Below are 55,031 nucleotides of genomic sequence, written 5' to 3'. Positions count from 1 at the left end.
TCAATTGTCAAGACCGGCGCGCCAGTTGCACGCTTGACTCCGAATGTTCACAACCGGTGGTGATTTTCCCGCACCGGTGGTAAAGCGATCGGGGCTTCACGGGTGAACTGCCCGTGAAGCCCCGAGTCACATTTCACATTTCACGTGTCGCACGTCACGTTCCACGTGTCGCATGCGAAGTGGCACGTGTCAGGTGCCGGATGTCGGGTGCGATGCGGCACGTGCCGGGTACCGGGTGTCGGATGCAGTGTGGCACGTGTCAGGTGCCACGAGTGCCGCGCCATGTGACAGGTGCGGCAGATGCGACGGACGGCATGTGTCGGGTGTGGCACGGAAGGTGTCGAAGAGTCAGGACTTGAAGGGTCAGGACTTGACCAGAGTGATCTGTGTCGTGTTGTCACCGGCGTTCACGCTCGCCGGGTAGTCGCGGTCGTCCGCCTTGCCGAAGCCGCGCAGCATGGCGGTTCCGGTACGGAAGGAGATGCCCGGTTCCATCGCGGTGGTGGGGATGGTGACGCTCCACGGGACCGGGGCGCCGGGGACGCAGTCGACGACCTGGCCCTCGTACCGGCCGACCGCCTCGCCGGTCTTCTGGGTCTGCGCGACCAGGCCGGAGAGCGAGATGCGGGCCGGCTTGTTGCAGGTCGCCGTGCCGCCGACGGTGACCGCGCCGCTCTTGGTGTCGAGCCGGCCCTCGGGGTTCAGGCCCAGGCCGATGGCCAGTTCGGCCGGCGGCTCGGCGGTGCGGGCGTGGACCTCGCCGCGCAGGGGCAGCGTGGAGCCGTTGCAGTACTGCTCGAAGGTGGCGTCGAGCTCGCGGATGTAGCCGTAGGGGCCGTAGGAGATGTGGGAGACGGTGAAGGAGCCGGTGCCGGTGGTGCACCAGCGGTCGTCCGCGCCGAACTCCAGCTTCGGGTCCTCCGGCCGGGCGTCGGGCCAGCGGGAGGCGTTGGCGTAGGTGGTGCCCTCGGTCAGCTTCTGGCCGTCGGGGGCCTGGAGGTGGAGGGACCAGCGGCGGCCCTCGGGGGTGACGATCGTGACGCCCGCGGCGTTCTCGTCCGTGGGGCCGGTGACGTCGAACATCTCGACCGATCCCGCGGCGAACTGCTGGGACTGCCCGTCCGAGACGAACTCTCCGGGCTCACCGGCGAACGAGAGCGATCCCGAGACCGCCTCGTGGGCCTGCGCGGTGCCCGACAGCGGGGCCGCCACCACCGCCATGGCCACCGCCGTGAGGACGGCCGCCGCACGGGCCGCCCCGCGTCCCGCCATGCTGCTCTTCGACAAGGTTCTTCCTCCATGGGAGCACTGCCCGCCCCGGTGGGCCGGGACGGGGTCGTACGCGCGCCGCCGGACGTTCAGGTGCCGGACGGGCCGGTCCTGTGGGGGCGGCTGGAATCTCCTCGGCGGCGCGGGCAGGAAGCTAACAGTGCGCACTGACAACGCCGGTGCGGCGGGGGCGCGGACGAGGGTGCGGGCGGGTGCGGAATACTGCCGTACTCAATCGCCGTCGTGAGTAGGGGGACCCGGTGCGACCGCTGTCGAAGCACGATCCGCGGCAGATCGGCCCGTTCCGGATCACCGGGCTGCTCGGGGGCGGCGGCATGGGACGGGTCTATCTCGGCCACTCGGCGGACGGGCGGGCCGTGGCGGTGAAGACCGCGCGCTCCGAACTGGCCGACGACCAGGGGTTCCGGACGCGCTTCGCCCGCGAGGTGGCCGCCGCCCGGCGGGTGAGCGGGCCGTTCGTGACCCCCGTCGTCGACGCCGCGCCGCACGACGACGTGCCCTGGATGGCGACCGACTACGTGCCGGGCGTCTCCCTGACCGACGCCGTGCGCGACGGCGGGCCGCTGCCCGGTCCCACGGTGCGGCTGCTGACGGCGGGCCTGCTGCACGCCCTGGCGGCGGTGCACGCGCAGGGTCTGGTCCACCGCGACCTGAAACCGTCGAACATCCTGCTCACGGCCGAGGGCCCGCGCGTCATCGACTTCGGCATCGCGTACTCGGCCGCGGAGACGGCCCTGACGGCGACGGGCACCGCGCTCGGCACCCCCGGCTTCATGGCGCCCGAGCAGCTCACCATGTCGGGGCCCGAGGTCACGGGTGCGGCGGACGTGTTCGCGCTCGGCGGGGTGATCGTGTTCGCGGCGACGGGCGGCGGCCCGTACGGGAGCGCCGACCCGCAGGTCCTCATGTACCGCACCGTGCACGAGGAGCCGCGGCTCGACGGCCTGCCGGACGGGCTGCGGGAACTGGCGGCGGACTGCCTGGCGAGGGAGCCGGGGCAGCGGCCCGCGCTGCCCGTCCTGATGAACCGGGCCGGCCCCCCGGGCCCGTACGCCGACTGGCTGCCGGAACCCGTCTCCGTACGGCTGCGCGAACTGTCCGAGGAGCTGGACCGCCTGTCCGGTCGGGGCGGCCCGACCCGGCCGCTCCGGCTCCCGGCCGCGCCGCACCCCTCCGACCCCTCCGCCACGTCAGGCACTTCGGGCCCCGCCGGTACCTCGGGGACTTCGGGCCCCGTCGACGCCGTGCCCACGGCCGCCGCGCCCACCGCCGCCGTGCAGGCCGACGCCGTACCCACCGCTTTCGTGACCAAGGGGCACGCGGCTCCGACCCGGGTCCAGGCCCCGGCTCCGGCCCCGGCCCCGGCCCCGAGTCGGCGTCGTGTGCTCGCCGCGCTGGCCGGGGCCGGGGTCGTGGCGGGCGGCGGGGCACTGGGCTGGACGCTGTGGACGGGCGGCACCGGGAACACGGGCAGCCGGACGGGCGGCACCGGTGGTTCCCCGGACGGTTCGAAGTCCGGCGGAAAGGCCCGGACGGCCGCCCTGCCGAAGGGGATACGCGACAAGGGCGTCGTCGCCGTCGGCCTGGACCCCACCTACGCGCCCATGGAGTACATCGACACCGACGGCAGGACCGTCGGGGTGGACATCGACCTCGGCAACGCACTCGGCCGTGAACTGGGCGTGCGGTTCGAGTTCGAGAGCGCCACCTTCGACGGCCTGCTGGCCGGCCTGCACGCCGGACGGTTCGACCTGGTCATGTCGGCGATGACCGACACCAGGGACCGGCAGGAGGGACGGACGGGCGGCACCGGGACCGGACGCGGCGTCGACATGATCGACTACTTCGGCATCGGCCTCGGCCTCCTCGTCCGCAAGGGCAATCCGGAAGGAGTCGAGGGCCCCGACGACCTGTCCGGCAGGACGGTCGCCGTCGAGCGCGGCGGTCTGGCCCGGGACTACGTGGGGGAGACGGGCCGGGGGAACCCGAAGGTCCGGGAGTTCGACACGGTGAACGAGCTCTGCGAGGACGTGAGAGCGGGCCGCTCCGAGGCCGGCCTCGCCGACTTCCCCGTACTCGCCCACATCGTCGCGACCGGCACGGGCGGCGGCGCCCTCGAACTCGTCGGTGGACAACTCGACCCCGCCCCCTGCGGCATCGCGGTCGCCAAGTCCGGAACGGACCTGCGCGACGCCGTGCGGGAGGCACTCGACCGCATCATCGCGAACGGCGAGTACGCGAAGATCCTCAAGAAGTGGGGAGTGGAGCAGGGCGCGGTGCGGCGGGCGGTCGTCAACGGGGGCAAGTAGGGGCACGGCAGGGCATCAGCCCCTGTTCACGTCCTCTGTTCGTGGCCCGGGGAACTCTTCTTCGGGGAGCTTTCCTTCGAAGAGTCGCCTTCTGCGGATTCGCCCTCCGGGGGCGTGAAGATGCGATCCAGGTGGTGGCGCAGCACCCCGGTGGCCGACTCCGGCGGCCGCTGGCCCACGAGGACGCCGGTGCCCATGCCCGCCGCCATGGCGAGCAGGCCGACGGCCTCGACGCGCGGGTCCACGTCCCGGCCGGTCAGCCCCGCGTCCCGGGCCTGTTGCAGCAGACCGGTCAGGGCGTCCTCGGCGGCGTCGGGGTTGTCGATGAAGGGCTGGGCGGCCAGCGCCTCGTCGGTCACGGACAGGATCGCGTACGCGCTGTAGAGGAGATGGAAGGTCCGGCTCTCCTCGTCGGTCGGGAGGGAGGCCAGGAGCAGCGCCTCGGCGGTCGCGCGCGGGCCGGGGTCCGTGCCGCAGGCCCGGAGCCGCTCGCCCACCCGCGCGGTGAACCGGTCGGTCAACTGCTGGAGCCCGTGCAGCAGCAGCTTCTCCTTGGTCCCGAAGTAGTACTGCACGAGCCGCAGCGAGACGCCGGCCTCGGCCGCGACGTCCCGCATGCCGACCGCGTGCAGCCCGCGCCGCCCGGCGACCCGGACGAGCGCCTCGGTGATCTGGCGCCGCCGTTCCTCGTGGTCCACGCGCTTCGGCATGTTCTCGTGTCTCCACCCATCGGTCGTATCCGCGCTCCCGGCGCCGGGACCCCTTCATGGTACCGCTGTACCAACATGATGGTACGGTCGTATCACTACTGCGAGGGATTGATTCCCCGCGGTTCCCCAACGGGTCCTCAACGGAGGTGCCGCCATGTCCGAGAACACCACCCGCGCCCGCCGCGACATCGGCCGCTACGTCAACGACGCCCTGCGCGACCGGTACTTCGCCGCCTGCGACGCCGTCTACGCGCTCGGCGCGCCGGCCCGTTCCGAGACGGACGTCGAGACCTCCTTCGGCACCACGCACGTCTACCGGTACGGCTCCACCGACCCGGCCGTCGAGGCCCGTACCCCGGTCGTCCTGATCCACGGGTCCGGCGGCTGCTCCGCGCAGTGGTACCCCAACACCCGGGCGCTCGGAGCCGAGCGCCCCGTCTACGCCCTCGACACCCCCGGCGACCCGGGCCGCAGCGTGCACCGGGAACCCATGTGGCAGCCGGAGCGCGCCGCGCAGTGGATGGACGAGGCCCTCGACGCCCTCGGTCTGGACCGGGTCCACCTCGTCGGCTCCTCCTACGGCGGCTGGCTCGTCATCAACCAGGCCCACCTGCGCCCCGGAAGGCTCGCCTCCGTCACCGCCCTCGACCCGGGCGGCCTGGAGAAGGTCGGTCTGCGCTTCTTCGTCTGGATCTTCGCCAGCCTCTTCGCCACCTCCGCCCCCAAGGCCCTGCGCCCCCGACTGGCGGCCTGGCTGGAACAGCCGGTCCTCGTCGTGCCGGAACTGCGCGCGATGATCCGCTCCGGCGTACGGGCCTTCCGCATCCGCCGCCCCGCGCCCCTCCCCCTGACCGACGAGGAACTGGCCACCATCCGGACGCCGTTCCACCTGGTCATGGGCAGGCGCAGCCTGCTGCTCCACCCCCGGCGCCAGCTGGAACGCGTCCCGCGCCTGATCCCCGGCGCCCGGGCCGAGATCATCGCGGCCACCGGCCACGGCCCCCAGATCGACCACCCCGACCTGGTCAACGCCCGCATGCTGGCCTTCCTCGACGAGACCGACTCCCGCACCACCAACGCCTGACCGGCACGGCCCGTTCTCCTCGCCGCCCCTCCGCCCGGCGCCCTGATCGGCGCGCGTCCAGGGCGTCGGCCCGTTCGACCGGCTCCGCCGCGATGCGGTCCCGGCCGGTGCCGACCCGGTGCTTCTTCGGCGCCGTCCCGGTGCCGACCCGGTGTCCCCGGTGCCGACCCGGTGTCAGATCAGCGAGCGGCCGGTGGGGCCGAGCCGGAGCGTCCGGGGCGCCGCCGTCTGCTCCCGTTCGACACCCGGCAGGATCTCGTTCCGTACGAGGGGGTGGGCCCACACCTCGGCGAGGTGCCGGCGGTGCGCGCTCTCGTCGGGGTACGGGGCGAGGAGCACGGCGACGTTCTCCCCGGTGCGGACCGGCAGCCGGGTGAACGTGTTGTGCGCGTGCTCGCTGGTCAGGAGGGCGAGCGGGGCCGGTCCCGTCTCCCGGAGCGCGGGGAGGAGGCCGTCCCGGACCAGCGCGATGCCGTCCTGCCGTCCGGGCGGGAAGGACCACACGGTGGCGGACACGAACCGCTCGGGTGCCGGGGCGCCGACCGGGGGCCGTCCGGCGGGGGAACCGGGGAGGACGCCTTGGACGGACACGGGACGCAGGAGGAGCACGTCGTCGGAGTCGGCCATGGTGTCGTTCGCCCGCGGACCGTGCTCGGCCCAGACGGGCCCGCCGTAGAAGTCCGTGAGCGCGCGGTGGCGGGCCGCCATGTCCGGGAATCCGCGCAACCAGACGAAGCGGTCCGGATCGTCGAGGTCCCGGAACTGGCCGAGCAGGCTCATCCCCACCGCTTCCTGGGACTCGACGAACTCCCGGTCGAACAACTCGACCAGCTCGTCGCGCCGACGGGGCCGCAACGTGTACTGGCGAAGCTCGATCACGGCGGGCGAACCGGTGGTTCCGGTGTTCGGTGGCACGGCAGGGCTCCTGTTCGGCGTTCTCCACACGGGCTCCCGGACCGTTCGTCCGGAGCCGGCACGGAGACCGACGGTAGGGGAGCCGTGTGACAGGTGCTGTCAGTGTTTCCGGAGCTTTCGACGCATCGATTGCTTCCGCCGCATCGATTGCTTTCGGCGCTTCGACCTCCCGACCTCCCGACCTCCCGACCTCCCGACCTCCCGACCTCCCGGCTTCCCGACCTCCCGGCTTCCCGACCTCCCGGCTTCCCGGCTTTTCGACTTTCCGGGGTTCGGAGAAGAATGTGCGCATGCCTGCCGGTCGACTGCTCTCGTTGTTGCTGCTGCTGCAATCGCGGGGCCGCACGTCCGCACGGGAGATCGCCGAAGAACTGGACGTGTCGGTGCGCACCGCCTACCGCGACGTGGCGCGCCTGCAGTCCGCGGGGGTGCCGGTCTACGCGGAGCCGGGCCGCGGAGGCGGCTACCGGCTGCTCGACGGCTACCGCACCCGCCTCACCGGGCTGAACGAGGGCGAGGCGCGGGCGCTGTTCCTCGCCGGACTGCCCGGACCCGCCGCCGACCTGGGGCTCACGGCCGAGACGTCGGCGGCCCGGCTGAAGCTTCTCGCCGCCCTGCCGGCGGGACTGCGCGAGGAGGCGGAACGGGCCGCGGCGGTGTTCCATCTGGACGCCCCCGGCTGGTACCGGGAACCCGAACGGACACCGCACCTGCCCCTGTTCGTCGACGCGGTGCTCACCCGGCGCGCGGTGGACGTGCGTTACCGCCGCTGGCGCGCCCCGCAGGAGGTGAACCGCCGTCTCCACCCCTACGGTCTGGTCCTCAAGTCCGGTACCTGGTACCTGGTGGCCGCCACCGGGAAGGGACCCGCGACCTACCGCGTCGCCCAGGTCCTCGACGCGGTACCGGCCGACGAACGGTTCGACCGGCCGCCGGACTTCGACCTGGGCGCCCACTGGGCCGCCTACCTCGACGACTTCCGGGCCCGCCGCCACACCGGCACGGCCACCGTCCGCCTGTCGCCCCGGGGACGCCGGCGCCTCCCCGACAACGTCCCCCCGGAGGTGGTGCGGGCGGTGGACTCCACCGCGACCGCGGTCGGCGACGACGGCTGGGTCGAGGCGGTCATCCCGATCGAGGGCACCGAGCACGCCTGCGGCGAACTGCTGAGGCTCGGCGGGGACGTCGAGGTCGTCGCACCGGCCGAACTCCGCCGGGCCATGGCCACCGTCGTGGGGATACTCGCCCGAACCTACGGGAGCTGAGAACGGGAGCCGGGAACGGGGGTGGGGAGCGGGGAGCCGGCGTCGGGAGCCGATCCCGTAACCGTCCGGCCGGGCCGACCGTCCGACCGGGCCGACCGGGCCGATCGAATCGATCGGGCCGACCGAATCGAATTTGGGTACGGATACTCACGACCGGCCAATGATCCGCCAGGAGCATGGGGGCACCACGACTCCAGGGGGAACCAATGAACATCCGTGCCTTGTACCGTCTGACTTTCGCCAACCCCGCTTCGGTCGTCTACCTGGGAATCGTCGGCGCGTCCGTCGTGTTCGAGATCGCTGCCGCGCTGCTCTCGGACCCCGGAATCGTGGGGGTGTGGCCGTTCCTCCTCACCGCCCCCACCTCCCTGGTCACGGTGACGGTCGGTCAGGCCCTCTGGAACGACGTGGCACCGGGCTGGTTCCTGGTCGCCGGAGTCGTGTTCTCCGCCCTGCTCCAGTCGTTCGCCCTCGGGGCGGTCCTGGAGACCCTGCGCGCCCGTCGCCGGGTGGTCACCCGCCCGATCCGCGGCTGACCACGCGGTTCCTGCCCGGCCGGGCGCCCCGTGCCGCCGCTCCCGGGCGGGCCGCCGCGTCCCCGGGCGGGTCGCCGAGCCCCCTGATTCGTCGCGGGACTTCTGCGTTTGTCGCCGGTCCTCTGCGGATTCTTCCGCGATCTGTAACAGAGGCATCCCGCACGGGCGTTCGTATGTCTTGATGGGGGCAGGGCAGACAGGGCATCGACGGAGAACGGCAAAGGGGCGGGCAGACGTGGCGAAGCACAAGGGAAAGGGCTGGCACAGCCGACTCCTCGCGGCGGCGCTGGGGGTCACGGCGCTGGCCGCCGCCACCTCGGTGTGGACCGCGCAGGCCGACACCACCGGAGTCCGGTCCCCGCAGGCGGGCGCCTCGGCGTCGGACGGGCGGTCCCAGGAGCAGGTCAAGAAGGTGGCGGCGGACATCGCGCACGCCTCGGAGAGCGGCCCCCGGGGCGTCAACATCACCATCGACGACGGCCCGGACCCGAACTGGACGCCGCAGGTGCTGCAGCTCCTGAAGGACAACGACGTGAAGGCCACGTTCTGCATGGTGGGCACGCAGGCCCAGGCGTACCCGGACCTGGTCAAGAAGGTCGTGGCGGCCGGGCACCGGCTGTGCAACCACACGGTCTCGCACGACACCACCATGGACACCAAGTCCGAGGCGTACCAGGCCAAGCAGATCCTGGATGCCGAACGCATGATCATCAAGGCGTCCGGGGGCGTCCGGCCGCAGTACTACCGGGCCCCGGGCGGTGCCTTCACCCCGTACAGCCGGAAGCTCGCCGCGTCCCGGGGGATGCGACCGCTGGGCTGGAACGTCGACAGCAGGGACTTCGAGCGTCCCGGCGCGGACACCATGGTCGCCACCGTCAAGCGCGAGATCACCAGCGGGCCGACCGTCCTCTTCCACGACGCGGGCGGGGACCGTTCCCAGACCGTGGCCGCCCTGGGCGAGGTCCTGCCCTGGCTGAGGCAGGAGGGGTACTCCTTCGGCTTCCCCGTGCGGTGAGCCGCGCCCGCCCGCACGGACACCGCGCCCGTCCGCCCCGGCACCGGGCCCGCCCGCACGGACACCGCGCCCCGTCCCGGCCCAGGCACTCGTCCCCTCGGGAATGGAGTACGACGTGATGAAGCGCAGAACCAGAGGAATCCTCCTGGCGGGACTGGGCCTGGGCGCCGCCACCGGCGCGGGCCTGCTGCACAACCGCCGCCCCGACCGCAGGGAACACCTCCACGTCACGCTCTTCAGCGAGCCCGGCTACCTGGGTCGCAACCGGACGCTGACCTGGAACGGCGGCAAGCCCCTGGTCGTCCCGCTCGGCCGGACACGGCTGTCGCGCATCGGCTCGATCAGGCTGGAACGGTTCGTGTACCGCTTCCGGCCCGAGGTGCGGCCGCCGGACGGGGGCATCCTGCGGCGCGCCCTCGTCGAGCGCCTGGACCCCGACGACTCCGGGGACGGCGTGTACGGCTTCGTCGCCGTGCACCAGATCGCCGGCATGTTCTCGATGGGCCGGTGGGAGCAGGCCCGCGAGCCCCGGTCCGGAGTCCGGCTTTGGACCGACCGCCCCGGCACCCCACCGCTCATCCCCGGCACCGACGCCCACCCCTGGCACGACGTCATGGTCGACACCCCCGACCTCGGCCCCTGGAGCGCCCGCACCCGCTACCTCGAACTGGGCTACCACCGCGGACCCGTCCCCCGGGGCTGATCCGTCCCCCGTGACCGACACCCCCTCCGCGAGGCCGAAGAGGGGGAACGGTCCGGCACGAGGGCGCGGCGCACCGGACGGACCCGCCCTCCCCGGGGCAGGCTGGACCTCGAATCCCGAGGAAGGCCCGAACCCCCGAGGAAGGCCCGATGCAATGGATCCGGTGACGGACTCCCTGAACGAGGTCCACCGACGACTGAGCGGCCTGCGCGACGGACAGGTCGCCGACTACATCCCCCAGCTGGCGACGGCCGACCCGGACGACTTCGGCATCGCGCTGGTCAGCATGGCCGGACACACGTACCGGGCGGGGAGGACGGACACGCCGTTCACCGTCCAGTCGGTGTCCAAGCCCTTCGTCTACGCCCTCGCGCTGAGCGACCTCGGCCCCGCCGAGGTGCTGCGCCGCGTCGGCGCGGAGCCCAGCGGCAACCCCTTCAACGCCATCAGCCTGGAGCGGGACACCGGACGCCCCGCCAACCCGATGATCAACGCCGGAGCGATCGCCACCACCGCACTGGTCCGCGCCGACGGCCCGGCCGAACGCTTCCGGCGCATCCTCGCCTGCCTGTCGGCGTTCGCGGGCCGGCCCCTCGACGTCGACGAGGACGTCTACGCCAGCGAGGCCGCGACGGGCGACCGGAACCGTGCCCTGGCCTATCTGATGCACTCGGCCGGCTCGCTGCGGGCCGACCCCGAGGAGACCGCCGACACGTACTTCCGCCAGTGCTCCGTCCGCGTCACCGTCGTCGACCTGGCGGTGATGGCCGCGACCCTGGCCAACGGGGGCCGCAACCCGGTCACCGGCGTCCAGGCCGTCGCCGAACCCGACGCGGTCCGCGTCCTGGCCGTCATGGCCACCTGCGGCATGTACGACGGCGCGGGCGAGTGGCTCCTCGACGTCGGCCTGCCCGCCAAGAGCGGCGTCTCCGGCGGCCTCATCGCCGCCAGCCCCGCCCGCTTCGGCATCGCCGTCCACAGCCCGCCGCTGGACGGGTCCGGCAACCCGGTCCGCGCCGTGGCGGCCCTCGGCGAGATGTCCGAGCGCTTCGGCCTCCACATCATGCACGGCCCGGGACTGCGCGCCACGACCGTGACCGGCGCCGAGCGCTTCGAACGCGACGGCCGGGCCATCGGCGTGGTGACCGCCCAGGGCATCCTGGAATTCACGGAGTTCGAGGCACTGGTGCACGCCGTGGGGGAGGTCACGCCGTCCGCACCGGGCTGGATGGTCGTGGACCTGACCGCGGTCACCGGGGTGCTGCCCGGCCCGGCGGCCGGGCTGGCCGCAGTCCTGGACGACCTCGCCGACCGGGGCCACCGCGCCGCCGTCGCCGCCCAGGAGACCTTCATCGAAGCCGGCGAGGGCCGCCCCCGGACCTGGGAGATGTTCCGCACCCGTGAAGAAGCCCTGTCCTGGTGCACCCGGGCCTGACCCGCCGCCACCGCCCCGCGGCCACGGCAACCACTCGACTCCTGTCCGGTTCACCGCCCCCGACTTCTGTCCGGTTCCGCCCGGTTTGCCGACTCCTCGCCTTGCTGCCACGCAGCTTGCTGAGGCGTTCTCCCCGTCGCGGGGCGCCCCGGGCTGCCCCAGGGTGAGAGGTGTCCGGACGAGTGGGCCCGATGGCCGCCCGCTGCCGGATCCCGTCAACGAGGAGGAGCCCGCCATGTCGAACACCCTGAAGACCGCTTCCTGCGAGCCCACCCTGACCCCCCGGGAGCGCCAGGTCCTGACCCTGCTCGCAGGCGGTGAGACGTACTGGGGCATCGGCCGGAGGCTGGGCATCAGCCCGCACACCGTCGACACGCACCTGCGCCGGCTGCGCGACAAGACCGGTACGGCCAACCGCACCCAGCTCGTGGTCCTCGCCCTCCAGCGCGGTTACGTCTCCTGACTCGTTCCGGACCCTTCGGTTCGCCGGGTTCTGGGGGTATTCACGAAGGTATGGGCACCCCTCACCTAGCGGTCACGCATGTTGGTGAAGGGCCTGCTCCCGTACGTACGCCACCGTGCTGCGCCAGTGTTGTCCGCACAGCGCACACCGCACACCGCACACCGCACACGCACCAGATACCGCGCCAGGCCCGCTCGACGGGCGGGCCCGTCATGTCCCCGGGGGGAAAACATGCTGAAGCGTCTCGCTCTGCTCCTTGCCGCCGCCACCGCCACCGCACTGCTGGCCCTCCAGCCCACTCCCGCCGCGTACGCCGACGGTGAGCTCGAATGCGGCGGCATCGTCCTCCAGTCGACCGGTACGGGCGACCAGTCGACCGGTACGGGCGACCAGGCAGCCGGTACGGGCGACCAGGCGGACGACGGCGGCAAAATGAAGACGTGCGACACCTCCTGGGGCGGCTGACCGGGCAGGACCTAGCCGGTCGCCAGGGCGGTGAGCACGTACCGCGCACCCGGCGTCAGCTCCACCGACCAGGACCAACGGGCCGGGATGTACAGCACCTCCCCCGGACGCAACCGGAATCGGAAGCCTTCCGCGCCCCTCCCGACCCGGGCGCCGGACAGACGCCACGTCCCCGCCCCCTCGAACTGATGGACCACCCGGTGCGCGGCAGGATCGTCCGTCCCGCCGCTCCGGGCCACCACGGGGGTTCCGGGGCCGAGTTCGGCGGCGAGCCCTTCGAGCACCTGTGACCACTCCGGGCCGCTCAGGCCCGGATGCTCGTGCTCGGGCCACAGCACACCCGGTGCCCGGTCCAGATGGACCGACAGGAACAGCACCAACTCCCTGAGGAACCCGGACTCCTCCGGAAGGACCCCCGGGGGCGTGCCCGGTGGCGGCAGGGGGAGACGACGGGAGGAGCCCGGGGCACGGGGCCCGGCAGCCGCCGCCCCCGCCAGCGGCGTCATGGTCTCTTCGCCGTCCATGCCCCGTCCCTCGCTCCTCGTTCGCCACGCCGCCCGTTCAGGTGCCCGGCGCGGGGCCGTACGGCCGGCGTCGGCCCGCACGACCAGCATCGCGCCGAAGGGTGCCCCCCGGCCAGCCACGAGAACCCGCTCCCGGGAACACGCGACACCACCCCGCACGGCCGGTCGGCGACGGCGTCCCCGGCCGGTCTCACTCCGGGCGGCGCGGCTGTTCCCCGGGTCCGGTGCCCGCCGCCAGCAGCCCCTGAGCAGCCGCCTGGGCGCCCGCCTGGAAGCGGCTCGCGGCGCCCAACTCATCCATGATGTCGGCGATATGACGGCGTGCCGTACGCAGCGACATCCCGAGCCGGCGGGCGATGGCCTCGTCCTTGAGCCCGGCCGCGAGCAGCCGGACGATCGTCTCGTGGATCTCCCGGGACACCTCTTCGAGCCCCTGGCTGGCAGCGTCGGCGAACGGGGTGGCCCGGTCCCAGGCCTGCTCGAAGATCTCGCACAGATACGCGACCGTGGAGGGCTCCCGTATGACGACGGCGCCCCAGCTGTCGTCCCTGACCGGGATGAAGGCGACCTCGCGGTCGAACACGATGAGCCGGCCGAACAACTCGTGCGCGGTGCGGTACTCGCCGCCCAGCGCCGAGGCGGCGGCCACGTACGCCTGGCTGGGCCCGTTGAAGCGGGCCGTGTGGTGGTAGAGCGTACGCAGCCGGATCCCGCGCTCCAGCATCGCCCGGTCCCGTACGAGCGCCTCCCGCATCGCCTCCGGCACCCGTGCTCCGCCCCCCGGCTGGCTGGTCAGGACCTCCTTGCGGCAGCGGTCCGAGGCCCGGTTGAGCGTGTTGCGGACGTCCTGCACGTTCTCCAGGAGCTCCAACGCCTCGCCGTACGCGTGCCGTTGGTGGTACCGGGCGACGAACGGCCCGAGGTCCTCGCGCATCTCCGCGAGCCGTGCCTGCTGTTCCCGTATCCGCGCCTCGACGGGCGCCGCGAGTTGCGCCAGTGCCGTCTCGGGCGCCACCGCGAACACCGTCCGCGTCCCGCCGGAGCCGTCCTGCGCATGCAACAGCCGGGCCCGCAGCAGCCGTTCCAGGCTCGCCCCGGCCTCCCCCTCGGCGATCCCGACGCCCTCGGCGACGGCCTCCGCCCCGCCCGTACGGTGCTCCAGCACCCAGCCGTACACGGCCAGGTCGGTCTCCCCCAACCCCCGGGCCTCGTCGAACGGACCCGATTCCTCCCGCACCGTCACCCTCTGCCCCTTCGCCGCCGGACCCGGCAGATCATGCCGACCGCCGACGGATCGGATGCCCGGCCCAAGGATGGCAGAAGAGATCATCGGACAGGTAGACACACAGACGCACAGCCCCCGAGCGCGAGGCATCGGGGGCTGTGCGAGTAGAGGTCACGCCGCGTGCATGGCATCACGGGCGAGAGCGACCAGCGTCTGGGGGGTCAGGGCGTCCACCGCGCTGCGCTGGTGCTCGATCAGCGTCGCGGCGGCCTCGGTCAGTGCCCGGTCGTCGAGCGGGCGCCCCGGGATCTGCGCCCCGTCGGCGAGGACCGCCTGCAGCACGGCGTACAGGTTCGCGGTGCCCGCCTCGCGCACGGTCAGCGACAGGTGCGCGGAGGGCGCGTCCCCCACGGCTTCGGCGCGGTGCGCGAACCCCCGCGGCAGGTACAGCACTTCGCCCGGCCGGAGCACGGTCTCCAGGAGCACCTCGCCCGGATCGCCGTCCTCCCGGGCCGGCTCCCAGTTGCCGTCGCGCGGTCCGGCGTGGATGTACCAGCGCTTCTCGCCGCTGATCTGGACCGCGAGGACATCGGCGTCGTCGCGGTGCAGGGGACGGCCCTGGGTGCCGGCCGGGGTGCGGAAGAAGAACGCCTCCACCCGCCGGCCGAGCTGTTCGCCCAGCCCCGCGGTCAGCTCCCGTACGCCCCGGTGCCACTGGTCGACGTACCGGAGCAGCACGGTGGCCCGCTCCTCCTCGACCAGGCGCCGCACGAGCTCCGCGTCCGCGTAGTCCTCGACCAACTCGCCGAGCACCACCCGCGGCGTGCAGAACCGCTCGACGGGCACATGGCTGTCCGCGTGCACCAGGCCGATGTACGGAACCTTGAGCAGCCCCGCGTCCAGCAGCGCGTCCAGCTCGGCCGTGCCGACCACGTCCACCGGTGGGCTCCCGGGCCGCAGCACGACCGGGGCACGCCGCCAGGACGAGGCGAAGAACTCCTGCTTGTCGCCCACGCATCGGGCCAGCCAGTCCATCGTCGGTCTCACTCTCGCTCAGGCCGTGGGACGGCTGCTGTAGGCGTGCAGGCGGGCGCTGTGCACGAGGGATGGCGCATCGGCGGCGTCGAGCCGGTCGCGTACGTGGTCCAGCAGGGCGGCGGCCGTCGCCGTCAGGCTCTCGTCGTCGAGGGGGCGGGCGGGCAGGGACAGTCCCTCGGCGAGGAAGGACTGCAGCTCCGTCCGCAGGTGGCCGGCCCCGGCCTCGCGCAGCACGATCGTCAGGTGCAGCGAGGGGCCGTCCGCCGTGGCCTGGGCGGTATGGGCGTAGCCGTTCGGCACGTACAGCACCTCGCCGGGGCGGACGACGGTGTCCAGCAGCGGCTCACCCGGGTCGTCCTCCCGCACGGGCTGCCAGTTCCCGTCCGTCGGGCCCGCGTAGACCTTCCAGTGCTTGGTACCGCTCAGCTGCAGCACCAGGATGTCGCCGTCGTCGCGGTGCACGGCACCGAAGCGCCCGGGTTGCGAGTAGAAGAGGAACGCCTCGACGAGCCGGTCGAGTTCCCGTCCCAGCCCGGCGGTGAGCTCCCGCACCGGCGGATACCAGTGGTTGACGTAGCGCAGTTGCAAGGTGGCCTGCTCGTCCCGGATCAGGGCACGCACGCGCTCCGCGTCCAGCCAGCCCTCCAGGTACCGGCCGGCCACCACGCGCGGCGGGCAGTAGGCCGCCTCCGGCACCGCGCCCGCCATGGTGAACAGCCCGGCGTACGGCACCCTCAGGGTCCCCGAGTCCAGCAGCTCGTCCAGGTCCTCCAGGCCGAGAACATCGATCGGCGGATCGGCGGGCCGCAGCAGGACGGGCCCTTGGCGCCACTGCGTACGGAGGAAGCGGTCCGCGTCGGTCACACAGCGTTCGAGCCAGTCCACGGCTCACTCTCCTTGTTCCGGCCCGGCTGCGGGGCCGCCGCCCATGCGGTGGATGGCGGCCCCGTCAGCAGACTGTCGGGCAAGCGGGATCAGATGACGTCGGGGTAGCACTCGCCGCAGCCGGCCTGGACCGAGTGGCTGGTCGGCGCGGACTCGCCGGCGAAGGCGCTCGGCGCGAAGATCGCACCCCCGACGACCGCGGCCGCGGCCACACCCAGCGCCGCCTTGCGGGAGAAGCTCGTGCCGGTCTTGACGGGAGCGTCGGTGTTCTGCGAGAAGTCCATGTCATCTCCAGGTGATCCAGTGTCGCGGGGCGTTTCCCCTTGACTGATCTCAATCCTGTCCGCCCCGCCCCGTCACCGACAGTGACGATTTCCCGCTCCCGCGCCCCCGTGTCCCGCACTCCCGTGACCCCCGGCCCGGGAGACGTCGTCGCCCGGTGGGGCCGCCGGCCCGGAGGTGGCCCAGTCGGCCCGCCTGGAAGTGGCCCATGCGATGGGCCGACTGCGCACTACCGTGGGGCTGATGACAACGAGATCTGCATCGGTCGAATCGTCCGCGCCCGTGGCCCCGGCCGAGGCGCCGTTGCGCCAGTCCCGCAACTCCGCCGCCTTCTGGATCGCGGTCGGCCGATGCCGGGGGCACGAGGTGGTCCGGCGCCGTGGATTCGTCGCGGTCGACGGGGGCGAGCGGGCCGGCCTGCGGCTCCTGATCCAGGAGCCCGGCCTGGAACCGGGCGAACTGGCCGAGTTGAGCGAGCTGGTTCGCCGGGCCGCGGGCCCGGCGAACGTCGAGGACCCGTTCAGCACCACCGACCTGAGCCACCTGGGCATGCGCAGTTGGCAGATGCCGGTCATGCTGCGCCTGCCCGGTCCCGTGGACGAGCCGGCACCGGACGTGATCCGGGTACGACGGCCCGAGGACCTCCGGGCGGCCGAGCGGATCGTGATCGACAGCTTCGGGCTGACCGGATTCGAGCCCCACCGCCCCGGCGAACTGTTCCCGACGACGCTGATCGAGCAGCCGGGCGTGGACGTGTTCGTCGCCCTGCACGAAGGCGTGGCCGCGGGAGCCTGCGTCAGCGTCGTGGACGACGGCGTCGGCAGCCACTACTGGGTCGGTACTTCATCGGCTTTCCGGTCGCGCGGCGTGGGGAGAGCCGTCATGCTCGGCTCCCTCGCCCACCTGGCGGGCCTGCCGAACACGCTCACCGCCTCGAAGCTGGGCAGGCCGCTGTACGAGTCCCTGGGGTACACGGCCGCGGCAACCTCGACCTGGTGGGCCTCCGCCCGGTGACACCGCCCGGGCCGACGGCCCTCGTACGGAGTCCCGGCTCCTGGAGCCGTTCCCCGACAGCAGTCCGGGTTCCGCCGCAGCTCGACGACTGCTTGTTCGTCGAGTGCGGGGGCGGCGGGTTCCGTGTCGTCGATCCAGTCGGCTCCACTCCGCTCCACCGTGGTGTCGGCCTTCACCCGGAAAAGGGTTCCGAATTCCGCACTCGGCTAACCGGGCGGCAGCGGCTGCTCCGGCGCATCATTGAACAAATGATTGTACATGTCGCGAAGGTACGCTTGAAGTGCTTCTCTGTCTGGGAATTCGATATCGGTCAGTCGCTCGTATTCGGTCGGCCCGAAGGAGTCGTCTGAAATGATCTCCTCGAATCCCGTGCGGATCAAATCCACGTAGGAATCACTGAAGCTCAACAAAGTGGACTTCAGGTCTCCATTCGCCTCGTATCCTCGCTCGAGGTCCAGGTTCAATCTGATGAAATTTCTGAAATGTGCGTCCATTGAAATCTTCTCTGCGGATTCCGACCGGGGTCGAGTTGGCGGGCATGGTGTGCAGGCGGTACCGCCCGTCGGGGGACTCGGTGCACGGGTACGATGGTTCCATCTTCGAAGTCCACTGACTTGAACTCGTTCAGGTCGGCGAGGTTGCGGTGTTTGAGTCGTGCGCCGATCCGTCAGGAGCAGGGAGTGGCCCTTGGCTCGCGTGGTCCCGGCGTCGGATGCCCGGCCGACTTGACCCCGGTGGCCGGTGTTTTTACTGAAAGCAGTACCGAATCGGGATGGCGTCTTCCGGGCGTCTCCGTATTCCTTCATGAGTGCTGCGTTTCTTCGGTGATGCAGGAGGGGTTGTCCTCCGCTCTCCCGGGGGGAATTTCTCCCAGGTCGGCCTCTGTCGCCATGGGGGCGAGGCCATGCGCAATGGGAAGTGGCCGATCATTTTCGTGGTAGAGTTTCGATGAATTCACAGGACGCCGCGATTAAAAGGGGAATGGCGTGAACACCGAGAAGGTTACGGCTCGACGTCTTACGGCCGAGGAGATTTCAGGCTTGGGTCCCCAGGACGAAATCTTCGTCTCGGCGGGGACGGGCGACCTTCCTCTCGACTGCTATGCTCCGGCTTTTCTCACGGGGCCGGGCAAAAATTTCGAGGGAGGTTCCTTCGTCGCGAGGACGGTTTTCGGTGAGGAGATTCACGTCCTCCCGGACAATGCTGAAGAGGCCGGGATCTGGGTTGCCGACAAGGCGGGGGAGGAGATCGAGGTCCTCCAGAGTGCCGGCGTCCTCCTGAACCTCGCCCTCTTCGTGCCCGGCGGGAACAAGGAATCCCTGGAGGCGCTCTACTCTGCCGCGCGGGAAGCGTTCGGTGCGGGAGTCGTCCAGCGCTGGAGCGAGGAAGCCGTCGCGGTGCCGGACGTCAAGGTCGACCTGTACGAGGAGCCGGCCCGGGCGCGGAAGAACGCGAACAGCCAGAACCGCGATCGCCGCGCCCTGGACATCTACCCGACCCGAGTGCGGTTCCTGGAGCCCAGCGAGGGCTGGAAGTTCGTTGTCGAGCCGCACAAGGAGATCGTCGACGACACGCCGACGATCTGACCCGATGGCAGCCCGGAGACCACGCCGGATGCATGGGTCCGATCCCGCTGACGGATTCGAGAAGGGCTAGCAACCCGCTGGTCGAGCGGCTGTTGTCAGCAGTGCAGTCAGACGCCCGGCTGGAGTTTTCCAGCCGGGCGTTCTGCGTGGGCACGAGTTGGATTCCGCAGCGACAGCGTCCGGGCGTCGCGGCACCGAGGGCGATGGTCACGACGGTCACGGCGGAGACAGCGGAGACGGCAGCCCGGTCCACGACCACCGGGATGCCTCCGCGCCGGTTCCGCCCGACGGCCGAACGCGCATCGTCGTCCGGCAACCGGTCGTGATCTCCGCACCCGTACCCGTACCCGTACCCGTACCCGCACCCGCACTCGCGGCAGTTCGCGTACGCGTGGCTTCCTCCGCGTACGGGTGAACGCCGGGCGGTCCCGGTCCGGGACGGGACCGCCGCCGGTCGTCGTCGGCCCGGAGAAGCCGCGGCCAAGAGCGGGCGACGAGAACCGAACTCGCGCCCCGAGGCGCCTCATGCCCCCGGATGGTTCAGGGTGCGCACGAACTGCTCCGCGAGCTGCTCGGTGTCGATGTCGTCCGCGCTGCGCCCGGACAGGATGTGGAAGAAGGGCGGGCCGATCAGGAGCGCGGTCGCCTGTTCGAGCGAGAGGGCGGTGCCGCTCGACTTCCGCGCCGCCTCCACGACCTCCGCCGCGCTTTCCCCGAGGATGTCACGGGAAGCGAGCAACGCGGCGACGTCCGCGTCGTGCTGGGCTTCCCCCATGAGGGCTCGGTAGGCCGTGCCCGCGTGGGAGCGGGACAAGAAGGTGACGAGCGCGTCGAGATATGCCTTGAGGTCCTTGCGGGGATCGTCGCCGACGGCCACGGACAGTTCGTGCCGGGCGTCGATGGCGCTGGCCTCGTAGAGGACTTCCGCCTTGTTCGACCACCAGCGGTACACGGTCTGACGGCCCACGCCCGCCCGCTCGGCGATGCCCTTTATGGTCAGGGCCGCGTACCCGACTTCGACCAGGAGGTCGTCGACGGCGTGCAGCACGGCGGCGCGTGCGCTTTCGCTGCGGGGCCGTCCGCGGCCACTTCCATCCACCATGCCGCCACTCTATACGAGGCACGGTGTCTCGCATGTGTTACTTTTGCGGTGCACGGTGACTCGTAAATGAGTGTCCGGCCCTCGCCCGCCCGGTCCCGGGAAGGGCCTGCCGGGCGGTGTCCGGCCGTGCTCCGTGTACTGCAATCCCAGAAGGAATCGAGAATGGCTCCCATACCGGAGGGCGCCCTGCGCCCGGCGCGGCGGTCCGGCCCGGTGCTCGCCTGCGTGAGCGTGTGCACCGCCCTGGTCGTCGGGTTCGTTGCGGCGATCAACCTGGCAGTGCCGCAACTGGCCGCGAGTTCACTGGAACCGACCTCGTCGAACCTGCTGTGGATCGTCGACGCCTATGTCGTGATCTTCGCCTGCCTGGTCATCCCCGCCGGTGCGGCCGGCGACAAGCTCGGACGCAAGGGCGTCCTCATGGCGGGGCTCGGGATATTCGCGTTCGGCGCCGTCGTGTCGGCCATGGCGCCGAACGTGGCGGTCATGCTGATCGGGCGCGCCATCACGGGCCTCGGCGCCGCGTGCGTCCTGCCCAACTGCGTCGGCGTCCTCCTGCACGCCACCGCCCCCGAGCGGCGCCCTCACGCGCTGGCCGTCTGGGCGGCGGCCACCGGCATCGGCGGCGTCGTCGGCAACGTCGGAGGCGGCGCGGTGCTGAGCGCGGGCTCCTGGCGCACGTTGTTCGAGGCGGTCGCCCTCATCGCGGTCTGCTGCCTGGCGTGGGTGGCACGGTCCGCACCGCGCAGCGCCCGGCTCGATCGCACCCTCGACCTGCCCGGCACGCTGTTGTTCGTGGCGGCCTTCGTGGCACTGCTGATCGGAATCATCGAAGGGCCCGAACTGGGCTGGGGCAGCACGGTCGTCCTCGTCGCCTTCGCCTGCAGCATTCTGCTGAGCCTGTGCTGGGTGCGTGTCGAACTGCGCGTCCCCCATCCCATGCTCGACCCGCGGCTGTTTCGCAGCGTGGCGCTCAGCAGCGCGAGCCTCGGCATGACCATCACATTCTTCGGAAGCTTCGGGCTCTTCTACGTCAACGCCTCACTCCTGCAGTACGGGCGCGGCTTCTCCGTCCTGCAGGCAGGGCTCGGGGTCATCCCGCTGACCGTCCCGCTCCTGGTGGGCACCCGATACGTTCCCGGGCTCATCCGCCGCATCGGCGTCCCCGCGACACTTTCCGCGGCCTTCGCGCTCACCAGCGCCGGCCTGCTCGGCCTCTCGTACGCCTCGACCATGGCCTACCCCGTGTACGCGGCCGGTCTGTTCGTCATCGGGCTCGGCATCATGCTGGCCGCGCCCTGCCTGACCGCTCAGATCGCTTCGGCCCTGCCGGTGGAGAGGGCGGGCATCACCGGAGGTCTGCAGTCCGCGACCCGCGAACTGGGCAGCGCTCTGGGGGTGGCCGTCGTCGGCACCATCCTCACCGCCGGGTTCACCCACCACCTGCCCGCCGACCTGAGCCGACACGCACCGCTCCCGCGCACGGTGCAGGAAGCGCTCACGCTGGCCCCGGCCGACCGCACCGCCGTCACCGAAGCGTTCACCCACGGCGCCAACACCGCACTGCGTGCCGCGGCCCTCGTCGTGCTCCTGGCCGGAACCCTGGTCGTCGTCGGCACCCGCCGCGCCCACCGGACCGCCCCGCGACAGCCGGGCCCCACGCCACCCGCCCCGGCACCGGCCTCGTGACCGGGACACGCCCGTGCGTGCATTTGTCGCCGCACCTCTCGGCCTCGTCCGGAGTCGGCCCGCCCCGGAGGGCGATGTCCCTCCGGCCATCGGCCCGGATCCCAACCCGCAGGGACGCGCCTTCCTGCGGTCGCCGAGGAGGCCGTCACCGCCGAGGCGATCGCTGAGGCGACCGGCAGCAGCCCGGCCTGTCGGCTGCTCCGCCTCCGTCGCCCCACAGGACGCCGAAGCCCGTTCTCGGCATCGGCGGCAGTTTCTTCGCCTCCACCACGACCGCGACCAGCAGCCTCTCCTGGGAGCCCACCGGGCACCCTCTCGCGCCCACCCGCATTCCCCGTCGAGGACGGCCTCGAAATCGGCTGCCACCTCTGATCAAGCTCCCTCCGGACAACAGAAAGGCCCGGGTCGATGACCTGGGCCTCCATCGTGGAGCGGGTGACGAGAGTCGAACTCGCGCTCCGAGCTCGGGAATCACCCAGGACTATGACCAGAGGATGGCCTCTGACCTGGGAAATTGTCGCTACCGGAGCTCGGCGGCCCCTCCCGGTGAGCACCGGTGTCGACCGCTGCTCACCGTCCCGGGCCGGGACAGTGGCGTGCTTGGCGTGGGAGCAGGTGCAGGGCGGTTCGACTCAGCAGTCCTTCCCGGCGTGCCGGAGATGGCCCCGCAGGGCCGTCCCGAAGACCAGCCCGCCGAAGACGAAGAAGCCGTCGACGACGCGCATCGACCACATCGTGTACGTGGAGGGGTGCGGTTCTCCGTACACGTCTTGGATGGTCATGCCGCTCAGGCCGTTGGTGAGGACGCCGGTGGAGCGCAGGATGTCGTCGGCGACGCCGATGCCACCGCGGGCGACGAGGGCGATGGTGGCGGTCCAGGCCATGGTGAGGAACATCCAGCGGGGGAGCAGGAGCCGTGGGGCGGGAACCTTGCCCAATTCGTGGGCGACCCAGGCGCCGACGAAGCAGAGCACGGCCACCACCAGGTCGTAGGCGAGCATGCCGCCGGTAAGCCCGGCCTTCGCCTGGGCGCCGTCCCCGAGTCCGAGGCTGCCGCCGAGGGCCCAGTAGAAGTGGAAGACGCCGAAGAGGACGGACCACGCGGTGGCGGCCCTTGCGGCGGCCTGACCGAGAGGGGCGGCGGCCGGCCGGGCGGTTGCGGGGGGTGCCTGAGCGGTCATGGCATGAGCATGTGCCAAGCGGCATGGGCAGGGCTTCACCCGGTGGTACCCATTGGGGCGCCGCGGCCTCCGCCGCGCGGGGGAGGCCGACTGATCGCGGTGATGACGGCGAGTGCGGAGGGGGCGGTGATGCCCGGCAGACACGGAGCCCGGTTCGGACTGTGCCGGCGGCCCCGGAGCGCAGCCCGCCGAACCGGTCGGGCTCTGCCGGGCTCGGGGCGATCGGTACGACAAGTGTCCGGCTTGTTGGTCTGTCCTCTGCGGCACGGGCCGGACAACGCCGGACCTTCCGACGCCGGGTCCGAAGCAGGCCGAGACCCGGCCGCTCCAGGGCCGCAACGCCCTCGTCACCGGCGGCGCCACCGGCATCGGCGCCGAGATCGGGCGGGCGCTCGCCGCGGCCCGGAGCGACCGTCGCGGTCAACCACCTCGGCCAGGACCCCGACGCCCACGCCCTGCTCTCCGCCTTCGAACACGCAGGCAGCCCCGGGACCGTGGTCAACGCCGACCTGACCGATCCGGGCTCCGTCCAGACCATGGCCGACCTCGTCCGCGCCGAGATCGGACCCGTCGGCATCCTGGTGAACAACGCCGGTTCCTACCCCCGCGTCGCCTGGCAGGACACCGACGAGACCGCCTGGAACCACTCCCTCGACGTGAACCTCACCGCCCACTACCGCACCTGCCATGTGCTCACTCCCGGCATGACCGAACGCCGCTGGGGCCGGATCGTGAACATCGGCAGCGTCAACGCCCGCGCCGGCCGGACGAACCTTGTCGCGTACAGCACCGCGAAGGCCGGGCTGCTGGGCCTGACCCGCTCCCTCGCCCGCGAACCGGGCCCGTACGGGATCTGCGTCAACACGGTCATGCCCGGCGCCATCCAGGTAGAGGCCGAGAACGCCCTCCCCGCCCGGCACCGTGCGCGGCCGGAGGACCAGATCAAGCGCCAGTGCGTCCCGCGCCGTGGCCGGCCCGAGGATGTCGCGGCCCTGGTGGCGTTTCTCGTGGGCCCCTCCGCCTCGTTCATCACGGGGCAGTCCGTCCACGTCGACGGCGGCTGGCTGCTGCACTGAAGACCGTCAACAAGCAAGGAGACGAACCGAAATGATCGAACGAGTCCGCGCCGTCCTCGTCACCCCCGACGACACGATGCTGGTCATCCGCCGCACTAGACCCGGCACCCCCGTGTACTGGGTCCTGCCCGGCGGTGGCGTTGAACCCGGCGACGAGTCCCGGGAGGCCGCCCTCCACCGGGAGATCCACGAGGAGATCGCGGGGAAGGCCGACATCATCCGCCTCCTCCACACGATGGAGTCCGACGACGAGCGCCAGCTCTTCTACCTCGCCCGCATCGCGACCTGGTCCTTCGAGGATCGCACCGGTCCCGAGTTCAGCGCCGAGGGCCGTGGCGAGTACGCGTTGGAGGAGATCCCGCTGACCGTGGAGGGAATCGACGGCATCGGCCTCAAGCCCGAGGAGATCGCCCACGTCCTGCGGGGAGCCATCGGTGCCGGAGGCCTCGGAGGCGGGACATCGCTCTGAGTCCCCTATGGGCCAGGGGTGGAGTGCTCGCCCCGGAGTGCTGAAGTTCGCCGTTGACGAGGGGCAGAAGGGCCCTTGTGGCACGCGAATGGCACGCGCCACGAAAATGGTCTAGACAACAAAGAAGCCCCGGGTCGTTGACCTGGGGCTTTTTCATGGAGCGGGTGACGAGAATCGAACTCGCGCTCTGAGCTTGGGAATCAACGGTTCCTGGGCTGCTGCAGGGGCTCTGGCCTGCGATTTCCAATTGGTCAGGTCGGCGGCTCTCAGCCTCTGGGAGCCGTATCTGACCGCTGTTGTCCCCTCTGCTGGGCACGGGTAGGGCACGAGAGCCGGCAGTGCGACGCGCGATCCGGGCGGGCCGGCTGGTCAGAGAGGGATGACGCGAACCTGGCTGCCGCAGAGCTTGGTCATGTCATCGCTGTCGGACGTCAGCAGGGCGACGGGCTTCGGCTGGCGGAGCGCGACCTCGGCGACCGTGGCGTCGATGGCGTACTTGTGCCCGTGCAGTCCGGCTCCCTTGAGGAGCTCAGCCGCCGCTTTCGCCGCCTGCTCGGTGACCGGCTCCACCTTGACGCGGGACAGAGCCCAGTTCAGGCGAGGCATGTTAGTGCGGGAGTGGGTGACTTCCACGATGGTGTTGGCCCCGATCACCAGATCGGCTCCCATGTCGTGGAAGACCTGAAGCATCGCGAGGAGCTTGCGGTCCTGGGCGATCCAGGCGGAGAGCCCTTCCGAATCCAGGACAACGGTTTCGATGCGCTCGCTCACGCGGCGTCCGCGCCCTCGGAGGTGCCGGCGGAACCGAAGATCTTCCCTCGTGCCTCGGCGAGCTCCTCATCGCTGAAGGGGCCGTGGTCCTCCTCGTGACGGCGGAGGTCGTCGCCCAGGAGCTGGTGCCGGATCTGGCGGGCCACGGCTTCCGCCACGTAGCCGGAGACGTTGTCCGTGAGCTTGCGGAGCTCTGCCACCTGGTCGCTGGGCAGCGTGACGGTGATGCGTGTCGTTGAGGACATACGCCGAGCATACTGGAGTATGCGCGAGGAGGCTTGGGCTTGCGGCACCGGTCGTTACGGTCAAGGTCCGGCGACTGGAGGGCGCGGCTGCCGGCGCCGGGAATGCCGGCCCGCGGGCAATCCGTGTATCTGTCAGAAGGGCGGTTCGAGATCGCCGCGGCCGTCGCTGTGTGGCCCCCGGTCCCACGGCTCCTCCATGAAAGGCTCAGAGGCCGGGACCTCGTGGCCCCATGCTTTGAGGGCCTTCCGGGCAACACACCGGTTGGGCCCGTTGCCGCTGGTGTCCAGGATGACGCGCGCGTGCACGGCGAGGTGATCGCGGTGCACGGCGAGCGCGGGGTGCTCGGCGAGGATGAGCGCGGCGACAGCGGCGGCTTCGCGCACGTCCTCGTGGCTGTCTCGGAGGAAGGACGAGACCGCCTGGTAGAGCATCGGGCGCAGGTCCCGGAAGGACGCCACGATGGTGCCGGGGGCCAGGAAGCCAGGGAAGTACTGCTCCGTGCGGCCCACAATCTCGTCGGAGGCGTCGTAAGCCGTGGAAGCCAACCAGTTCAACAGCTCCGCGCGCATAGGGACGTTGCGATAGGGCCGTGGGGTCGAAGCCGCCGGGTGGGTGAGAATGCCGGCGACATACATGGCGGCGGGGGCAGTGGCTTCGTAGATCGTGTTCTGGTGGCCGACCATCTCACCTAGCTCTGACAGAGCGTTGACCTGGACCCTGGGGTCGGGCGTCAGTAGTCGTGCGAGGACCTGGGGGACGTCCTCACCGTTCCCAAAAGGCGTCTCGAGCGAACCCCAATCAGTCTCCGACAGGACTACCTGGTACGGCGGCAAGCCGGGCTCGCGGGGTTCGTCGGCGTGGGAGCGGCTGTGGTTCACAGGCGAAACCTAGACCAGACGTCGGATGCAATTCTCATGGTCTACGGCGGTGCGGACGGACCTCTTGGACCAGGAAGGGGCTGAACTTTGTTGGAGCGGCATCAATCTGAACAATCCCGCCGTCTGCGCCGGGCGGGCCGCGGAGCTGACCACGGGCAGGCGTGCTGAAGGGGCCGCCAGGGCGGAAGCGCATATGCGGTTCGTCGTTCTGTCGGCCTTTCTCGCCTGGAGCGGCAGCGCAAGGTTGCGGCCGGCCTCGATCAACTCGTGCAGGCCCGGCGTGAAGCCGTGGACGGCCAGGCATCTGGCACGGACAAGGCACGCGATACCTGCAACGATCCAGGCAACAAAGAAGCCCCCGGCCGCTGGCCTGGGGCTTTTCATGGAGCGGGTGACGAGAATCGAACTCGCGCTCTGAGCTTGGGAATCACCCGGCACTTGGGCCCGAAAATAGCTTCTGACCTGCGGGAACGCTAGCCCGGCGCCGCTTCTTCGCCGTCTCTTCGGCTCCCTTGTTGTCCGCTGCTGACCGCCTCTACTGGCACGTTGTGGCACGGCGGCGGATCAGCCGCGCCACTCGACCAGGACGAGAGTGGCGTCGTCCGAGGTGGCTTCGCCGCGGGCTCGCCTGAGCGTGTGGGACAGGTCCCGTGCCACCGCGCGGACGCCTCGGTCCGTCTTCTCCAGTTGGTTCACCCAGTCGATCAGCTGGTCCTCGCCGAACTGCTCCTGCCCGCTCTCGTGTTCCTCGACCAGGCCGTCGGTGAAGCAGAGGATCCGGTCCCCGGGCGCGAGCGTCACCTCGCTGACCTGTGGTTGTGCTCCGCCGAAGCCGACGGGGAGGGTGGTGGGGCTGTCCAGGCGGCCCATGACACGGTGCTTCCGGATCAGGACGGGGGCGGGGTGTCCCGCGTTGACCCACTGGAGACGGCCGGTGGTCGTGTCCAGCCGCAGCATCTGCGCGGTGACGAAGTGGTCGGGGGCGAACTGCTCGGCCACCGCCCGGTCCATGAAGAGGTAGATCTCGGACAGCTCGACGCTGATGCGGCGGGCGTGCCGGTACGCGCCGATGGCCACGGTCGCCATGGTCGCCGCGTCCAGGCCATGACCCATGGCGTCGATCATGGCGAGGTGGAGGGTGCCGCCGTTCAGGGCGTAGTCGAAGCTGTCGCCGGCCACGTCATAGGCGGGCTCCAGGACTCCGGCGACGGCGACGCGCGGCATGGTCATGGTCAGCGGCGGCAGGAGCGACCACTGGATCTCCGCGGCGACGTTCATCGGCTCGCTGCGGCGGGTGCGGAAGAAGAGGTCGGTGTAGCCGTTCTTGGTCTGCAGGAGTTCGCCGACCAGGCCCGCGATCCGGCGAAGGATGCGGCGGACGTCGTCGTCGACCGTGTCCAGGGTGACGGCCAGCACCCCGGTCTGGTCGCCGCCGTCGAGCAGCGGTGCGTGGACGCGTACTCCGTCGGTCATCGCCAGCTCGACCGGGAGCGACGTGAGGAAACACCTGCCGGCATCCGAGCCGTCGATGGACAGCGGCTCGCCGCCCGTCAGCCCTTCGGAGAGCAGGGGAACGAGCCTCTGCTGCTGATAGTCCTGGAGCAGGATCTGCGGATTCCTGCCGCTCAGCCGGCCCACCGTCTCGGCGACGACCAGCCCGACCCGGTGAGGTGGCAGCTCGTGTGCCCGGTCCAGGATCGTTCCCAGGATCGCCTCGCCGAAGCTCTCCGAGCGATCGGGTTCTCCGAGCGGTCCGACGGTCATCCCGTTGCCTCCAACCGAGCGGCGATGACCTCGCCCGGTCCTGCCGTACGGGGCGGGTGGGGTGCCGCGACCGCGCCGCGGCCGGGTACCGGAACGGCCCGCGCCAGAGACGTGGCCTCCAGGATGCTTCTCGGCGGCAGGTCACGCCACCCGGCCACCCGGCCACCGGGCGGGGGGCACCGGCCGCATGCGGCCGACCCGCCGGGTCCGGAGGCGAACCCGCTCAGTCGCCCTCTTCCTCCTCCTCCGCTTCCATGAGGCGGATGCCCTGGTGGGTGAGCGAGACCATCGCGGGTGTGTTTCCCGGCTCCCAGTCGACGGTGACCAGTCCCTCGCCCGCGAGGTAGGAGCAGGCGGCGGCGAGGTCCTGCTCCGGGATGCGCAGGTCGTGGTTGAGCGCGGCTCCGGTGATGCCGAGCAGACGGTTGCCTTCGGCGGCCGTGTAGAGGGCCTGGAGGATCTGCCGACGGTACCGCTGCCGCTCGTGGAGTGTCGCCATGGCCGCGTGGTCCTGTCGTCGTGCGGTGGTCGTTCGTGGCCGGTCAGGGTTCCTCGGGGTGGGGGCCGGGGCCGGTGGGCTGTCTGCTGGTGGCGAGCCAGGTGCGGGCGGGTCCGGCGGCGGTCTCGGTGTCGACGGTGAGGTGGAGCCGTGTGCCGCCGCCCGGCACGGGGTAGCTGCGCTGCTCCGATCCGGCGAAGCACCGGCGGATCACTTCGGCGACCGCGCGGGCGGCCTCGGGGGTGGCGGAGACGATACGGATCTCGGCGTGTTCCCCCTGCGGCAGGGGCTCGTTCTCGGTGGGGTCCAAGACGGCGTGCTCCGTTCGGGACAAAGGCGAGAGGCCGGCGGGTGGGTTGTCCCGGGTGTCGGGTGCCCCACCCGCGGCCTTCGGTCGGAGGAGTGGTCTGAGGTCAGGCAGGTCAGGGCCAGGTGCCCGTAGGCCGACGATCGGCGATTCGCTCGGGCGGCCTGGGGTTGCCGTGGCCGGGGGAGGGGTAGGGGTCGCTGAAGTGGTGGGCCGCTATGCGTGCGTCGTGCTGGGCGTTGAGCCGGTGGATCAGGCGTGTGCCGAGCGCGATCAGAAGTGCGGCTGCCACGAGCGTGATCACGGTCTCCACGTCCTCACCCCCCGGTGCGTCCCGGCAGCGGGATCATCCGCGCGCCGACGACCGGGTGCGCCACTGGGTGGGGCTGGGGCGCCGGGGCGGCCCCGCCGTCGGTCTCCCAGGCGTCTTCGCTGCTCCGTGCCTCCCGCATACGGCGGCCGATCGCGGCCTCGCCGGACATCAGCGCGCTCGCGGTGAGGATGCTGCCGGGGAGTGCAGCGGCGGTCATCAGCCGGGCCGCGGAGGCGGGTTCGGTCTCGGGAGGTATCACGAGCAGGTCGCAGCGACCGGTCGTGTAGGACAACAGGATGACCTTGTCCGGGTCCTGCTCGGTGAACCAGCCCACGTGCAGTACATGGCCGGTGACGGCGACCTTGTGCGGGACGACGGGCCAGTGGCCTGGGTTCACCAGGACGCGGGTGATGCGGCCCCAGCGTCCTTCGAGGGCGTCGGCCAGTGCCGGCAGCTCGGCTGCCAGGTCGCGGGAACGGGGCCACCAAGCGCCGTCGAGCTGACCGGCGAGGGTGGTCTTCGGGGTGAGCGACAAGCGGGCCGGAAGTCCTGGGGTGAGGGCGCGGTTCGCAGTCCTGTCGAGGGTGGTGGTCATGGCGGACCTGCCCCCGGGCTGCCCGCGGGCAGCCCGGCTTTTTGTGTTCCCCGGAAATGACACCTGCGTGGAAGCTGGTGCTCGAAGTACTTCCGGTATTTCCAGGGTACGTCTGATCAGCCCGTTTTCGGCCTGATACGGGGATGTGCTTCCGATTCGTGCGGACGAGTGTGCGGCGACGGGCGGACCTGCGGGAGCCGGGGTTACCGTGAGATGACGGCACAGTCGCCCCGTCGGCGGCCTGCCGTGGCTCCCGGCCGCAGCCGTGGCGGGCCGCGGTACCTCACCCGTAGACGAGCGGATCCACCATGACCGACTCCGACATCCCGCCCCCGTTGCTCCTGCCGGACGAGATCCACCAGGCGGTGCGGCCCGGTACGGCGCTGCTCCGGCTGGAGACGACGCACTCCCGGCAGGGTGTCCTCGACGGGGCGTGGTGGCCGCGCACCCGCGACGTGGAGCAAGAGGTTCCCGCGCTGGTGTCCGCGCTGGCCGAGCACCTCGGCCCCATCACCCGGGTCGGCCTGGACGCCGCCGCGTGGGACGGGATTCCGACCCGGCTGGTCATCGACGACCGGGTCGTCCACCTCGACTCGTTCCCCGTCGGCGACGACACCGTCCTGATCACCCGTGGCGACAAGGACCACTTCGCGCTGATGGTGGTGCCGCCGGACACGAAGCCCGATGCCGCCCGCGCGGTCATGGCCCGCGCGGTCCACGCCGACAACATCACGCAGGCCACCGAGCTCCTCGTCGCCATGCTTCTCCCACCGGGGACCGAACAGGGAGGAGCGGCATGATTCAGACGGCGGACATCCGCGAGTGGCGCAACCAGGCCGTGGTGGACCCCGGCGGCCACAAGTTCGGCGAACTGGAATCCGTCTACGTCGACACCAGCGCCGACGAACCGGCCATGGCCACGGTCCGCGTCGGCCTGCCCACCCGGCACCGCCTGGTGTTCGTCCCCCTGGAAGGGGCGACGGTGGGGCCGGGGTACGTGCGGGTCGCCCACGACAGGAGACTGGTGAAGCGGAGCCCCTCCACCGGCACGGACGGTGTCCCGCCCTTCGAGGACGAGGAAGCCGTCTTCCGCCGCTACGGCCTCGACTACGAACCCGGTGCGAACGGCGAACGCCAACTCGCCCGACGCTGAGCACTCGACTGCTGGGGAGGCGGTCCCCATGGCACTCTTCCTCGCCCTGATCATCGTCGCGATCGTCCTGGGCCTCATCGGCGCCGTCGCCGACGGACTCCTCTTCCTGCTCTTCATCGGTATCGCGGTACTCGTGGCAGACCTCCTCTACATGGCCCTGCGCACCCGCCGCTCCGCCCGCCACCGCCCGCTCCGGTGACTCGGGGCCGGTCTCCGCATCATGCTGCGTATCGTCGACACCCGTACCGGCCGCCCCGTGGGGATTCCCTCCGTACGCCGCCATCTGCTGAGCATCTGCGTCCACCTGCCGGTCAGCGACGCCGGGATCGGTATGACGGACCTGCGGGCGCTCCTGGGCGGTGACGTACTGGCGCGTACGGGAGAGCTGCACGGTCTGCAGTCCCGCACCCTTCTCACCACGCCGGACCTGCCTCATGAGCAAGCCCAGGTGCTTGATCGCGCCATGTCCGCTCTTGGCGTCCACCGCCGGCCACCGGCGGTGTTCACCATCCGAACGGAACGCTCCGCGCCGCTGTCGACGTACACGTCCACGCGTACGGGGCCGCCGCACAGGACGCGCTGGGCGGGGTCCGTGTCGACGTGGGCCAGGTCGGCCCGACATCCCCGGAACGGGACGTTCCGGACCGTGCCCGCCTCTTGGCCTCGGGGCCCCTGGACGCCGTCGTCCCGGAGGGGACCGATCCGCTGGCCGTGAGGATGCTGATGCTCGGCCACGCCTACCGGTACTGCGCTCGAAGAGGCCCTGCGGACGCTGGCGGCGGCTGGTGGCCGACTGGGCACAGGCGCCGTCCAGGCCGATCCCCGCCGATGTGCTGCGGTACGCCCATGACGTGCTGGCCGATGATCTCGGCGTCCCCGCCGTCCTGAAGACGCTTGACACCGTGGTGACGCGTGCCGACGTCCCGGCCGGTGCCAAGTTCGAGACGTTCGCCTTCCTCGACCGCGTCCTCGGACTGGACCTCGCGCGCGAAGTGGGTCACCGGCACCGGGCGGCGACATGACGTAGGGCCACGCGGGCCTCATGGCGGCGGTCGTCACAACGGCCCCAGCGCATTCACTCCGCCGAGGCCGCCCTTCCGGATCGTCACACGTGAGCGTGCTCGATCCATGTTCCATTGTACGACCGCGGGCCGGACAGGTCGGGAGGGAAGGCGGGCCATCGGGCGGTCCGGTTCAGCCGCGTCCTTCTTCGGCCTCCATACGGCGGATTCCTTGGTGGGTGAGGGAGGCCGTCGCGGGTGTGCTGCCCGGTTTCCGGTCGATGGTGATCAGGCCCTCGCCGGCCAGGCAGGTGCAGGCGGCGGCCGGGTCTTCCTCCGGGACGCGCAGGTCGTTCCGCGGCTTCCGCCCCGGGGCTCCGAGGCGGCGGTTGCCTTCGACGGCTTCGTACAGACGCGGAGAGCCTGCATTCGACAGGACTTGCGTTCGCGCAGGTATGTCGGTGCCACCGCCGACCCGACAGCCCGATCCTGAACCCTCAGCGGCCGAGGTATCGCTCGATGGCCGCGGCGACGGCCTCGGGGGACTCCTCCGGTGCGTAGTGTCCCGTGTCCGGGAGCACCTCCAGCTGAGCATTCGGATACCACCAGGTGTGGAGCAGGAGGGCTCGCTCGGAGCCGGTGCCCCTGACGTCGTGCGGAATGACCTGTCGTGTCACAACATCCCCTGCTCATCAGGTGGTCGTGTGCTGCCGACGGTCACCGGCAGCCAAGTCTTGATCAGGTCGACCGCGAAGCGAGGCACACGGGTGACACCCGTTCCGATGTGGCGGCGTCGGAGGCGGCCATCCCTTCAAATGGGGAAGGCGTCGCGGACGGCGGTGAGGGGTTCGCGGGCGGTTGAAGCGGAGCTTGTCGGTGAGGAGGACGGCCCACCGGTCTTGGGCTGGGGGTCTTCGCCTCCATGCCAGAGGAACCGGCCGAGCTCCGCCGTGCAGACGTCGACCTCGACATCGGTCCGGAGCCGGAAGGGCCGTCCCCGAGCTCAGCACAGGCCGTCGCGTCATCGGTGACCCCGAGTCCCGTGCCGGCGACCCTGATAGGCCTTGACAAAACAGAAGCCCCAGGTCGCTGACCTGAGGCTTTGCCGTGGAGCGGGTGACGAGAATCGAACTCGCGCTCTGAGCTTGGGAATCCCCTGGTGCTCGGGCCGCTAATTGGGCCCTGACCTGCGGAAATAAGTCCAACCAGCAATGTGGGTGGCGTCTTTCCCTGCCTGCTGTTGACCGCTGTTTACTGCCCCTACTGGCACGTTGTGGCACGCCCTTCCTTCCTGCTCGGCTATGGCGCCCTGCGGTCGGCGCCAGTGACGTACCGCCGCTGTCGGTGCCAGGTGGCATGCTCGCGGTCATGAGTCTGAACATCTCGTTACGGGCGCGGTGGGGACGGCGTGTACGGGGCTGGGGCGACGAGTCGGTAGCTGAACTTCGCGGTGACCTTGATCGGCTGGGATATGGATGGTGGCCCATCCCACCGCGAATGAAGGTTGCTCTCAGACACGCGTCCGCAGCGGATCTCCCGTGGTTCTTCTTCATGCTTGCTGCGGTCATGCTTGCGTACGTCGTGGTCGTGTACTTCGTGATTGTGCTGGGTCTCTACCGCGGGCGGGAGCCACATTGGCACTGGCTGGCAGCCTGGGCCATCTTGGTCACGCTGCTCATGAAGCTGTGTGTGAAGACTAGAGGCGCCGGTCTTCCGTTCGCCCGCAACCAGCTCACCTTGGCGTGCAGGGCAACGATTCGAGCCTGCGCGGAAGCGCATGGCGCCAGCCACGCTCAGCGGCCGGAGAAGCTCTTCGCTGTGGGGGCCGCGCTGCGCCGTCTCGAAGGGAACGTGATGCGAGCGCATCGCCGTTCGGGAACAGTCGCCTTCCTGTCTCCCCGGCGGCGAGAGCTGAAGGCCCATGCTGGCCAGGTGGTGGCCAAGCTGCGCGAGGCGGAAGCTGCTCTGGATCACAGCTCCCAGGCCGCAGCGCTTAGCGAGATCGCCGGCTTGGTCGCGACGATCGCCGAACAGTATGTGGACGGATGCATTGGAGCGCTCCTCCCCAAGCCTTCGCTGGAGGGCAAGAAGCCGGTCCGCGACCGAGAGCTGCTACGGGTAGCCGCCGCAGTTGTGCTGATCGCTGGAGGCGTTGTCGGGTTGGCCTTCCTCGGCCTGCCGGACATGGCGATGGCTGCCGCGGGAACCGCCTGGTCTGTGTTGATACTCATGGCTTTGTTTGGCAGCAATTGGGCGAGCCACCTGCCCGTCTTCGAGCTCTTCAAGCCGGGCCCATGATGGCTCAGGCGGGATGAACAGGGTTCCTGGTGTTGACCATCTCGATGACGCTGACTTCGCGATGGGCGCAGCGACGAATGTGTGGAAGCCGAAGGCTGCGGTGGCGGGTCTCGCGTCGCGCGATGTCGACCGCAAACAAGGCCCTGGTCTCCGACCAGGGCCTTCGTCGTGGAGTGGGTGACGAGAATCGAACTCGCGCTCTGAGCTTGGGAATCTACTGCGCGAAGCGCACACACTGTGTCTGACCTGCACAGATTGGCCCTGGCGAGTGTCTCTCGGATGTCATTCGGGATCCGGATCTGACCGCTGGTGACCGTCCTGAAGGGCACGGTTGGGGCACGCCGTCGTACTGCTGCCGCAGAAGCGACGTCAACCGCCTGGATCGTCTGCGGATGGGCGTGGTTGGTGGGGTGCCCGCGCGTGGGATTACTCCCACAAACGGTCAGCTGCAGGAGTTGGGTTGCCCGTCACTTGGCCCCCCGAAACAGATCGAGGGTTTCGACTGCGCCAAGCCGGTAGCCGAGGAGCGCCCTGCCTCCCAGGAGGAGCACCGCACCGACGAGAGGGGTGGCCACCCCTGCCGGTACACCTGCTAGCTCGCATCCAGCTCCGGCAGCGATAGCAACAGCGCCAAACAAGAGCATGCGCGCCCAGCCGAAGTTGATAGCCGGTGTGACCCCTTCGAGGCGGTCAGGGCCCAGGAGTTCGGCGGTCAGTCCCTCTGCGTACCGAGAAGTGATCGTCAGCAGGATGAGAGCGATGTCTTCCAGGACCTTGCCCGTGTCGGTCTCGACGTGCTGCCGTGACTCCGCTGCACGCAGGACGGCAACTACCTGTGCAGCGTGCTCCTTATGCATACGCCGAAGCGGCCTCCGAAGATTGGTATGCCGGGTCTTCCACGCATTCCAGATGACCTGCTCTGCGTCAGGGAAGGCAACTCGAGGCGCGTCGAGTAGTGGACCGCTTTCCCAGCGCTTGTGTGCAGAACCCACGCGTTCGATGCACTGAAGCAGGACAAGAACTGATCCGTACTGCCGAAACCCGGACATTGCTTGGGGCGGCGGACTGAGGTGGGGGTCGGGACGCCTACGACGCTGGCGAACAGTTACCTGGCCAGGGCGTGATGGATGACTGCGCAGGCCGCTGACGTTGGAAAGGAGGGGGCGGAGTGCCGTTGCAAGCGTAAGTGCCAGCAGCGACAGTACGACCGCTGTGATGATGCCTTCGATTTTCGGGTGCCGCGGGTCGGCGGCTAGAGAGACCGCAGGGTCCAGCTGTCTGGACACCCAGCCGACCAAGGATCTTGCCCCGGCCACAAGGGAGGAGATCGGATCGAGTTCCTCTGCCTTGCTTCCTGGGGCGGCAGCTTGACGAGAGGGCTGACGGTGGCCCGTTGCAACCTCCCCAGCCGAGCGCAGGACGTCTGAGATCCATCTGGAAATACTGCCAATGTTGACAAGTGCCCACGAGAGAGCCGCCAAGAATGACAGGTGTGTGACGATCGCGGCAGGTGCGGCCCGGCACCACGTGACTACAGCTGCGGTGATGAATCGGTGGGCCGGGGTCGGCACACTCGGTACGACGCCAGGTAGATCCGCATAGGCCGTGGAGAGCCGCCGCATCGCGGCTGCATCGGCGGCTGTATTCCACCGCGCTAGCGCAGGGGCTGCGACCCAGCGGCGGAAGGGAAGCGACACCCAGCGACGCCATCGGTTGCCCCACCGTGTTCGCGCGGCGGCGTTGTCGACCAGGGCCAAGAAATAGATCACCGCTGCGACTATGCCGAGGCGGAGCATCCATCTGACGATGCTTGGGAGTAAGTCATTCACAGCGTGCAGTCTGGCAGCGCTACGAGACCATTCATGCCGGTTAGAAGCGGATGGCCACGGCTGCGTGAGCCGCTGCCTGTGCCAGGCCTGTTCCGGCCGTCACTCCGAGAGCCGGGCCGCTCGCTCGCGGAGCTCCTGAGCTTCTGGAACGCTGCTGTACTGGCGCAGGCGGACGTGCATGTCCTGGTGGGCGGCCTGGACTTTCACGGAACGGATGCCGTCCGTGCAGTCGAGGAAGTCGCGCCAGGTGGCCATGACGCCGTCGACATCGTCCTGGCGCAGGCGGACGCCGCCGAGGTTGACGAGGACGATGGCGCGGGTGCGGCGGCGGTCGAGGCCGTGGATGTCGAGGGCGAGGCGGAGGAGGATCAGCCGGTTTCGTGGGCCCAGCGGCCGGGGGAGTAGTGGGCGGCTCAGGAGCCGCCGGGCGTGGCGGCCGGTTTGCCGATGGCGGTCTCGGACATGGCGAGGTGCCTGGTGGCCGTGCGGCGGTCGTCGTCCTGGGCGGCGGCGTTGGCGAGAGTGGCCTCGTAGTAGGCGACGGCGCGCGGGTTGTCGAGGTCGCGGCTGTACTCCACGCAGGCTTTGCCGAGCTGGACGGCCTCGGCCCGGTAGCCGAGGTCGGCGCACTGCACGGCGAGGCCGCGGAGAGCGGGCGCCGACAGCTCCGGATCACCGGCTTCGGCGGCCAGGCGGAAGGAGTGCGCGTAGTGGAGCTGGGCGAGTCCGCGTAGTTCCGGGGTGTCGCCTTCGTCCTGGGCCATCCAGTCGGCGAGGTGGACGAGCTGGGAGATGGCTGCGAACAGGTCGCGGCCGGTGGCCTCGGTGAAGTGGCCCTCCAGCCAGGGGGTGACGTCCTTGGTGAGGTAGCGGACGGCCAGGTGGCGGGCGAGCCCGCCACCGAGTTCGGGGGCGGAGTCGCCGAGGGCCTTGACTATGTGGCGTACGGCGGCCACCTCGTCCTGGCCGACGCGAACGGGTCCGGGAAGGACGGTCTTGGTCCGGCGGGTGATGCTGTCCATGTCGGGCAGGCCGAGTGTGGACAGCGCGTATCCGCTGGAGGCGAGGATGAACTCCCGACGCTTCACGTCGCTCCTTCCCAGGTGCAGGACTGATGCAACGGTATTTGTGCGGGACGCCGCAGGCGTGGTCTTCGGAAGGTTGATTGCCTCGGGATCCAGCGCCAGCACCTGCGCGATGTAGGGCCACCATCGGCCGGGGCTCGTTCGCCTTCTATCTACCGTTGGGCATGCTGGCGCTGCAGGCGGCGCGGGGTGCAGCGAATTCTGCGGAAGAATTCGCGAGGACCACGGGCGGGCGACACCTTGAAGTCCGTTGATGAGTGATTTCGACACCACTGTCATCTTGGAAATGCGTTCGATCATTCACTCTCAGGGTAGGGGTGAATTCGGCCTTGATTGTTCAGTCGCGGGGAACTGCCTGCTCGGGTGGGCGAGTATCGGCCAATGGGCGATTGGAGCAAGCTGGATTGGAGGGGTGACGGGATCGTTCATCTTGCCGTTGTAGCACCCGAGCCCCGTAATTCCCTTACCCTGAGAAATGGGAGGGGTGTGGATTCGTGACAACTGATCTCAGTGGTGTTGGCTTGCCTCTGTCGGAGTCGGAGGAGCGACTACTTCAGGAGGAATATCGAAACCGAGTGAGAGAGTTCGATCAGATTGAATCTGATCTCAGGGCATCCAGGGTATTCCAGCGCGTTTACTGGCTGTGCCTTTTGGGCTCTTTCATGCTTTCCGGTCTTCTGGGTTACACGGTCATCGTCGGTCTATGGCAAACCAAGCCAGTTTTCACGCGCTATATCGGGCTTCTGGTTGTGGTTGGGCTGGTCGTCGCGATGGCCTGGTTGCTTCTGAAGAACGGCAAGGTCGTTGTTAGCCGCGCTGGTGACCTACGCAACGCGCTGCAGGACCGTCAGACGGCGGCGGCCGGTCTGCCTCTCGACTCGCCATCAGGTCTCCGCATCTACCGAGAAGCATCGCTTGACCTTATTGCCCAATACCGAAAATCTGCGAATAATAATCGTCGAGTCCACAACTTCTTTCAGCTCATCATTATCACCGGTTCGATTGCGACGTCCACTCTCGCGGCGATGAATGAAGGGGCCAATCTTTTCCTGCGGATCGCCACGTCGGTTCTGAGTGCTTTGGTTGGCATTTCCGCTGGTGTGACAGGCTACTTCAAATTCCGTGAGCGCGGATACAATATGCAGTCGACTGCTGACGAGATTGAAAAGCACTACAATGCCTCGCAGTTCATGCTCGATGAATATGCGAGTACTGGTGAATCCCCTCTTACTGAGGCGGAGCGTCTACGGAAGTATGCCGGTTTCGTCGAGCGTCTCAAGGAGGAACAGCGAAAGCGTGAACTGCAGCTTGAGCAATCCAGCTCCTCAGGAGAGGAGCGGGCGGGGTGAGGCCGCGCGTTTCCTTCCTTCGGGAAGAGTTTGGGCAGAGTGGCCGGTGGCTGCTTGCTCCGCGCTGGCAGTGGTGCGCGATGCGGCTCAGGGGCGCCCATGGGCCTTCTCTGTCGCCCACGGCGGCTTGGTGTTTGGTTGCCCTCGCACGGGATCCCGGCAACGCCCCGCTCGTATGGAGCCTTGTGGTACAGCGTGGGACGAACAGAGGAAAACCGGGCGTCGGTCTTGATATCTGGGCCGTGCTGGAGGAGGAGGAGAAAGCCAGACGCCGTGCGTGGCTCGACAAGTACGGAGCGACTCCTCTGTTCCGATTAGGCGTCCCTGAGGAACTGATCGAACTATCGGGGCTTCGGGTCGTTGAGTGGCGTCTGCCGCCGGGAGTCGAGGCGGCCTCTCTTGTCTACCAGCAGCGCTCGAACGCGTCGCAGTCCTTCGATGAATGTTGACGTCGGGACATACAGGACCATTCCTGACGCGACAGTCTTAGCTTGTTCTTTATCTACCAAGATCTTCCGGGCTTGCCGATGGCCTTGAGGGTCTCGGGGCGTTTGACGGTTTTGCCGACGTCGTAGCGGGGTGCCCGGTGTCTGTTCTTGGCGCCGGGTGGTCGTCCGGGGCCGGCGCCGCGGGGTTTGGGAACGCGGGCCGGGCAGGCGAGGTGAGCGCGGATGTTCCTGAACCCTCGGCGGACCCGGGCGGGGGTGAGCCGGCCGGAGGCGGTGGGTTTCTCCCAGGGCCGGCGGAGGTCTGTGGCGAGAGGGCGGGCGAGCCGGAGCTGGGTGTGAGCGACGATCAGGATCCAGGTCCAGCGGTCCGCCGCCTCGGGGGTACGGAGTTTCGGGGTGGTCCAGCCAAGGGTCTGCTTCGCGAAGCGGAAGGTGTGCTCCAGATCGAAGCGGCGGAGGAACGCCTGCCAGGAACGGTCCACATCGTCCGGTGTGGCACCGGTCTTCGAGGACCACAGCCACACCGGCGGAGCGTCCCGTTCCTTCGACAGGTGCTCGACCTTCAGCCGGATCAACGTGCCCTCGACCAGGGGTAGTTCGCCGTCGTGGTCGAGCCAGGAGGAACGGTGGGTGAGCCGGGGGTGGACCCGGTCCCACGCCTGGGTCTCGGCCTTGCCGTAGTTGGTGGTGTCGGTGACCGTGGTGATCGCGGGTTCGGGCCAGGTCTCCGGTTTGGTGAAGCGGAACTCCGGTCCGTGCTTGGGCGGCCGGCCGTTCGTCCCCGGTCGCCGGGGCGGCTTCGGCAGGCGCATGACACGGTCGGAGCGGACTCGGCCGACCAGTTCGACGGGCAGGTCACGCAGGACCCGGGCCAGACGGGTGACGTCATAGCCGGCGTCGCTGACGATCACGATATGTGGGTCCCCGGCCTGCCACTGGCCCGCGGTGATGAGCCGCTCGACGACACCCCGCAGCTGGGCGGCGGTGACCGCGGTCGCGTCGTCCGCCGGGCCGAGCCGGACCGCGTCCAGGATCGCGGTCCAGGACGTGGCGCCCGGCTCCAGCGCGGCCACGAAGGAGTAGGGCCAGCCCGGGATGAACTGCGAGGCTGTCTTCGCCCGGCCGTATACGTGGCAGAAGAGCCGCTCCGCCGAGCACGGCGCGTCCGAGCGAAGCCAGGGCGACACGTCGACGGCCAGGACCAGGCGCCCGCCGTCGAAACGCGGCAGCAACAGCCCTGCGAGCACTGTCCGCAGCCGGTCAATGTCGATCCGGCCATGGTTCAGACCGCCGTACATCGCTCCGTGTCCACGACGGTGCTCGGGCAGCAGTGTCAGGTCCACCGGGGACTTCACCGCACCATCCGCACACAGCACCGCGTCCGCCAGCTCGAACAACTCGTCGCGCCGGGCGGTCAGACACTCGTAGAACTCGCCCCGGAAGCGTGACGCTTCCGCGAACGCTTCCCTCCGCACGGCATCAGGCAGCAGACTCACCCTCACGGCCTTCGTCTTGGTCAGTGCACCTTGGTCGGAGCACATGATCAGACGAAGGCCGCCCCCACGTCCGACGAATCCCCAGGTGAGCGACTCAGTACGAGACACCGTTCGAGACCGGAAGAAAAAGAACAAGCTTAGCTTGTTCTTTATCTACCAAGATCTTCCAGGCTTGCCGATGGCCTTGAGGGTCTCGGGGCGTTTGACGGTTTTGCCGACGTCATAGCGGCGTGCCCGATGCTTGTTCTTGGCGCCGGGCGGGCGTCCGGGGCCAGCGCCTCGGGGTTTGGGAACACGGGTCGGGCAGGCGAGGTGAGCGCGGATGTTCCTGAACCCCCGGCGGACCCGGGCCGGCGTGAGCCGGTCGGAGACGGTGGGTTTCTCCCACGGGCGGCGGAGGTCCACGGCGAGCGGCCGGGCGAGCCGGAGCTGGGTGTGAGCGACGATCAGAATCCAGGTCCAGCGGTCCGCCGCCTCCGGAGTGCGGAGTTTCGGGGTGGTCCAGCCGAGGGTCTGCTTCGCGAAGCGGAAGGTGTGCTCCAGATCGAAGCGGCGGAGGAACGCCTGCCAGAAACGGTCCACGTCGTCCGGGGTGGCGCCGGTCTTCGAGGACCACAGCCACACCGGCGGAGCGTCCCGGTCCTTCGACAGGTGCTCGACCTTCAGTCGTATCAACGTGCCCTCGACCAGGGGCAGTTCACCGTCGTGATCGAGCCATGAGGAGCGGTGAGTGAGCCGGGGATGGACCCGGTCCCACGCCTGGGTCTCGGCCTTGCCGTAGTTGGTGGTGTCGGTGACCGTGGTGATCGCGGGCTCGGGCCAGGTCTCCGGCCTGGTGAACCGGAACTCCGGACCGTGCTTGGGCGGCCGGCCGTTCGTCCCCGGCTGGCGGGGCGGCTTCGGTAACCGCATGACGCGGTCGGACCGGACCCGGCCGACCAGTTCGACGGGCAGGTCACGCAAAACCCACGCCAGGCGGGTGACGTCGTAGCCGGCATCGCTGACGATCACGATATGTGGGTCCCCGGCCTGCCACTGGCCCGCGGTGATGAGCCGCTCCACGACACCCCGCAGCTGGGCGGCGGTGACCGCGGTCGCGTCGTCCACCGGTCCCAGCCGGACCGCGTCCAGGATCGCGGTCCAGGACGTGGCGCCCGGCTCCAGCACGGCGACAAAGGAGTAGGGCCAGCCCGGGATGAACTGCGAGGCTGTCTTCGCCCGGCCGTATACGTGGCAGAACAGCCGCTCCGCCGAGCACGGCGCGTCCGAGCGAAGCCATGGGGACACATCGACCGCCAGGACCAGGCGTCCCCCGTCGAAGCGGGGCAGCGACAGCTTGGCCAGCACCGCCCGCAGGCCATCGACGTCGATCCGGCCGTGATTCAGACCGCCGTACATTGCTCCGTGCCCACGACGATGCTCGGGCAGCAACGTCAGATCCACCGGGGACTTCACTGCCCCGTCCGCACACAGCACCGCGTCCATCAGTTCGAACAACTCGTCGCGCCGAGCGGTCAGACACTCGTAGAACTCGCCCCGGAAGCGTGACGCTTCGGCAAACGCTTCCCTCTGGACAGCATCAGGCAGCAGACTCACCCTCACGGCCTTCGTCTTGGTCAGTGCACCTTGGTCGGAGCACATGATCAGACGAAGGCCGCCCCCGCGTCCGGCAAATCCCCAGGTGAGCGACTCAGTTCGAGACACCGTTCGGGACCGGAAGATAAAAAACAAGCTTAGACCGCGTTTGAGATCTGGTCGTAGGACAATCGATCAGTGACGCACCCCTTGAATCGTGACCGTTCCCTTGAAGAGCTTGAACGCACTCGCTGGCCAGCCCCATCAGCCGGCCACACCCGCCTTGTCGCTACTGCACACACGCTTTGCAGCGTCGGCCGATCGGCGAGCTGACCGTCGAGGACATGCGCTTGTTGATCGGGCAGGACATAGGTCTGCCCTACCTCCTGCCATTGGCACTGGGGGTACTGCGGGAGAACCCGATGGCAGAGGGGGACATGTACGAAGGTGATCTGCTGTCCGCGGTTCTCACCAGGAACCCATTGGTCTGGGCCGAGTTGTCCGAACTCGGCCGAGAGCTTCGCGTGATCGTCTCGAAGCTGTCTGGTCTGTCCTCTGACCTACAGCAGAAGGCCGAGCGCTTCCTGACCTCATAGCACACCGACGCAGGACGTCCCCGTTGAAAGGAGGACCGGTGTATCTACGGCACGTCTTGCAGAAACAAGCGCGGGCCGGGACGCGTCGCCGGCCCCGGCCCCTGCGGGCGGTGTCGGCGGCGAGGTCGCCGAGCTGGGGGAAGAAAGGAGCCGCTGTTCCTAATTCGGGTCCCTGGGAGGGCAGATGGGGAAGGCTTCGTCCGGTCATGGCTCGACGTTAGGGACGGTCGAGACCTCGAGTATGAGCCGGAGGAATACGACTCCTATCCGTCGAGGTGGAAGCGGTTGGACATGCGCCGCAGCTTCTCCCGCGTGGCGGTCCGTGCACGGCAAGACATCGACGACAACACAGGCCAAGTCTTCGAGGAAATGACGCACGTGCTGGTGACGATTACTGAGCGATACGCGAGTGGCAACACACTCGCCTTGCTCGAACCCAGGGACGTGGACGGCATAGAACCTGCGGTTGACCGGGAATGGGTGCGATTGGTCATACTCGGCGTGGCTATGACCGGTGCCGCCATCGCAGCGGGCTTGTCAGAGCTGTCGGCCGCCGGGTCCACACAGATCGTTGCCGTGGTTGGCGTCATTGCCTGGATGCTTTTGTACCGTGACCGACTGTCCCCAGGGGATGTGCTTGACGTGATGCGGGGCCAGAGCCGCAAGTGACCACGCTGGCTGTCCCGTCCGCTTGTGTGTCGTGAGCAGTGGTGGGCGATCACCGGAAATGGGAGAAGGCGGGTCCTGCGTTTCGGTATGCGGCCAAGGCCTGCACGGTGGTTGGGAACGCGGGCTCGGGCAGGTGGTTCACGGGGACCCACTGGACCGCCAGGTGTTTGTCCGGCTCCGTGTTGATCAGCTCGCCGGTCCAGGTTTCGGTGGCGAAGACGAAGACGACGAGCTGGCCGGCCTGGTCCCAGCCCTGTTCGACGTGGACGACGTGGACGAGGGCGAGATCGGCCGGGTCGACGACCAGGCCGGTCTCCTCCTTGAGTTCGCGGGCGGCTGCCTCGTCGAGGGCTTCGCCGGGCTCGGCCTTGCCGCCGGGGAGGGTCCAGGCCGGCTGCGGGGACCAGTTGGGGGCGGCGTAGTGCACTGCGGCGATCGTGTCGCTGCCCTTGTCGTGGACGATCACGCAGACGGCGTTGCGGCTGTTCATCACGCTGGTGTTCATCGCGGTGCCCAATCCGTGTAGAGGTGCCGGAAAGTGTGGGTGGCCAGGGGGGGAGGCTCAGCGCCCGGTCGTGAGGTGGTCGGCGTCGGTGCGGGAGAAGACCAGATCCGTCATCTCCTTCGGGACCTCGGTGCACCGGACGGGCGGCTGCGGCCGGCGCATGGCCCGGGGGTAGGTGGCCGGGTCGTAGTCGTTGGTGAGCTTGTACGCGTGAAAACCGTGTGCGCGCAGGGTGTCGAGGATGTCGGCGGCGCTCTCGCCCTGCTTGGCCAGGAGTCTGGGGGTGATTTCCAGGACGAGTTCCGCGTCGTCGCGCAGGTGCGGGAGCGCGGGCAGGAGGCCGCGAATCGCGGCTGCTTCGGCGCCTTCGACGTCGATCTTGATGACTCGGGCGGTGGCGAGTTCAGTTTGGCTGATCAGGTCGGCCAAGGGGGCGGTGGGCACCGCGACGGTCTCGTGGATGCGGCTGGGCCGGATGGCGGTGGTGTGACCGAGGTTGGCGGGGTCTTCCAGGTACAGGGCCAGGGTGCCGTGGGTGTCGGAGGCGGCGGAGCGGACGGCCCGGATGTTGATGCGGTGGTTGGTGGTGGCCGCGGTGGTCAGGGCGTCGTGGAAGCGGGGGTGGGGCTCGATGGCGACGACGTGGCCGTGGGCGCCGACGGCGTGGGAGGCCAGGAGGGTGAACGCGCCTCGGTGGGCGCCGACGTCGATGAAGGTGTCCCCGGGGCGGAGCCGGTCGCGAAGGAAGGCGCTCAGGTTCGGCTCCCACTCGCCGAACAGGTACTGGTAGCGCTGGATGACGTCGCTGGTGGTAACGGTGACCGTGTCGCCGGTACGCAGCCGGGTGGTGGCGTGGTGGTGGCGGGTGCGTAGGTGCTCGTCGAGGAAGTGGCCGACGAGCCGCGCCTTGCCGACGGTTCCGGGGGCGTGGCGGACGTAGGCCCGTAGGGCGAGGGCGAGGGCGGAGGCGGACATGGGCGACTCCTTCGCACAGCGACCTGGGAACGGGTCCCCGGGTCGGCCGGTGGTGACAGACTGGCGAGAGAACGCTGGTGGTGTTGGAGGGAGTTGGTGGTGGCTGTGAGTGACGCTTCAGTGGTGTATCTGCTGGTCGGGCTCACCGGCTCGGGGAAGACGACCTACGCCCAGCGGGTGCTGGAGCCTCAAGGGGCGGTGCGCCTGTCGGTGGACGAGGTCGTCTTCGAGCGGCACGGCCGGTACGGCGTCGACTACCCGGAGAACACGTACTTCGAGAAGGAGACTCCGGTCGTCGACGAGCTGCACCGTCGGCTGGCCGAGCTGGTCGCGGAGGGCCGGGACGTGGTCTGGGACCACGGGCTGTGGCCGCGCAAGGACCGCGAGGAGATGAAGGAACTGGTGGAGGCCGCCGGCGGCCGGTGGCGGCTGCTGTACTTCCCGGTGGAGCGCAACGATCTGTTGCGCAGGCTCAGGGAGCGCAACGAGCGGGGAGACGCGAACGCGCTGCTCGTCACGCCGGAGGCCTTGGACGACTTCTTCGCCCGCTTCGAGGCACCTCAGGACGAGGGCGAGGAAATCGTGGAACCCGGCTGGTTCTGAGCCGTCGGCGGCCGCCAGGCGGTGGCGAGGTTGGCGGCTTCGACCGCCCAGCCGACTGGCAGGTGGTCAAGGGTGACGTGGCGGAAGCCCAGGCGCGGGTCGGAGACGTCGATGCGGCCGTGGTGGCGGTCGATGTGTTGCAGCAGGCGGGATGCCTCGCTGCGGACGGCAGGGGTGTGCTCGGCCCACTCGCCGGAGGTGAACTGCTCGACGCGCCGGCGCAGGTCGTCCAGGACGCCCGAACGCCACTTGAAGTGGTGCACGCACGCGAGCGCGTGCGGGTCGGGTTTGTGGCCCGGTGCGCGGTGGTTGCCGGATGCGACGGTCACCGAGGAGTGGGCGAGGACGATCTTGCGAGGGTCGCCCTGGAGGAGTCGGCGGGTCAGATGCCCGCCGAGTGGGAAGGCCCGGTCAAGGCCGGTTTCCGGGCGCCACATGGCCAGGCGGCCGTCGTTGGAGACCCGGTCGAGCATCAGCCCGCCGACCACTTTCTGCCCGGCCTCCCCGGCCTGGGCGAGCACGTCGGCGAGCGGGGCGGGGTAGGTCTGGAACTCGTCGGAGTCGGCGAGCAGGTGCCAGCCGTTTCCGGCCTGCTCGCGCAGGGAGTCGCGGAGCAGGGCGTTGGTGTGCTCGTGCCAGGGGCCGGTGCTGATCTGGGTGGGGACGACGCCGAGGTCGTGGCAGGCCGCGATCAGCTGGTGCCGCCAGGCGTCGGGTACGTGGTCGGGGAAGTGGAAGGCGAGGTGGAACCGCTCGATGCCGAGCCGGCGGTAGTGGGCGGTCCAGGCGGCCAGCAGGGTCGGCTCGACCGGTCCGATGACCGCGATCAGGGCGGGAGGGACGGGCGTCATCGGCGCTCCTTGGTCAGGCGGGTGTAGGTGTCGGTGAGGAAGGCGGCCTGCTCGGCCGCCGGGTACATGCCCAGTGCAGCGGGCGCCGACGGTCCCGGCCGGGCGGGCGCCTCGGCCGTGAGTTTGTCCAGGGTCTCGGCGAGGGCGTCCGGGTCTCCGGCGGGGAAGAGCCGGACCCACGGCTGGCCTGTCAGCCGGGCGGACAGCTCGTGGTCGTGTGCGGAGACGATCAGCGGGACGCCGAGGCGGGCGGCGTCCATGACCAGCCCCGATTCCTTGCCCACCCCGGGCTTGCGGACGACGAGGGCCGCGTCGGCGGCGGCGTAGACGAGCCGCAGGACCTCCTCGGCGACCGGGCCGGGCACCGTGTGGAGGCGGACGTGGGTCAGCCGGTGCCAGCGGTCGAGGACGGTGTCCTCCAGCGGGGTACCGCACACCAGAACATGCAGCGGGGTGGTGAGGCGGGCGAGGGCCGCGTCGATGGTGGCGATGTCCTTGTACGGCCACCAGCCGCCGACCAGGCACACCGCCCTCGCGCCGGTCGGGATGGTGAAGGCGGCGCGGGCACCGTCGCGCTCTGCGTCGGTCAGCCGTCGTCCGTCGTCGACCGCGAACGGCCGCACCTCGCCGCGAAGGCGAGGGCAGGCCGCCGCGACCTGGTCGCGGACATCGGCAGTCGGCGACAGCACGATCACCCGCTTCTCGCCCCAGCGGGCCAGCTGGCCGAGCCACCGGACCGGACAGTCTTCGGTGGTGACCACCTCGTGGACGAACCGCAGGTGCGGGGCGCCGCCAAGCAGGGCGGCTACGCCGTGCAGGGCCTCGCTCGCGCTGAGGACCACCACAGCCGCCGCCCGCGGTGCCAGACGGCGCGCGGTGCGCAGGCACGCGGCCTCGGTCAGACACCGGGCGAGGAGGGTGACCTGGTGCGGGACCCTGCGGACTCTCTGCGGCCAGCGCCGGGAGGCGAAGGCCCGCTGGCCGGTGGTCGAGACGCGCTCCGCCGCCCGCGCGGCGCCCAGCAGGATCCTCGCCGTCGGCCCGGACGGCCCGACGGCGATCCGAGCCCCGGACCGCGCCAGCGGGTCCAGGTCCTCGCCCAGTCCGCCGGGGACGACAACCAGGCTCTTCGGCCGCGCGGCGGCGAGCGCCGTCAGCGTGCGCTGGTGGTGCCCGCCGCCCCGGTGCGCGTACGGCTCGATCAGCACCAGCGAGCTGGGGGCGCTGTTCATCCGGTGGCCCTCTGCTCGCCGTAGAGGGTGGTGAAGTGCCGGTGGAGCCAGGGCGGGTCGTTGAGTACCTCGAAGCGCGGAGGGCTGCTGGCGACGGTCTTGGCGAAGTCGAGCCCGTCGCGGGCGCCGGCCGCAGCGTAGGTGCCGTACTCGCCGTCGCGGCTGGACGTCCAGGCGTCGATACGTTCCTGGGCGGAGGCGTCGGTCATGCCGTACTCGCTGCCGCGCGCGAGCATCGCGCACTCGCGGAAGCCTGCCTTCCACGCGTGGAACGGGCTCTGGTTGAACCGTGTGATGCCAGCGGTCTGGCGGCAGAACTCGACCCGTCCGGGTAGTGCGGCCAGCACGTCGACGGCCTGGCCCATCTCCCGCAGCGCCGAGCGGCGGATCAGCTTGAGTCCGCCGTATCCGTAGGTCAGGCCGTTGACCGGGTTCACGGCCTGCCACACCCGCATCGCCACCCCGTCGGCCAGCGGCTCCACCGCGGCGGTGGAGAACTCGGGGGCGATGGCGAAGTCGCCGTCGGCGAGGAAGAAGCTCTCGGTGTCGACCAGCTCGGCGGTGAGCCGGTAGGCACGGCGCATCCCGCGGACCCCGTGCAGGCGCTTGACGGTGCCGCCCAGTACTCGGGTGAGGCGGGTGTGCAGGGAGCTGGCCAGCGGCTCGTCGTAGGAGAGCTGGACCGCGTCGAAGCCGGTCACTGGATCGCCTCCAGGTAGCGGGCGGCCACCGTGGCGGGCGCGAGGTCGGCGGTGGAGGCATACGCGCGCTTGGCGTGCAGGAGGTAGAACTCGGGGTCCGTGGCGAGGCGCGTGGCGATCCGGACGGCCTGCTCGTCGGTGTCGAACAGCAGCTCGTTGTCGATGTGCTCGGCCAGCCAGCCGGTACGCGGGCCGATCACGGGCAGGCCCATCGCCTGGCAGTCGATGACCGACATGGACCAGGGGCAGCCGGGCCGGAAGGGGGCGATGCCGAAGTGGGCGTCGGCCAGCAGGTCGCGGTAGCGGACGCGGTCGCCGTGGTCGGAGGCGATGGCGACGCCGTCCGTGGTCGCGAGCTCTTCCAGGTGTCGTTCGGGGCTGGGGTCGAGGCGGACGCGTTCGGGGCTGCGGGTGCCGAACAGGTCCATCACTGTGAGCCGCACCGGAGCCTCGGCGACGAGGCGGCGGGCGAGCCCGGTGAAGCGGACGGTGCCGTAATGCGCGTACAGGCGGTGGTTGTAGATGCCGGTGGCCCGGCCCTCGGGCGGGGTGATGTCTGCAGGGTCGCGTACCAGCCGTACGTCCCTGGGGGCGGGGACGATGTGCAGCTTCTTGCCGAGGGCGACGCCGGTGCGGACCGCTGCCGCCGTGGTCCAGGCGGCGGCGGTGGAGGAGTGGACCAGGACGCGGTCACAGGCCGCGAGGCCGGCGGCGAAGGCCAGTAGCACGCTGCGGCCGAGGCCGCCGTCGTCCATCGCCGGGTCCAGCTCCAAGGCGCCGGGGCCAGTGTCGGTGAAGGAGAACGGCAGGTAGTGGCAGTAGCCGACGATCAGCGCGTCCACCCCGGCTTCCAGGAGCGCGGCTCGGATCGCGGGGGCGGCCTCGATCTGGTTGGCCACCACCACCTCGGGCCGCCGATCGCGGAACAGGGCAACCAGGGCGTCCATGCCGGGGTCGAAGCGGGCCCGGTACTTGGTGGACGGCGACGTGGTGAGCGCGAAGTGCACGCGGGCGTCGCCGACCGGGACGGGAGAGGCCACGGTCACCTCCGCCCCGGCGTCGGTCAGGGCCGGGGCGATCAGGTCGGCGAAGGTGAAGCCGGAATCGGCAGTCAGCTGACTGCTGTTGGAGACATTGAGCAGATACAGCACGCGCATCGCTGAGACCCTCCTTCTTGGGGCCCGGGGATCGACCTGGGCCGGTGAAGGAAGGAAACGCGTGACCGAGACCGTGACAGAATGGTGAATCGAGATCACTCACGGTTCATTCATCTCATCCGGCAGCCAGGGCGGGGGCTTTGATGGACGCGCGGGATGATGCCTTGACGGCCGAGCAAGCGGCCGAGGCGTTCGCGGCGGATGTGGCCCACTGGCGCGAGGTCCGGGGCCTCGCCAAGCGGGAGTTGGCCAGAAGGATGGGCTTCGACCCGTCCTACGTCAGTCATGTCGAGTCGGGCCGGCACAAGCCGACGGAGGACTTCGCGCTGCGCGCGGAGGAGGCGCTGAACGCGGGCAAGGCCATCTGGCGACGATGGCTGGACTACGAGGCGGCCAAGGCCCGCACCGCACCGGCGCCCTTGACGCCAGTGTCCCGCAGAGCCGAGCAGCCGTACGCGGTCGGCTCGGCGATCGTCGTCGAGCACGACGCAGCCCGTCTGGACTACGACGGCAGCCACTACCGGCTGACGATGCGCCGACTGCTGCGGAACACCGGCAGCGAACCCATCACCCGCTACCTGATCCGCATCAGCGTCGACCGCTACCCCGGCGAACCCGAACGCTCCAACGCCCACTACCGCGAACACCCGCTGACCTGGGACGAACTCGCCCTGACCGCGACCTGCTGCGGAGAGGCGATGCACTGGCAGGCCAAGCATGACCGCGACGCCTTCAAGGAGGTGTGGCTGGCGTTCGAGAACAGCGAGGGCCGCTTCCCCCTCTACCCGGGCGAGTCGGTCTGGATCGAGTACGCCTACTCGGTGGGCGCCGAGAAGTGGGGCCGCTGGTTCCAGCGCGCCGTCCGCCTGCCTACCGAACACCTGGCAGTCGAACTCGCCTTCCCCACCGCACTCGACCCCGCCGTGTGGGGCACCGAAACCTCCATGACTGCCGAGGCCGCACCGCTGCGGACGGCCCCGATGCAGCGTGAGGAGAACGGGATGCGGATCTTCTCCTGGAGCACCTCCACACCCGCACTCCACGCCCGGTACCGTCTGGAATGGCGGTTCCGAGGCCGAACCGAACGGGACATGATTCAAGGGGAGTTCAGGTGAACCAGGTGCGGCCCAGCGAGCAGATGCGGGACCTCGGCGTCGTGCAAGACGGGGCTCCGGTCCTCATCGAGCCCGTCCGCGCCTTCGCCCTGCCGGCCGAGCGTGAGGCGGCCGAGCAGGCCGTCGAGCAGATGTTCTCCGCCATGGAGCGGATCCGGCAGGTCCACCCGTTCGCCAAGGGCATGGGTCTCGCGGCCCCTCAGATCGGGATCGGCAGGGCCGCCGCCGTGGTCCAGCCCCCCGGCGACGCCCCTGCGGTTGTCATGCTGAACCCCCGCATCACCGACCACTCCAGCGAAGCGGACGAGCAGTACGAGGGCTGCCTGTCGTTCTTCGACGTCCGCGGCCTGGTCCTCCGCCCCCTTCGGATCACGGTGGAGACCACGACCCTGGACGGACAGGTGGCGACCACCACCTACGAACGCGGACTCGCCCGGCTGATCCACCACGAGATCGACCACCTGGACGGCCTGCTCTACACCGCGCGGATGCGCACCGGCGTTACCCCCATCCCCGTCGAGCAGTACCGCCAGACCGGCCGCGCATGGGCCTACGAGCAGTGACAGTCCACCTGGCCGGCCCTGGGCGAAGCTCGGGCCGTTTCCAAGTCACCGGGGCCTTGGCCGAGCCGGCGGTACGGCTCGCGGTGTGGTAGCAGAACTGGGCTGGGCTCGCCCTTCCATCTTGTTGCGCGGGGGCTTCCTGACGACGGGTTCTCGAAGGCGGTTCAAGCGCCAGGTGAGGACTTCGCTGAGGCTGGTGGCGGTGTCGAGTTCTCGGTGGCGGGCGGCCTGGGTGAGGAGCGCGGAGGGAGCGCGGCCGGCTGCTGTGGTGTCGTTGAGGGTGGCGGCGAGGGCGGGCCAGTCGGGTTCGGCGAGGATCTGCTCGGCCAGGTCAGGCAGTGCTTGGCGCACCGTAGCGGCTTGCTGCTTCAGTAGCCATGGGGCGAGGTGCTGGCCCCGGTGGTGGAGCGCGGTCAGGGGTTCGGTGACTGCGGTCTGGTAGGCCACGCGGAGGTGCGTGGTTGCACGCTGCGCGGCCTCGGCCTGCTGGTGGTGGCCGCGGGCGCGGTGCCAGTGCTGGGCGGCGATGACCGCGAGCAGGAGAGCGTCGAGGACGATCGCGAGGAGGGCTCCGTCCTTCGGCGCGGGTTCGTGCAGGATCGCCTTCACCGCCCGGCGGATGGCCTGGGCCTGCTGGTGATGGGCGCGGACGCGGGACCGGGCGGCGCGCTCGAAGGCGGTGGCGGCCTCGACGAGCCGGGGCCGGATGGCGGCCGGAGCGAGTAGTGGGAGTGTGTCGAGGGCTTCGGCGAGGACGGTGATGTGGGCTTGTCCAGCGTCGTCCTCGCTGTGGGCGAGGCTGTCGGGGATCCCGTCGACGGCGCGGGTGAGTCGCCGCCAGACCGGGGCGTCAGCCCGTTCCGCCGGTGTTGAGGCCGTGGCCATGAGGCGTTCGGCGATCTTCGGGTAGGAGAGGTCTGGGGCGAGGGTGGAGCCGGAGAACCAGACGGGCTCGCCGTGGGCGTTGGTGTCGTCGTCGAGGGCGACCTTGTAGCCGCGGACGTCCCCGGAGGGGAAGTACTGGACGTCGACGAGGGCTCCGGCCCCCTCGACGATCCGGAAGAACTCCTCGGTGTTCGTGGCCGCCGAGACGGCGGTGCGGACGACGGTGCGCAGGTGTTCCCGGGCGGTTCGGGCGTTGCCGGTCCGGCGGGCCTTCTCCTGCTCGGCGCGGGTCGGCCGCTTGGCAGCGGTGCGGTCGCCTCGCGGCACCTGGCGGAGCCCGTACTCCTTCTCGATGGCGACGAGTTCCTTGTCGGCGCGCAGGAAGTCGTTCCAGTTCCTAGGCGGGCGGAGGTCGCCTTGAACCTTGGTGGCGACGATGTGGATGTGGTCGTCGGCGTGACGGACGGCGATCCAGCGGCAGGCGTCTGGGTCGTTAGTCGGGGCGATGCCGGTGGCGTTGAGGACGCGGCGGGCGATGGTGGCCCACTCGTTGTCGGTCAGGTGGCGGTCTTCGGGGGCGGCGCGGATCGAGCAGTGCCAGACGTGGTTCTTCGGCGCCTTGTGGCCGGCCTGCTTGACCCGCAGGTCGAGGACGGCGGCGAGCTGGGCGAGGGTGGCGTCGGGGTCGCGGCCGGGGTCAGGGGCGAAGCCGTCGAAGGAGGCGGCGAGGTGGGGGTCGGTGTGTTCGTTGGCGCGGCCCGGTCCGTAGAGGTAGTTCAGGACGCCCCGTGTTTTGTGGCCGGGCTTGACGATGTTCGCGATCAATCAGACCGCCCGGTGGTTCGTGGCGGCCACATCGGCGGCGGTGTCGACCGCCGCGACCGTCTGCCTCACGGTCGTCACGAGTCGGCAGGCCTCGGCGAGGACGGCGGCGTCCACAGAGTGTGCGTCGCCGCCGGCGTTGAGGCGGTGGGCGATCTGGTTCACGTTCGTGCCGATCCTGGCGAGCTCGGTACGCAGAGCGGCGAACTCGTCGATCAGATCATCGGTGGCGGCACGCTCGGCGGGCAGGGCGAGATCGTTGTCCAGGTGGGCCATGACGATGGCGCCGACGAGGTGCGCGCCGGCCAGATTGTGACGACGAGCCTCGACGAGGATTGCCTGCTTCTCGTCGACGCTGTAGCGGACATCGACACGCTCTCGGCGCTGCACGTCCTGGCGGGCACGGCGACGGGCGACACGATGCAGCGCGGCCTCATCGGCGGCACGCACACCCCACGCCCCCGGTGCGCCCTCGCGCCGGGGACCTGCCTCCGCCACCCTAGGGGCGGAGGCTTCCGCGTTGGACCGGCCCTTGGACGGTCCAACGCCATACCTTGCTCCGCCCGGGGCTGGGTGGGTGGCCGGCTGCTGGGCGGTGTCCGGGGAGTCGGGGGCGGGCTGAGCGTGCATCGGCGGGCTCTCCAATCGGTGGGGAGGACGAAGCGGTACTCGCCCCGAAGGAGTTCCGGGGCGAGCGGCCTGTTGGTTGGGGTCGGGGCTATGCGGCGGTCTTGGCGAGCTGCTGGTCGAGCTCGGTCTGGAGCTTGGCCCTGGCCTCTTCGAGGCGTTCGCGTCCACCGGGCCTGAGGCCCTGGGCGCGGATGGCGGTCTCCATGTGGCGGCGGGAGACCCGGCCGTCTCGTCCCAGGCGGGCGGTGCGGCCTATGGCGAGCACCTGCTCGTACGTGGCGATCGGCGCCTTGCCGTCCTCGGGGGCGGGCGGCGGTTCCGGATCAGCCACTTGCTCGTCGGCGGCGTCGCCCTCGTCAGTCTCGTCTTCGGCGGGGACCGGCTCGGTTGTGGCGGGCGGTGTGCCGGGCTCCGGAGGCGTGGTCTCGGTGGCCGCAGGTTCCGCGGGGGTGGGGCGGCGCTGGACGAGGAGGTAGAGGTGGACGGCGCCGGCAAGGGCGAGTGGGGCGATGGCGGAGATGACGCCGACGGTGATGTCGTCCAGGGCGAGCCCGCCTCGCCGCGTCTGTTGGTTGAGGCGGATGGCGTGCAGGACGTTGGCCCAGATGCTGGTGGCCGTGGCGATGCCGACCAGGGCCGAGACGTACAGGCGGGGCCGCAGGGGTGCGGTGCGCAGGACGAGGAGGGCGCCGATGCCGATGGCGATGAAGCCATCGATCACCAGCGGGAAGGCGTACGTCAGGAGTCGGTGGATGTGGCTGGCGGCGGCCATCTGGCGCAGGGCGTCGTACGAGAGCGCGAAGGCGGCCATGGCGAGGAGGGCGACGCCCGTACAGATCAGGACGGGGAGGGCGGAGGGAGGTGCGGTGGTGCTGGGGGAGGACAAGGGAGGGTGCTCCGGAAGCTCAGGGGGAGGCTGAGGTGGCCGCGCGGCCGGTGGCGGGTGGGAACCGTCCCGACTCGTCGCATGCCTGGTCAGCGCCGGTACGGGTGAGGGCCGTGACATCGGGTTGACCCGTCACGGGCGGGTGACCCGTCCCGGCCCTGACCTGCGAGGGGACGGGTGGGGACGGGTCGTTGTGGGTCAGGCGCTGGGTGCGGGGACCGGCAGGACAGCGGCTCGGCGGCTAGGGCGGTGGCCGGTGCGGCGGGCTCGGGGCAGTAACGGGCCCAGGCGTCGGCGAACTGCTCGCGGGCGAAGCCCCTGGCCTGGAGGCCGTCGGGGAAGCGGTGGCTGGCGGCGCTGATGCCGTAGTCCTTCAGCAGGAGCTGGAGGCCGCGCGCGGTGAGGCCCTTGTCCTTGTATTCGGGCCAGGGCGATTCGGTGTCCTCGTTGAGGATGCCGAGGAGGCGGCCGGTACGGAGCAGGCCGGGGTTGCCTTCGGTGGCGAAGGCGCGGCGGATGTCGGCGAGGAGGCGGAGGTTCAGGGTGCTGTTGTCCTGGTCCTGTTCGGCCTCGTGCTTCGTCATCGCCAGGCAGGCGGCGCGGGCGGCCTCGGGCCAGGTGCCGCCGGCGAGGTCGGCGACGGCGACGAGCGGCTGCCAGGTGTCGGCGGCGCGGTCCTCGACCGGCATGGGCGGGGTGAGGTCGAGGGCGGTGTCGTGGAGCGGGCCGAGCCAGGCCACGAGCCGGTCCCGTACGGCGTGGAGGGCGGGGGTGTCCCGTACGGTGCGGAACTCGGCGACCTTCTCGCTCGGCCCCCGCCGTCGCATCCGGATCACGACCGACCGGTCCATGATCGTGTCCGGCAGATCGCCGATCCCGGCGAGGGCGGCCATGGCGAAGGTCGGGAACTTCGACACCTCGTGGTTCGGGCCGGAGACCCGCAGGGTGGGCCGGTTGCGCTGGTGGCCGGCG

The 55,031-nt window shown here is 70.1% G+C and carries 61 protein-coding genes (1 of these 61 running past the window's edge); 27 read left to right on the top strand and 34 right to left on the bottom strand.

What is annotated here, in order from left to right:
* Positions 1–363: 363 nt before the first annotated feature.
* Positions 364–1,287, bottom strand: coding sequence for a hypothetical protein (locus tag ABZZ04_RS10345; RefSeq protein ID WP_356931759.1), 924 nt, complete (start codon positions 1,285–1,287; stop codon positions 364–366).
* 242 nt (positions 1,288–1,529) lie between these two features.
* On the opposite strand from ABZZ04_RS10345, the gene ABZZ04_RS10340 reads away from it, so the two are divergent.
* On the top strand, positions 1,530–3,599 hold the full coding sequence (locus ABZZ04_RS10340) for a bifunctional serine/threonine-protein kinase/transporter substrate-binding domain-containing protein (RefSeq protein ID WP_356931758.1): 2,070 nt from the start codon (positions 1,530–1,532) through the stop codon (positions 3,597–3,599).
* A 26-nt stretch (positions 3,600–3,625) separates the two neighbouring features.
* Here ABZZ04_RS10340 and ABZZ04_RS10335 read toward each other — a convergent pair whose 3' ends face one another.
* Positions 3,626–4,309: a TetR/AcrR family transcriptional regulator gene (locus tag ABZZ04_RS10335; protein WP_356931757.1), complete on the bottom strand. Its 684-nt coding sequence runs from the start codon at positions 4,307–4,309 to the stop codon at positions 3,626–3,628.
* A gap of 154 nt (positions 4,310–4,463) precedes the next feature.
* On the opposite strand from ABZZ04_RS10335, the gene ABZZ04_RS10330 reads away from it, so the two are divergent.
* A complete protein-coding gene (locus ABZZ04_RS10330) occupies positions 4,464–5,393 on the top strand; it encodes an alpha/beta fold hydrolase (protein ID WP_356931756.1) in 930 nt (309 codons plus the stop codon).
* Between the two features lie 174 nt (positions 5,394–5,567).
* On the opposite strand, the gene ABZZ04_RS10325 is transcribed toward ABZZ04_RS10330, so the two are convergent.
* Positions 5,568–6,308 (bottom strand): NIPSNAP family protein, encoded by a 741-nt coding sequence (locus ABZZ04_RS10325; protein ID WP_356931755.1) that lies wholly within the window; start codon positions 6,306–6,308, stop codon positions 5,568–5,570.
* Between the two features lie 290 nt (positions 6,309–6,598).
* On the opposite strand from ABZZ04_RS10325, the gene ABZZ04_RS10320 reads away from it, so the two are divergent.
* From ABZZ04_RS10320 to ABZZ04_RS10290, 7 genes are all read left to right on the top strand, one after another.
* Positions 6,599–7,573, top strand: coding sequence for a WYL domain-containing protein (locus ABZZ04_RS10320; protein ID WP_356931754.1), 975 nt, complete (start codon positions 6,599–6,601; stop codon positions 7,571–7,573).
* A 221-nt stretch (positions 7,574–7,794) separates the two neighbouring features.
* Positions 7,795–8,109 carry a hypothetical protein gene (locus ABZZ04_RS10315; protein WP_356931753.1) on the top strand — a complete coding sequence of 105 codons (315 nt, stop codon included), beginning with the start codon at positions 7,795–7,797 and terminating at the stop codon, positions 8,107–8,109.
* Positions 8,110–8,344: 235 nt separating this feature from the next.
* Positions 8,345–9,124 carry a polysaccharide deacetylase family protein gene (locus ABZZ04_RS10310; protein ID WP_356931752.1) on the top strand — a complete coding sequence of 260 codons (780 nt, stop codon included), beginning with the start codon at positions 8,345–8,347 and terminating at the stop codon, positions 9,122–9,124.
* 118 nt (positions 9,125–9,242) lie between these two features.
* Positions 9,243–9,827, top strand: coding sequence for a hypothetical protein (locus tag ABZZ04_RS10305; RefSeq protein ID WP_356931751.1), 585 nt, complete (start codon positions 9,243–9,245; stop codon positions 9,825–9,827).
* A gap of 154 nt (positions 9,828–9,981) precedes the next feature.
* Positions 9,982–11,262, top strand: a complete 1,281-nt coding sequence (gene glsA, locus ABZZ04_RS10300; protein WP_356931750.1) for a glutaminase A — start codon at positions 9,982–9,984, stop codon at positions 11,260–11,262.
* Positions 11,263–11,497: 235 nt separating this feature from the next.
* Complete coding sequence (locus ABZZ04_RS10295) at positions 11,498–11,725, top strand: helix-turn-helix transcriptional regulator (RefSeq protein ID WP_356931749.1); 228 nt, start codon at positions 11,498–11,500, stop codon at positions 11,723–11,725.
* A 231-nt stretch (positions 11,726–11,956) separates the two neighbouring features.
* A complete protein-coding gene (locus tag ABZZ04_RS10290) occupies positions 11,957–12,190 on the top strand; it encodes a hypothetical protein (RefSeq protein ID WP_356931748.1) in 234 nt (77 codons plus the stop codon).
* 11 nt (positions 12,191–12,201) lie between these two features.
* On the opposite strand, the gene ABZZ04_RS10285 is transcribed toward ABZZ04_RS10290, so the two are convergent.
* The 5 genes from ABZZ04_RS10285 to ABZZ04_RS10265 form a co-directional block, all read right to left on the bottom strand.
* Positions 12,202–12,714: a hypothetical protein gene (locus tag ABZZ04_RS10285; RefSeq protein ID WP_356931747.1), complete on the bottom strand. Its 513-nt coding sequence runs from the start codon at positions 12,712–12,714 to the stop codon at positions 12,202–12,204.
* Between the two features lie 190 nt (positions 12,715–12,904).
* Positions 12,905–13,957 (bottom strand): helix-turn-helix transcriptional regulator, encoded by a 1,053-nt coding sequence (locus tag ABZZ04_RS10280; RefSeq protein ID WP_356931746.1) that lies wholly within the window; start codon positions 13,955–13,957, stop codon positions 12,905–12,907.
* A 153-nt stretch (positions 13,958–14,110) separates the two neighbouring features.
* Positions 14,111–14,974, bottom strand: a complete 864-nt coding sequence (locus ABZZ04_RS10275; protein WP_356931745.1) for a cupin domain-containing protein — start codon at positions 14,972–14,974, stop codon at positions 14,111–14,113.
* Between the two features lie 18 nt (positions 14,975–14,992).
* Complete coding sequence (locus ABZZ04_RS10270; protein ID WP_356931744.1) at positions 14,993–15,862, bottom strand: cupin domain-containing protein; 870 nt, start codon at positions 15,860–15,862, stop codon at positions 14,993–14,995.
* Positions 15,863–15,951: 89 nt separating this feature from the next.
* Positions 15,952–16,146, bottom strand: coding sequence for a hypothetical protein (locus ABZZ04_RS10265; protein WP_356931743.1), 195 nt, complete (start codon positions 16,144–16,146; stop codon positions 15,952–15,954).
* Between the two features lie 241 nt (positions 16,147–16,387).
* Between ABZZ04_RS10265 and ABZZ04_RS10260 the strand changes: the two genes are divergently transcribed.
* A complete protein-coding gene (locus tag ABZZ04_RS10260) occupies positions 16,388–17,158 on the top strand; it encodes a GNAT family N-acetyltransferase (RefSeq protein ID WP_356931742.1) in 771 nt (256 codons plus the stop codon).
* Positions 17,159–17,364: 206 nt separating this feature from the next.
* Here the strand turns inward: ABZZ04_RS10260 and ABZZ04_RS10255 are convergent, their stop codons facing one another.
* On the bottom strand, positions 17,365–17,652 hold the full coding sequence (locus ABZZ04_RS10255) for a hypothetical protein (RefSeq protein ID WP_356931741.1): 288 nt from the start codon (positions 17,650–17,652) through the stop codon (positions 17,365–17,367).
* 492 nt (positions 17,653–18,144) lie between these two features.
* Between ABZZ04_RS10255 and ABZZ04_RS10250 the strand changes: the two genes are divergently transcribed.
* Positions 18,145–18,744 (top strand): hypothetical protein, encoded by a 600-nt coding sequence (locus tag ABZZ04_RS10250; RefSeq protein ID WP_356931740.1) that lies wholly within the window; start codon positions 18,145–18,147, stop codon positions 18,742–18,744.
* Between the two features lie 523 nt (positions 18,745–19,267).
* Here the strand turns inward: ABZZ04_RS10250 and ABZZ04_RS10245 are convergent.
* Positions 19,268–19,846, bottom strand: a complete 579-nt coding sequence (locus ABZZ04_RS10245; RefSeq protein ID WP_356931739.1) for a TetR/AcrR family transcriptional regulator — start codon at positions 19,844–19,846, stop codon at positions 19,268–19,270.
* 162 nt (positions 19,847–20,008) lie between these two features.
* On the opposite strand from ABZZ04_RS10245, the gene ABZZ04_RS10240 reads away from it, so the two are divergent.
* Positions 20,009–21,535 carry an MFS transporter gene (locus ABZZ04_RS10240; RefSeq protein ID WP_356931738.1) on the top strand — a complete coding sequence of 509 codons (1,527 nt, stop codon included), beginning with the start codon at positions 20,009–20,011 and terminating at the stop codon, positions 21,533–21,535.
* A gap of 632 nt (positions 21,536–22,167) precedes the next feature.
* Here the strand turns inward: ABZZ04_RS10240 and ABZZ04_RS10235 are convergent.
* Entirely contained in the window at positions 22,168–22,716 is a 549-nt protein-coding gene (locus ABZZ04_RS10235) for a DUF3995 domain-containing protein (protein ID WP_356931737.1), read from the bottom strand.
* A 23-nt stretch (positions 22,717–22,739) separates the two neighbouring features.
* On the opposite strand from ABZZ04_RS10235, the gene ABZZ04_RS10230 reads away from it, so the two are divergent.
* Both ABZZ04_RS10230 and ABZZ04_RS10225 read left to right on the top strand, forming a co-directional pair.
* Positions 22,740–23,792, top strand: coding sequence for an SDR family oxidoreductase (locus tag ABZZ04_RS10230; protein ID WP_356931736.1), 1,053 nt, complete (start codon positions 22,740–22,742; stop codon positions 23,790–23,792).
* Between the two features lie 31 nt (positions 23,793–23,823).
* Positions 23,824–24,261 (top strand): NUDIX domain-containing protein, encoded by a 438-nt coding sequence (locus tag ABZZ04_RS10225; RefSeq protein WP_356931735.1) that lies wholly within the window; start codon positions 23,824–23,826, stop codon positions 24,259–24,261.
* A gap of 369 nt (positions 24,262–24,630) precedes the next feature.
* Here the strand turns inward: ABZZ04_RS10225 and ABZZ04_RS10220 are convergent, their stop codons facing one another.
* From ABZZ04_RS10220 to ABZZ04_RS10210, 3 genes are all read right to left on the bottom strand, one after another.
* The gene (locus ABZZ04_RS10220) at positions 24,631–25,032 is read right to left on the bottom strand and encodes a DNA-binding protein (protein WP_356931734.1); all 402 of its coding nucleotides are present in this window, start codon (positions 25,030–25,032) and stop codon (positions 24,631–24,633) included.
* Entirely contained in the window at positions 25,029–25,277 is a 249-nt protein-coding gene (locus ABZZ04_RS10215; protein WP_356931733.1) for a type II toxin-antitoxin system CcdA family antitoxin, read from the bottom strand. The genes ABZZ04_RS10220 and ABZZ04_RS10215 overlap by 4 nt, the downstream gene beginning before the upstream one ends.
* Before the next feature lie 132 nt (positions 25,278–25,409).
* Positions 25,410–26,156: a hypothetical protein gene (locus ABZZ04_RS10210; protein ID WP_356931732.1), complete on the bottom strand. Its 747-nt coding sequence runs from the start codon at positions 26,154–26,156 to the stop codon at positions 25,410–25,412.
* A 64-nt stretch (positions 26,157–26,220) separates the two neighbouring features.
* Here ABZZ04_RS10210 and ABZZ04_RS10205 point away from each other — a divergent pair, with 64 nt between their 5' ends.
* Positions 26,221–26,574 carry a hypothetical protein gene (locus ABZZ04_RS10205; protein WP_356931731.1) on the top strand — a complete coding sequence of 118 codons (354 nt, stop codon included), beginning with the start codon at positions 26,221–26,223 and terminating at the stop codon, positions 26,572–26,574.
* Positions 26,575–26,720: 146 nt separating this feature from the next.
* On the opposite strand, the gene ABZZ04_RS10200 is transcribed toward ABZZ04_RS10205, so the two are convergent.
* The 5 genes from ABZZ04_RS10200 to ABZZ04_RS10180 form a co-directional block, all read right to left on the bottom strand.
* On the bottom strand, positions 26,721–27,920 hold the full coding sequence (locus ABZZ04_RS10200) for a PP2C family protein-serine/threonine phosphatase (protein ID WP_356931730.1): 1,200 nt from the start codon (positions 27,918–27,920) through the stop codon (positions 26,721–26,723).
* Positions 27,921–28,143: 223 nt separating this feature from the next.
* On the bottom strand, positions 28,144–28,419 hold the full coding sequence (locus ABZZ04_RS10195; protein WP_356931729.1) for a hypothetical protein: 276 nt from the start codon (positions 28,417–28,419) through the stop codon (positions 28,144–28,146).
* Between the two features lie 43 nt (positions 28,420–28,462).
* Positions 28,463–28,729, bottom strand: a complete 267-nt coding sequence (locus ABZZ04_RS10190; RefSeq protein WP_356931728.1) for a hypothetical protein — start codon at positions 28,727–28,729, stop codon at positions 28,463–28,465.
* Between the two features lie 112 nt (positions 28,730–28,841).
* A complete protein-coding gene (locus ABZZ04_RS10185) occupies positions 28,842–29,039 on the bottom strand; it encodes a hypothetical protein (RefSeq protein ID WP_356931727.1) in 198 nt (65 codons plus the stop codon).
* Positions 29,040–29,043: 4 nt separating this feature from the next.
* Positions 29,044–29,634 carry a DUF5994 family protein gene (locus tag ABZZ04_RS10180; RefSeq protein ID WP_356931726.1) on the bottom strand — a complete coding sequence of 197 codons (591 nt, stop codon included), beginning with the start codon at positions 29,632–29,634 and terminating at the stop codon, positions 29,044–29,046.
* A gap of 308 nt (positions 29,635–29,942) precedes the next feature.
* Between ABZZ04_RS10180 and ABZZ04_RS10175 the strand changes: the two genes are divergently transcribed.
* The 4 genes from ABZZ04_RS10175 (at position 29,943) to ABZZ04_RS10160 (ending at position 31,809) form a co-directional block, all read left to right on the top strand.
* On the top strand, positions 29,943–30,434 hold the full coding sequence (locus ABZZ04_RS10175) for a DUF5994 family protein (RefSeq protein ID WP_356931725.1): 492 nt from the start codon (positions 29,943–29,945) through the stop codon (positions 30,432–30,434).
* Positions 30,431–30,787 (top strand): PRC-barrel domain-containing protein, encoded by a 357-nt coding sequence (locus ABZZ04_RS10170; protein WP_356931724.1) that lies wholly within the window; start codon positions 30,431–30,433, stop codon positions 30,785–30,787. Before ABZZ04_RS10175 ends, ABZZ04_RS10170 begins: the two co-directional genes overlap by 4 nt.
* 28 nt (positions 30,788–30,815) lie before the next feature.
* Positions 30,816–30,986, top strand: coding sequence for a hypothetical protein (locus ABZZ04_RS10165; protein WP_356931723.1), 171 nt, complete (start codon positions 30,816–30,818; stop codon positions 30,984–30,986).
* A 586-nt stretch (positions 30,987–31,572) separates the two neighbouring features.
* On the top strand, positions 31,573–31,809 hold the full coding sequence (locus ABZZ04_RS10160; protein WP_356931722.1) for a hypothetical protein: 237 nt from the start codon (positions 31,573–31,575) through the stop codon (positions 31,807–31,809).
* Between the two features lie 476 nt (positions 31,810–32,285).
* On the opposite strand, the gene ABZZ04_RS10155 is transcribed toward ABZZ04_RS10160, so the two are convergent.
* Positions 32,286–32,465, bottom strand: a complete 180-nt coding sequence (locus ABZZ04_RS10155) for a hypothetical protein (RefSeq protein ID WP_356931721.1) — start codon at positions 32,463–32,465, stop codon at positions 32,286–32,288.
* Positions 32,466–33,156: 691 nt separating this feature from the next.
* Here ABZZ04_RS10155 and ABZZ04_RS10150 point away from each other — a divergent pair.
* A complete protein-coding gene (locus ABZZ04_RS10150; RefSeq protein ID WP_356931720.1) occupies positions 33,157–34,086 on the top strand; it encodes a hypothetical protein in 930 nt (309 codons plus the stop codon).
* A 467-nt stretch (positions 34,087–34,553) separates the two neighbouring features.
* On the opposite strand, the gene ABZZ04_RS10145 is transcribed toward ABZZ04_RS10150, so the two are convergent.
* The gene (locus ABZZ04_RS10145) at positions 34,554–34,943 is read right to left on the bottom strand and encodes a hypothetical protein (protein ID WP_356931719.1); all 390 of its coding nucleotides are present in this window, start codon (positions 34,941–34,943) and stop codon (positions 34,554–34,556) included.
* Between the two features lie 1,050 nt (positions 34,944–35,993).
* On the opposite strand from ABZZ04_RS10145, the gene ABZZ04_RS10140 reads away from it, so the two are divergent.
* Positions 35,994–36,320, top strand: coding sequence for a hypothetical protein (locus ABZZ04_RS10140; protein ID WP_356931718.1), 327 nt, complete (start codon positions 35,994–35,996; stop codon positions 36,318–36,320).
* Positions 36,321–36,328: 8 nt separating this feature from the next.
* Here the strand turns inward: ABZZ04_RS10140 and ABZZ04_RS10135 are convergent, their stop codons facing one another.
* Positions 36,329–37,003, bottom strand: a complete 675-nt coding sequence (locus tag ABZZ04_RS10135) for a hypothetical protein (RefSeq protein WP_356931717.1) — start codon at positions 37,001–37,003, stop codon at positions 36,329–36,331.
* Between the two features lie 572 nt (positions 37,004–37,575).
* Between ABZZ04_RS10135 and ABZZ04_RS10130 the strand changes: the two genes are divergently transcribed.
* Positions 37,576–38,349, top strand: a complete 774-nt coding sequence (locus ABZZ04_RS10130; protein WP_356931716.1) for a DUF4231 domain-containing protein — start codon at positions 37,576–37,578, stop codon at positions 38,347–38,349.
* Between the two features lie 502 nt (positions 38,350–38,851).
* Here ABZZ04_RS10130 and ABZZ04_RS10125 read toward each other — a convergent pair.
* Together ABZZ04_RS10125 and ABZZ04_RS10120 are read right to left on the bottom strand one after the other, a co-directional pair.
* Positions 38,852–40,294 (bottom strand): NF041680 family putative transposase, encoded by a 1,443-nt coding sequence (locus ABZZ04_RS10125; protein WP_356931715.1) that lies wholly within the window; start codon positions 40,292–40,294, stop codon positions 38,852–38,854.
* Positions 40,295–40,447: 153 nt separating this feature from the next.
* Positions 40,448–41,890, bottom strand: a complete 1,443-nt coding sequence (locus tag ABZZ04_RS10120) for an NF041680 family putative transposase (RefSeq protein WP_356931714.1) — start codon at positions 41,888–41,890, stop codon at positions 40,448–40,450.
* Positions 41,891–42,213: 323 nt separating this feature from the next.
* On the opposite strand from ABZZ04_RS10120, the gene ABZZ04_RS10115 reads away from it, so the two are divergent.
* The gene (locus tag ABZZ04_RS10115; protein WP_356931713.1) at positions 42,214–42,465 is read left to right on the top strand and encodes a contact-dependent growth inhibition system immunity protein; all 252 of its coding nucleotides are present in this window, start codon (positions 42,214–42,216) and stop codon (positions 42,463–42,465) included.
* 291 nt (positions 42,466–42,756) lie between these two features.
* Positions 42,757–43,134: a hypothetical protein gene (locus ABZZ04_RS10110; protein ID WP_356931712.1), complete on the top strand. Its 378-nt coding sequence runs from the start codon at positions 42,757–42,759 to the stop codon at positions 43,132–43,134.
* A 49-nt stretch (positions 43,135–43,183) separates the two neighbouring features.
* On the opposite strand, the gene ABZZ04_RS10105 is transcribed toward ABZZ04_RS10110, so the two are convergent.
* Positions 43,184–43,639 (bottom strand): NUDIX domain-containing protein, encoded by a 456-nt coding sequence (locus tag ABZZ04_RS10105; protein WP_356931711.1) that lies wholly within the window; start codon positions 43,637–43,639, stop codon positions 43,184–43,186.
* Positions 43,640–43,696: 57 nt separating this feature from the next.
* Positions 43,697–44,614, bottom strand: coding sequence for an FkbM family methyltransferase (locus ABZZ04_RS10100; protein WP_356931710.1), 918 nt, complete (start codon positions 44,612–44,614; stop codon positions 43,697–43,699).
* 105 nt (positions 44,615–44,719) lie between these two features.
* Between ABZZ04_RS10100 and ABZZ04_RS10095 the strand changes: the two genes are divergently transcribed.
* Complete coding sequence (locus tag ABZZ04_RS10095) at positions 44,720–45,217, top strand: ATP-binding protein (protein ID WP_356931709.1); 498 nt, start codon at positions 44,720–44,722, stop codon at positions 45,215–45,217.
* Here ABZZ04_RS10095 and ABZZ04_RS10090 read toward each other — a convergent pair.
* From ABZZ04_RS10090 to ABZZ04_RS10075, 4 genes are read right to left on the bottom strand one after another with little or no spacing between them, the layout of a single operon-like run.
* A complete protein-coding gene (locus ABZZ04_RS10090) occupies positions 45,175–46,068 on the bottom strand; it encodes a glycosyltransferase family 2 protein (protein WP_356931708.1) in 894 nt (297 codons plus the stop codon). The genes ABZZ04_RS10095 and ABZZ04_RS10090 overlap by 43 nt on opposite strands.
* Positions 46,065–47,300 carry a hypothetical protein gene (locus tag ABZZ04_RS10085; RefSeq protein WP_356931707.1) on the bottom strand — a complete coding sequence of 412 codons (1,236 nt, stop codon included), beginning with the start codon at positions 47,298–47,300 and terminating at the stop codon, positions 46,065–46,067. Before ABZZ04_RS10085 ends, ABZZ04_RS10090 begins: the two co-directional genes overlap by 4 nt.
* Positions 47,297–48,001, bottom strand: a complete 705-nt coding sequence (locus tag ABZZ04_RS10080; protein ID WP_356931706.1) for a hypothetical protein — start codon at positions 47,999–48,001, stop codon at positions 47,297–47,299. Before ABZZ04_RS10080 ends, ABZZ04_RS10085 begins: the two co-directional genes overlap by 4 nt.
* Entirely contained in the window at positions 47,998–49,158 is a 1,161-nt protein-coding gene (locus tag ABZZ04_RS10075; protein WP_356931705.1) for a glycosyltransferase family 1 protein, read from the bottom strand. Before ABZZ04_RS10075 ends, ABZZ04_RS10080 begins: the two co-directional genes overlap by 4 nt.
* Before the next feature lie 164 nt (positions 49,159–49,322).
* Here ABZZ04_RS10075 and ABZZ04_RS10070 point away from each other — a divergent pair, with 164 nt between their 5' ends.
* Positions 49,323–50,273 carry a helix-turn-helix transcriptional regulator gene (locus ABZZ04_RS10070; protein ID WP_356931704.1) on the top strand — a complete coding sequence of 317 codons (951 nt, stop codon included), beginning with the start codon at positions 49,323–49,325 and terminating at the stop codon, positions 50,271–50,273.
* Complete coding sequence (locus ABZZ04_RS10065; protein ID WP_356931703.1) at positions 50,270–50,836, top strand: peptide deformylase; 567 nt, start codon at positions 50,270–50,272, stop codon at positions 50,834–50,836. The genes ABZZ04_RS10070 and ABZZ04_RS10065 overlap by 4 nt, the downstream gene beginning before the upstream one ends.
* 45 nt (positions 50,837–50,881) lie before the next feature.
* On the opposite strand, the gene ABZZ04_RS10060 is transcribed toward ABZZ04_RS10065, so the two are convergent.
* The 4 genes from ABZZ04_RS10060 to ABZZ04_RS10045 form a co-directional block, all read right to left on the bottom strand.
* A complete protein-coding gene (locus ABZZ04_RS10060; RefSeq protein WP_356931702.1) occupies positions 50,882–52,546 on the bottom strand; it encodes a relaxase/mobilization nuclease domain-containing protein in 1,665 nt (554 codons plus the stop codon).
* A complete protein-coding gene (gene mobC / locus ABZZ04_RS10055) occupies positions 52,547–52,993 on the bottom strand; it encodes a plasmid mobilization relaxosome protein MobC (RefSeq protein ID WP_356931701.1) in 447 nt (148 codons plus the stop codon). It lies immediately after the preceding gene.
* 268 nt (positions 52,994–53,261) lie between these two features.
* Complete coding sequence (locus ABZZ04_RS10050; RefSeq protein WP_356931700.1) at positions 53,262–54,059, bottom strand: DUF2637 domain-containing protein; 798 nt, start codon at positions 54,057–54,059, stop codon at positions 53,262–53,264.
* An 89-nt stretch (positions 54,060–54,148) separates the two neighbouring features.
* A protein-coding gene (locus tag ABZZ04_RS10045; RefSeq protein ID WP_356931775.1) for a DUF3631 domain-containing protein crosses the window boundary here: on the bottom strand, positions 54,149–55,031 show its 3' portion. It continues 482 nt past the right edge of the window; only the last 883 of its 1,365 coding nucleotides appear in the window; the start codon falls outside the window, past its right edge — the gene reads right to left on this strand; its stop codon occupies positions 54,149–54,151.

Origin of the sequence: Streptomyces sp. NPDC006435, assembly GCF_040612315.1 — a bacterium.
Lineage (GTDB): Bacteria > Actinomycetota > Actinomycetes > Streptomycetales > Streptomycetaceae > Streptomyces.
The sequence above is the reverse complement of the archived record's forward strand: the minus strand, read 5'-3'. Positions and strand labels throughout refer to the sequence as shown.

Coding starts and splice junctions, on each gene's coding strand:
- ABZZ04_RS10330 (WP_356931756.1), top strand. CDS start 4,464: ATGTCCGAGAACACCACCCGCGCCCGCCGCGACATCGGCCGCTACGTC.
- ABZZ04_RS10115 (WP_356931713.1), top strand. CDS start 42,214: ATGCGCTTGTTGATCGGGCAGGACATAGGTCTGCCCTACCTCCTGCCA.
- ABZZ04_RS10090 (WP_356931708.1), bottom strand. CDS start 46,068: ATGACGCCCGTCCCTCCCGCCCTGATCGCGGTCATCGGACCGGTCGAG.
- ABZZ04_RS10335 (WP_356931757.1), bottom strand. CDS start 4,309: ATGCCGAAGCGCGTGGACCACGAGGAACGGCGGCGCCAGATCACCGAG.
- ABZZ04_RS10290 (WP_356931748.1), top strand. CDS start 11,957: ATGCTGAAGCGTCTCGCTCTGCTCCTTGCCGCCGCCACCGCCACCGCA.
- ABZZ04_RS10200 (WP_356931730.1), bottom strand. CDS start 27,920: ATGACCGTCGGACCGCTCGGAGAACCCGATCGCTCGGAGAGCTTCGGC.
- ABZZ04_RS10320 (WP_356931754.1), top strand. CDS start 6,599: ATGCCTGCCGGTCGACTGCTCTCGTTGTTGCTGCTGCTGCAATCGCGG.
- ABZZ04_RS10085 (WP_356931707.1), bottom strand. CDS start 47,300: ATGAACAGCGCCCCCAGCTCGCTGGTGCTGATCGAGCCGTACGCGCAC.
- ABZZ04_RS10175 (WP_356931725.1), top strand. CDS start 29,943: ATGACCGACTCCGACATCCCGCCCCCGTTGCTCCTGCCGGACGAGATC.
- ABZZ04_RS10305 (WP_356931751.1), top strand. CDS start 9,243: ATGAAGCGCAGAACCAGAGGAATCCTCCTGGCGGGACTGGGCCTGGGC.
- ABZZ04_RS10215 (WP_356931733.1), bottom strand. CDS start 25,277: ATGTCCTCAACGACACGCATCACCGTCACGCTGCCCAGCGACCAGGTG.
- ABZZ04_RS10235 (WP_356931737.1), bottom strand. CDS start 22,716: ATGACCGCTCAGGCACCCCCCGCAACCGCCCGGCCGGCCGCCGCCCCT.
- glsA (WP_356931750.1), top strand. CDS start 9,982: ATGGATCCGGTGACGGACTCCCTGAACGAGGTCCACCGACGACTGAGC.
- ABZZ04_RS10195 (WP_356931729.1), bottom strand. CDS start 28,419: ATGGCGACACTCCACGAGCGGCAGCGGTACCGTCGGCAGATCCTCCAG.
- ABZZ04_RS10255 (WP_356931741.1), bottom strand. CDS start 17,652: ATGGACGCACATTTCAGAAATTTCATCAGATTGAACCTGGACCTCGAG.
- ABZZ04_RS10225 (WP_356931735.1), top strand. CDS start 23,824: ATGATCGAACGAGTCCGCGCCGTCCTCGTCACCCCCGACGACACGATG.
- ABZZ04_RS10145 (WP_356931719.1), bottom strand. CDS start 34,943: ATGCATAAGGAGCACGCTGCACAGGTAGTTGCCGTCCTGCGTGCAGCG.
- ABZZ04_RS10240 (WP_356931738.1), top strand. CDS start 20,009: ATGGCTCCCATACCGGAGGGCGCCCTGCGCCCGGCGCGGCGGTCCGGC.
- ABZZ04_RS10265 (WP_356931743.1), bottom strand. CDS start 16,146: ATGGACTTCTCGCAGAACACCGACGCTCCCGTCAAGACCGGCACGAGC.
- ABZZ04_RS10245 (WP_356931739.1), bottom strand. CDS start 19,846: ATGGTGGATGGAAGTGGCCGCGGACGGCCCCGCAGCGAAAGCGCACGC.
- ABZZ04_RS10165 (WP_356931723.1), top strand. CDS start 30,816: ATGGCACTCTTCCTCGCCCTGATCATCGTCGCGATCGTCCTGGGCCTC.
- ABZZ04_RS10170 (WP_356931724.1), top strand. CDS start 30,431: ATGATTCAGACGGCGGACATCCGCGAGTGGCGCAACCAGGCCGTGGTG.
- ABZZ04_RS10110 (WP_356931712.1), top strand. CDS start 42,757: ATGCGCCGCAGCTTCTCCCGCGTGGCGGTCCGTGCACGGCAAGACATC.
- ABZZ04_RS10260 (WP_356931742.1), top strand. CDS start 16,388: ATGACAACGAGATCTGCATCGGTCGAATCGTCCGCGCCCGTGGCCCCG.
- ABZZ04_RS10295 (WP_356931749.1), top strand. CDS start 11,498: ATGTCGAACACCCTGAAGACCGCTTCCTGCGAGCCCACCCTGACCCCC.
- ABZZ04_RS10075 (WP_356931705.1), bottom strand. CDS start 49,158: ATGCGCGTGCTGTATCTGCTCAATGTCTCCAACAGCAGTCAGCTGACT.
- ABZZ04_RS10180 (WP_356931726.1), bottom strand. CDS start 29,634: ATGACCACCACCCTCGACAGGACTGCGAACCGCGCCCTCACCCCAGGA.
- ABZZ04_RS10150 (WP_356931720.1), top strand. CDS start 33,157: ATGAGTCTGAACATCTCGTTACGGGCGCGGTGGGGACGGCGTGTACGG.
- ABZZ04_RS10285 (WP_356931747.1), bottom strand. CDS start 12,714: ATGGACGGCGAAGAGACCATGACGCCGCTGGCGGGGGCGGCGGCTGCC.
- ABZZ04_RS10230 (WP_356931736.1), top strand. CDS start 22,740: ATGGGCAGGGCTTCACCCGGTGGTACCCATTGGGGCGCCGCGGCCTCC.
- ABZZ04_RS10100 (WP_356931710.1), bottom strand. CDS start 44,614: ATGTCCGCCTCCGCCCTCGCCCTCGCCCTACGGGCCTACGTCCGCCAC.
- ABZZ04_RS10275 (WP_356931745.1), bottom strand. CDS start 14,974: ATGGACTGGCTGGCCCGATGCGTGGGCGACAAGCAGGAGTTCTTCGCC.
- ABZZ04_RS10105 (WP_356931711.1), bottom strand. CDS start 43,639: ATGAACACCAGCGTGATGAACAGCCGCAACGCCGTCTGCGTGATCGTC.